This window comes from Herbihabitans rhizosphaerae, from assembly GCF_004216555.1.
Lineage (GTDB): Bacteria > Actinomycetota > Actinomycetes > Mycobacteriales > Pseudonocardiaceae > Herbihabitans > Herbihabitans rhizosphaerae.
Map to the genome: position 1 here is coordinate 56,641 of NZ_SGWQ01000009.1, position 55,715 is coordinate 112,355.

59 protein-coding genes and 1 riboswitch (2 of these 60 only partly in view) are annotated in these 55,715 nt (G+C 69.7%); of the genes, 26 read left to right on the forward strand and 33 right to left on the reverse strand.

Translation table 11 applies throughout. From position 1 onward, the window contains the following. The 4 genes from EV193_RS23770 to EV193_RS33495 form a co-directional block, all read left to right on the forward strand. Positions 1 to 27: the 3' end of a hypothetical protein gene (locus EV193_RS23770; RefSeq protein ID WP_130346595.1), read on the forward strand. 1,008 nt of this gene lie to the left of the window's left edge; only the last 27 of its 1,035 coding nucleotides appear in the window; its start codon lies beyond the left edge, outside the window; the stop codon is at positions 25 to 27. Between the two features lie 40 nt (positions 28 to 67). After that, positions 68 to 1,342 (forward strand): hypothetical protein, encoded by a 1,275-nt coding sequence (locus tag EV193_RS23775; RefSeq protein WP_130346597.1) that lies wholly within the window; start codon positions 68 to 70, stop codon positions 1,340 to 1,342. A gap of 48 nt (positions 1,343 to 1,390) precedes the next feature. Further along, positions 1,391 to 2,473, forward strand: coding sequence for a GNAT family N-acetyltransferase (locus EV193_RS23780; RefSeq protein ID WP_130346599.1), 1,083 nt, complete (start codon positions 1,391 to 1,393; stop codon positions 2,471 to 2,473). Positions 2,474 to 2,544: 71 nt separating this feature from the next. Continuing rightward, positions 2,545 to 2,682, forward strand: a complete 138-nt coding sequence (locus tag EV193_RS33495) for a hypothetical protein (protein WP_165401483.1) — start codon at positions 2,545 to 2,547, stop codon at positions 2,680 to 2,682. A 119-nt stretch (positions 2,683 to 2,801) separates the two neighbouring features. Here the strand turns inward: EV193_RS33495 and EV193_RS23785 are convergent, their stop codons facing one another. The 4 genes from EV193_RS23785 to EV193_RS23800 form a co-directional block, all read right to left on the reverse strand. Next, positions 2,802 to 5,810 (reverse strand): helix-turn-helix transcriptional regulator, encoded by a 3,009-nt coding sequence (locus EV193_RS23785; RefSeq protein ID WP_130346601.1) that lies wholly within the window; start codon positions 5,808 to 5,810, stop codon positions 2,802 to 2,804. Positions 5,811 to 5,842: 32 nt separating this feature from the next. Continuing rightward, positions 5,843 to 6,091, reverse strand: coding sequence for a hypothetical protein (locus tag EV193_RS23790; protein ID WP_130346603.1), 249 nt, complete (start codon positions 6,089 to 6,091; stop codon positions 5,843 to 5,845). Positions 6,092 to 6,255: 164 nt separating this feature from the next. Further along, positions 6,256 to 6,462, reverse strand: a complete 207-nt coding sequence (locus EV193_RS23795; RefSeq protein ID WP_130346605.1) for a DUF397 domain-containing protein — start codon at positions 6,460 to 6,462, stop codon at positions 6,256 to 6,258. A 35-nt stretch (positions 6,463 to 6,497) separates the two neighbouring features. Further along, positions 6,498 to 7,346 (reverse strand): helix-turn-helix domain-containing protein, encoded by an 849-nt coding sequence (locus EV193_RS23800; RefSeq protein WP_130346607.1) that lies wholly within the window; start codon positions 7,344 to 7,346, stop codon positions 6,498 to 6,500. 237 nt (positions 7,347 to 7,583) lie between these two features. On the opposite strand from EV193_RS23800, the gene EV193_RS23805 reads away from it, so the two are divergent. Next, the gene (locus EV193_RS23805; protein WP_130346609.1) at positions 7,584 to 7,889 is read left to right on the forward strand and encodes a hypothetical protein; all 306 of its coding nucleotides are present in this window, start codon (positions 7,584 to 7,586) and stop codon (positions 7,887 to 7,889) included. Positions 7,890 to 8,368: 479 nt separating this feature from the next. On the opposite strand, the gene tesB is transcribed toward EV193_RS23805, so the two are convergent. The 4 genes from tesB to EV193_RS23825 are packed head-to-tail and all read right to left on the reverse strand — an operon-like array spanning position 8,369 to position 12,506. Then, the gene (gene tesB, locus EV193_RS23810; protein ID WP_207222779.1) at positions 8,369 to 9,313 is read right to left on the reverse strand and encodes an acyl-CoA thioesterase II; all 945 of its coding nucleotides are present in this window, start codon (positions 9,311 to 9,313) and stop codon (positions 8,369 to 8,371) included. 15 nt (positions 9,314 to 9,328) lie between these two features. Continuing rightward, on the reverse strand, positions 9,329 to 10,753 hold the full coding sequence (gene pyk / locus EV193_RS23815) for a pyruvate kinase (RefSeq protein WP_130346611.1): 1,425 nt from the start codon (positions 10,751 to 10,753) through the stop codon (positions 9,329 to 9,331). A 52-nt stretch (positions 10,754 to 10,805) separates the two neighbouring features. Further along, positions 10,806 to 11,471: a DUF2461 domain-containing protein gene (locus EV193_RS23820; protein WP_130346613.1), complete on the reverse strand. Its 666-nt coding sequence runs from the start codon at positions 11,469 to 11,471 to the stop codon at positions 10,806 to 10,808. Between the two features lie 60 nt (positions 11,472 to 11,531). Beyond that, a complete protein-coding gene (locus EV193_RS23825) occupies positions 11,532 to 12,506 on the reverse strand; it encodes a trypsin-like serine peptidase (RefSeq protein WP_130346615.1) in 975 nt (324 codons plus the stop codon). A 184-nt stretch (positions 12,507 to 12,690) separates the two neighbouring features. On the opposite strand from EV193_RS23825, the gene EV193_RS23830 reads away from it, so the two are divergent. Then, positions 12,691 to 13,026: a DUF1801 domain-containing protein gene (locus EV193_RS23830; protein ID WP_207222780.1), complete on the forward strand. Its 336-nt coding sequence runs from the start codon at positions 12,691 to 12,693 to the stop codon at positions 13,024 to 13,026. Positions 13,027 to 13,361: 335 nt separating this feature from the next. Here the strand turns inward: EV193_RS23830 and EV193_RS23840 are convergent, their stop codons facing one another. The 3 genes from EV193_RS23840 to gltB form a co-directional block, all read right to left on the reverse strand. Then, the gene (locus EV193_RS23840; protein WP_130346619.1) at positions 13,362 to 13,565 is read right to left on the reverse strand and encodes a PspC domain-containing protein; all 204 of its coding nucleotides are present in this window, start codon (positions 13,563 to 13,565) and stop codon (positions 13,362 to 13,364) included. A gap of 149 nt (positions 13,566 to 13,714) precedes the next feature. Continuing rightward, positions 13,715 to 15,235, reverse strand: coding sequence for a glutamate synthase subunit beta (locus EV193_RS23845; protein ID WP_130346621.1), 1,521 nt, complete (start codon positions 15,233 to 15,235; stop codon positions 13,715 to 13,717). After that, the gene (gene gltB / locus EV193_RS23850; protein ID WP_130346623.1) at positions 15,228 to 19,790 is read right to left on the reverse strand and encodes a glutamate synthase large subunit; all 4,563 of its coding nucleotides are present in this window, start codon (positions 19,788 to 19,790) and stop codon (positions 15,228 to 15,230) included. The genes EV193_RS23845 and gltB overlap by 8 nt, the downstream gene beginning before the upstream one ends. A gap of 320 nt (positions 19,791 to 20,110) precedes the next feature. Continuing rightward, positions 20,111 to 20,254: riboswitch (adenosylcobalamin (AdoCbl) riboswitch) on the forward strand. A 60-nt stretch (positions 20,255 to 20,314) separates the two neighbouring features. Between gltB and EV193_RS23855 the strand changes: the two genes are divergently transcribed. From EV193_RS23855 to EV193_RS23870, 4 genes are all read left to right on the forward strand, one after another. After that, complete coding sequence (locus EV193_RS23855; protein WP_130346625.1) at positions 20,315 to 21,271, forward strand: ABC transporter substrate-binding protein; 957 nt, start codon at positions 20,315 to 20,317, stop codon at positions 21,269 to 21,271. Positions 21,272 to 21,318: 47 nt separating this feature from the next. Next, a complete protein-coding gene (locus EV193_RS23860; RefSeq protein ID WP_130346627.1) occupies positions 21,319 to 22,320 on the forward strand; it encodes a FecCD family ABC transporter permease in 1,002 nt (333 codons plus the stop codon). Further along, positions 22,317 to 23,102, forward strand: coding sequence for an ABC transporter ATP-binding protein (locus EV193_RS23865; RefSeq protein WP_130346629.1), 786 nt, complete (start codon positions 22,317 to 22,319; stop codon positions 23,100 to 23,102). The genes EV193_RS23860 and EV193_RS23865 overlap by 4 nt, the downstream gene beginning before the upstream one ends. 66 nt (positions 23,103 to 23,168) lie before the next feature. Beyond that, entirely contained in the window at positions 23,169 to 23,621 is a 453-nt protein-coding gene (locus EV193_RS23870) for a hypothetical protein (protein ID WP_130346631.1), read from the forward strand. A gap of 29 nt (positions 23,622 to 23,650) precedes the next feature. Here the strand turns inward: EV193_RS23870 and lgt are convergent, their stop codons facing one another. Continuing rightward, positions 23,651 to 24,667 carry a prolipoprotein diacylglyceryl transferase gene (gene lgt / locus EV193_RS23875; RefSeq protein WP_130346633.1) on the reverse strand — a complete coding sequence of 339 codons (1,017 nt, stop codon included), beginning with the start codon at positions 24,665 to 24,667 and terminating at the stop codon, positions 23,651 to 23,653. A 146-nt stretch (positions 24,668 to 24,813) separates the two neighbouring features. On the opposite strand from lgt, the gene EV193_RS33800 reads away from it, so the two are divergent. Genes EV193_RS33800 through EV193_RS23895 form a run of 4 tightly spaced genes read left to right on the forward strand, consistent with a single transcriptional unit; the run spans position 24,814 to position 28,509 of the window. Then, positions 24,814 to 25,362: an SAV_915 family protein gene (locus EV193_RS33800; protein ID WP_207222781.1), complete on the forward strand. Its 549-nt coding sequence runs from the start codon at positions 24,814 to 24,816 to the stop codon at positions 25,360 to 25,362. 3 nt (positions 25,363 to 25,365) lie between these two features. Then, positions 25,366 to 25,659 (forward strand): hypothetical protein, encoded by a 294-nt coding sequence (locus tag EV193_RS23885; protein WP_130346635.1) that lies wholly within the window; start codon positions 25,366 to 25,368, stop codon positions 25,657 to 25,659. Continuing rightward, positions 25,656 to 26,831, forward strand: a complete 1,176-nt coding sequence (locus EV193_RS23890; RefSeq protein WP_130346637.1) for a hypothetical protein — start codon at positions 25,656 to 25,658, stop codon at positions 26,829 to 26,831. The genes EV193_RS23885 and EV193_RS23890 overlap by 4 nt, the downstream gene beginning before the upstream one ends. 22 nt (positions 26,832 to 26,853) lie before the next feature. Further along, positions 26,854 to 28,509 carry a hypothetical protein gene (locus tag EV193_RS23895; protein ID WP_130346639.1) on the forward strand — a complete coding sequence of 552 codons (1,656 nt, stop codon included), beginning with the start codon at positions 26,854 to 26,856 and terminating at the stop codon, positions 28,507 to 28,509. Here the strand turns inward: EV193_RS23895 and EV193_RS23900 are convergent. The 8 genes from EV193_RS23900 to EV193_RS23935 form a co-directional block, all read right to left on the reverse strand. After that, complete coding sequence (locus EV193_RS23900) at positions 28,506 to 29,048, reverse strand: Uma2 family endonuclease (RefSeq protein ID WP_242613619.1); 543 nt, start codon at positions 29,046 to 29,048, stop codon at positions 28,506 to 28,508. The two genes, EV193_RS23895 and EV193_RS23900, sit on opposite strands and share 4 nt — an antisense overlap. Positions 29,049 to 29,257: 209 nt before the next feature. After that, positions 29,258 to 29,569 (reverse strand): hypothetical protein, encoded by a 312-nt coding sequence (locus EV193_RS23905; protein ID WP_130346643.1) that lies wholly within the window; start codon positions 29,567 to 29,569, stop codon positions 29,258 to 29,260. Between the two features lie 66 nt (positions 29,570 to 29,635). Continuing rightward, complete coding sequence (trpA, locus tag EV193_RS23910; RefSeq protein ID WP_130346645.1) at positions 29,636 to 30,427, reverse strand: tryptophan synthase subunit alpha; 792 nt, start codon at positions 30,425 to 30,427, stop codon at positions 29,636 to 29,638. Continuing rightward, positions 30,427 to 31,665 (reverse strand): tryptophan synthase subunit beta, encoded by a 1,239-nt coding sequence (gene trpB, locus EV193_RS23915; protein ID WP_130346647.1) that lies wholly within the window; start codon positions 31,663 to 31,665, stop codon positions 30,427 to 30,429. The genes trpA and trpB overlap by 1 nt, the downstream gene beginning before the upstream one ends. After that, positions 31,662 to 32,474: an indole-3-glycerol phosphate synthase TrpC gene (trpC, locus tag EV193_RS23920; protein WP_130346649.1), complete on the reverse strand. Its 813-nt coding sequence runs from the start codon at positions 32,472 to 32,474 to the stop codon at positions 31,662 to 31,664. Before trpC ends, trpB begins: the two co-directional genes overlap by 4 nt. A gap of 94 nt (positions 32,475 to 32,568) precedes the next feature. Continuing rightward, positions 32,569 to 33,015, reverse strand: coding sequence for a Trp biosynthesis-associated membrane protein (locus EV193_RS23925; RefSeq protein ID WP_130346651.1), 447 nt, complete (start codon positions 33,013 to 33,015; stop codon positions 32,569 to 32,571). Then, entirely contained in the window at positions 33,008 to 33,484 is a 477-nt protein-coding gene (locus EV193_RS23930) for a Trp biosynthesis-associated membrane protein (RefSeq protein ID WP_130346653.1), read from the reverse strand. Before EV193_RS23930 ends, EV193_RS23925 begins: the two co-directional genes overlap by 8 nt. Then, positions 33,477 to 35,045 (reverse strand): anthranilate synthase component I, encoded by a 1,569-nt coding sequence (locus EV193_RS23935; RefSeq protein WP_130346655.1) that lies wholly within the window; start codon positions 35,043 to 35,045, stop codon positions 33,477 to 33,479. Before EV193_RS23935 ends, EV193_RS23930 begins: the two co-directional genes overlap by 8 nt. A gap of 89 nt (positions 35,046 to 35,134) precedes the next feature. Here EV193_RS23935 and EV193_RS23940 point away from each other — a divergent pair, with 89 nt between their 5' ends. After that, complete coding sequence (locus EV193_RS23940; RefSeq protein ID WP_423202217.1) at positions 35,135 to 35,752, forward strand: TetR/AcrR family transcriptional regulator; 618 nt, start codon at positions 35,135 to 35,137, stop codon at positions 35,750 to 35,752. 172 nt (positions 35,753 to 35,924) lie between these two features. Here the strand turns inward: EV193_RS23940 and hisI are convergent, their stop codons facing one another. Together hisI and hisF are read right to left on the reverse strand one after the other, a co-directional pair. Further along, positions 35,925 to 36,254, reverse strand: a complete 330-nt coding sequence (gene hisI / locus EV193_RS23945) for a phosphoribosyl-AMP cyclohydrolase (protein ID WP_130346659.1) — start codon at positions 36,252 to 36,254, stop codon at positions 35,925 to 35,927. Further along, on the reverse strand, positions 36,251 to 37,024 hold the full coding sequence (gene hisF, locus EV193_RS23950) for an imidazole glycerol phosphate synthase subunit HisF (RefSeq protein WP_130346661.1): 774 nt from the start codon (positions 37,022 to 37,024) through the stop codon (positions 36,251 to 36,253). Before hisF ends, hisI begins: the two co-directional genes overlap by 4 nt. A 50-nt stretch (positions 37,025 to 37,074) precedes the next feature. Between hisF and EV193_RS23955 the strand changes: the two genes are divergently transcribed. The 3 genes from EV193_RS23955 to EV193_RS23965 are packed head-to-tail and all read left to right on the forward strand — an operon-like array spanning position 37,075 to position 39,163. Further along, positions 37,075 to 37,653, forward strand: a complete 579-nt coding sequence (locus tag EV193_RS23955) for a TetR/AcrR family transcriptional regulator (protein ID WP_130346663.1) — start codon at positions 37,075 to 37,077, stop codon at positions 37,651 to 37,653. Between the two features lie 32 nt (positions 37,654 to 37,685). After that, positions 37,686 to 38,420: an ABC transporter ATP-binding protein gene (locus EV193_RS23960; protein WP_130346665.1), complete on the forward strand. Its 735-nt coding sequence runs from the start codon at positions 37,686 to 37,688 to the stop codon at positions 38,418 to 38,420. Then, positions 38,417 to 39,163 carry an ABC transporter permease gene (locus EV193_RS23965; RefSeq protein WP_165401484.1) on the forward strand — a complete coding sequence of 249 codons (747 nt, stop codon included), beginning with the start codon at positions 38,417 to 38,419 and terminating at the stop codon, positions 39,161 to 39,163. The genes EV193_RS23960 and EV193_RS23965 overlap by 4 nt, the downstream gene beginning before the upstream one ends. Before the next feature lie 203 nt (positions 39,164 to 39,366). Here the strand turns inward: EV193_RS23965 and EV193_RS23970 are convergent, their stop codons facing one another. After that, positions 39,367 to 40,035: a hypothetical protein gene (locus EV193_RS23970; protein ID WP_130346667.1), complete on the reverse strand. Its 669-nt coding sequence runs from the start codon at positions 40,033 to 40,035 to the stop codon at positions 39,367 to 39,369. Between the two features lie 352 nt (positions 40,036 to 40,387). On the opposite strand from EV193_RS23970, the gene EV193_RS23975 reads away from it, so the two are divergent. Beyond that, positions 40,388 to 40,978 carry a class I SAM-dependent methyltransferase gene (locus EV193_RS23975; protein ID WP_130346669.1) on the forward strand — a complete coding sequence of 197 codons (591 nt, stop codon included), beginning with the start codon at positions 40,388 to 40,390 and terminating at the stop codon, positions 40,976 to 40,978. On the opposite strand, the gene EV193_RS23980 is transcribed toward EV193_RS23975, so the two are convergent. Beyond that, positions 40,975 to 41,211, reverse strand: a complete 237-nt coding sequence (locus EV193_RS23980; protein ID WP_423202218.1) for a DUF397 domain-containing protein — start codon at positions 41,209 to 41,211, stop codon at positions 40,975 to 40,977. The two genes, EV193_RS23975 and EV193_RS23980, sit on opposite strands and share 4 nt — an antisense overlap. Next, a complete protein-coding gene (locus tag EV193_RS23985; protein ID WP_130346671.1) occupies positions 41,195 to 42,070 on the reverse strand; it encodes a helix-turn-helix domain-containing protein in 876 nt (291 codons plus the stop codon). Before EV193_RS23985 ends, EV193_RS23980 begins: the two co-directional genes overlap by 17 nt. Positions 42,071 to 42,174: 104 nt before the next feature. Here EV193_RS23985 and EV193_RS23990 point away from each other — a divergent pair, with 104 nt between their 5' ends. The 4 genes from EV193_RS23990 (at position 42,175) to EV193_RS24005 (ending at position 46,382) form a co-directional block, all read left to right on the forward strand. Then, positions 42,175 to 42,498 (forward strand): hypothetical protein, encoded by a 324-nt coding sequence (locus tag EV193_RS23990; protein WP_130346673.1) that lies wholly within the window; start codon positions 42,175 to 42,177, stop codon positions 42,496 to 42,498. Then, a complete protein-coding gene (locus tag EV193_RS23995) occupies positions 42,495 to 43,079 on the forward strand; it encodes an alpha/beta hydrolase (protein ID WP_130346675.1) in 585 nt (194 codons plus the stop codon). The genes EV193_RS23990 and EV193_RS23995 overlap by 4 nt, the downstream gene beginning before the upstream one ends. A 59-nt stretch (positions 43,080 to 43,138) precedes the next feature. Further along, the gene (locus EV193_RS24000; RefSeq protein ID WP_130346677.1) at positions 43,139 to 44,077 is read left to right on the forward strand and encodes a cyclase family protein; all 939 of its coding nucleotides are present in this window, start codon (positions 43,139 to 43,141) and stop codon (positions 44,075 to 44,077) included. Between the two features lie 97 nt (positions 44,078 to 44,174). Further along, positions 44,175 to 46,382 (forward strand): glycoside hydrolase family 15 protein, encoded by a 2,208-nt coding sequence (locus tag EV193_RS24005; RefSeq protein ID WP_242613620.1) that lies wholly within the window; start codon positions 44,175 to 44,177, stop codon positions 46,380 to 46,382. Here the strand turns inward: EV193_RS24005 and EV193_RS24010 are convergent. From EV193_RS24010 to EV193_RS24025, 4 genes are all read right to left on the reverse strand, one after another. After that, positions 46,350 to 46,859, reverse strand: a complete 510-nt coding sequence (locus EV193_RS24010) for an LCP family glycopolymer transferase (protein ID WP_130346679.1) — start codon at positions 46,857 to 46,859, stop codon at positions 46,350 to 46,352. The two genes, EV193_RS24005 and EV193_RS24010, sit on opposite strands and share 33 nt — an antisense overlap. A 119-nt stretch (positions 46,860 to 46,978) precedes the next feature. Then, positions 46,979 to 47,683 (reverse strand): hypothetical protein, encoded by a 705-nt coding sequence (locus EV193_RS34225; protein ID WP_130346681.1) that lies wholly within the window; start codon positions 47,681 to 47,683, stop codon positions 46,979 to 46,981. An 82-nt stretch (positions 47,684 to 47,765) separates the two neighbouring features. Next, positions 47,766 to 49,094, reverse strand: coding sequence for a replication-associated recombination protein A (locus EV193_RS24020; protein ID WP_242613644.1), 1,329 nt, complete (start codon positions 49,092 to 49,094; stop codon positions 47,766 to 47,768). Positions 49,095 to 49,176: 82 nt separating this feature from the next. Next, positions 49,177 to 50,013, reverse strand: a complete 837-nt coding sequence (locus EV193_RS24025; RefSeq protein WP_130346683.1) for an MBL fold metallo-hydrolase — start codon at positions 50,011 to 50,013, stop codon at positions 49,177 to 49,179. 114 nt (positions 50,014 to 50,127) lie between these two features. Between EV193_RS24025 and EV193_RS24030 the strand changes: the two genes are divergently transcribed. The 3 genes from EV193_RS24030 to EV193_RS24040 are packed head-to-tail and all read left to right on the forward strand — an operon-like array spanning position 50,128 to position 53,702. Next, positions 50,128 to 50,916 carry a metallophosphoesterase family protein gene (locus tag EV193_RS24030; RefSeq protein ID WP_130346685.1) on the forward strand — a complete coding sequence of 263 codons (789 nt, stop codon included), beginning with the start codon at positions 50,128 to 50,130 and terminating at the stop codon, positions 50,914 to 50,916. A gap of 41 nt (positions 50,917 to 50,957) precedes the next feature. Further along, entirely contained in the window at positions 50,958 to 52,913 is a 1,956-nt protein-coding gene (locus EV193_RS24035; RefSeq protein WP_130346687.1) for an acyl-CoA dehydrogenase family protein, read from the forward strand. 9 nt (positions 52,914 to 52,922) lie between these two features. Continuing rightward, positions 52,923 to 53,702, forward strand: a complete 780-nt coding sequence (locus EV193_RS24040; protein ID WP_130346689.1) for a methyltransferase domain-containing protein — start codon at positions 52,923 to 52,925, stop codon at positions 53,700 to 53,702. On the opposite strand, the gene EV193_RS24045 is transcribed toward EV193_RS24040, so the two are convergent. The 4 genes from EV193_RS24045 to EV193_RS24060 form a co-directional block, all read right to left on the reverse strand. Next, entirely contained in the window at positions 53,703 to 54,248 is a 546-nt protein-coding gene (locus EV193_RS24045; RefSeq protein WP_130346691.1) for a GNAT family N-acetyltransferase, read from the reverse strand. Next, a complete protein-coding gene (locus EV193_RS24050; protein ID WP_207222782.1) occupies positions 54,245 to 55,342 on the reverse strand; it encodes a pyridoxal-phosphate-dependent aminotransferase family protein in 1,098 nt (365 codons plus the stop codon). The genes EV193_RS24045 and EV193_RS24050 overlap by 4 nt, the downstream gene beginning before the upstream one ends. A gap of 105 nt (positions 55,343 to 55,447) precedes the next feature. After that, positions 55,448 to 55,681 (reverse strand): hypothetical protein, encoded by a 234-nt coding sequence (locus tag EV193_RS24055; RefSeq protein ID WP_130346693.1) that lies wholly within the window; start codon positions 55,679 to 55,681, stop codon positions 55,448 to 55,450. Between the two features lie 11 nt (positions 55,682 to 55,692). Then, on the reverse strand, positions 55,693 to 55,715 hold the 3' end of the coding sequence (locus EV193_RS24060; protein ID WP_242613621.1) for an SGNH/GDSL hydrolase family protein. The gene runs 757 nt beyond the window's last position; only the last 23 of its 780 coding nucleotides appear in the window; its start codon lies off the right edge, out of view; the stop codon is at positions 55,693 to 55,695.

Genomic DNA, 55,715 nt, shown 5'->3' on the forward strand with positions numbered 1-55,715 from the left:
GTTGCACCACAGGAGAACACGCGGTGATTTCCTGGACGCCGCGCCCGGCCGCGACAAGGATTGCCCGATGATCGAATCGCCGGGACGGACCGGCTGGCGCAACGGGATCATCGCGGCGGGCCTGCTGGTGTTGGCCGCCGGCCTGGTGGTGTGGACGACATTCACCGACCTGGTCACCGTCGACACGCTCCGCACGAGCGGCGGCCGGGAGACCGGCACCAGCCGCACGCTGGGCATGTGGGGCACGGACACCGTCCGCATTCCCGAACGCCCGAACGGCACGACACACGACACCACGATGCTCGGCCTGGTCGCGCTGGCCGCCGCCGCGCTGCTCGTGATCTGCGCGGTGCTGCTGCTGATCGCGCGGACCGGCCGAGGCCCCGGCATCGCTCGGCTGCTCACCGGGATCGCCACCGGTGCGACCGTCGGCATGGCGCTGCTGGTCATGTTGCTGGTGACCTTCCAGCACAGCCAGACCAACGAGGCCATGGAGAGCGGGTCGAGCTCCAGTCAGCGGTACGAGGCCAGCACCGGGCTCGGGCTGTGGCTGCTGATCATCGCCGGCGTCGCGACACTCGCCGCGCTCGTGCTCGCGCTGACCGGCAGGACGGCGCCGGCCACCGAGACCAAACCCGGCTCGGTCGGCTCGTCGGTGCTGTCCGGACTGCTGCTGCTGGCCGCCGCCGGGCTCGTGATCGGCGGCAGCTTCGGCGCGCTGTTCAGCTTCTCCTCGGAGCGCCGCGGTTCGACCAGCGGGTTCTCCCGCAGCCTGTGGTCGGTGACCCAGACGAGTTCGCGCGGCGACCGCACCAACGAGATCGCCCAGTTCGGTGTCGCCGCGATCGTGGCCGCCGTGCTGCTCGTGGTGGCCGCCGCGCTCGCGGTGCTCTCGGCGTACGCGGTCAGCTCCCGGCAGCCGGCGCGCAGCGGACGGCTGATCGGCACGGTCGGCTTCGGCATTCTGGTGGCGACCGTGCTGACGGTGACCGTCGCCTCGATCGAGGCGCTGGTCGACATCGCCGCCGAGGACGTGTCGCCGGGCGAGACGGTGAACGCGTCGCTCGGGCTCGGCAGCTACCTGCTGTTCGGCGCGCTGGTGGTGGCGGTCGTCGGCATCGTGTTCGGGCCGAGGGCGCTGCCGGTCGGCGGTCCACAGTGGACACAGATGCCCGACACGCCGACGCCGCCCATGGGTGTGCCGATCACGCAATCCGATCCCACACAGCCAGTTGTCGCGCAACCTGTTGTCGCGCAAGAGGATCCGCCCACGGAGCCGAAACCGGAGCCAGCGCCGGCACCGGAACAGCAGGAACCCGACGCGACACCGCCACGAGACTGAAACACGTGGTTCGCGGTTCGGCAACAGTGCGCGGGCACGGTGGACGGCATGGATAGAGCCATGCCGTCCCCGCGCATCTGGCGTATGCGCATCGAGCTGGACGACCGCCCCGGTGCGTTGGCCCGAGTCGCCACCCGGCTCGCCGCCCGTGACTGCAACGTGCTCGGGCTGTCCGTACTGCCCGTGCCCGGCGGGGTGGTGGACGAGATCGTGGTGCACCTCGCGCCCGAGGTCACGCCGGCCGATCTGGTGTCGGAGGTGCGCGCCGAGGGTGGCCGCTGTGTCGGGATCACCGCGGCCGACGTGCACAAGCTGGTCGACCGGACGACGTCCGCGCTGCGGGCCGGCGCCGACGCGCTGCGCGACGGCGGCACGGTGGCGCGGTCGGTGCGCACGCTGCTCGGCGCCGACTCGGTCACCGTCGGCCCCCCGGCATCGGGCGACCCGACGCACCTGGCCTCGCTGACCGTCGGCGAGGTGACACTCACCGCCCGGCGCGGCTGGGCGCCGTTCACCGAGGTGGAGCGGGCCAGGCTGGCCGCGTTCGGCGAGCTGCTGGTGGCGAACGCGGTCGCCGCGGACGCGCCGCACCCCGTGATCACCTCCGACGGCGCCGGCCTGGTGCTGCGGCCCGGCACGCCGGCCGACGCGGACGCGGTCGCCGATCTGCACGCCCGATGCTCGGCCAGCACGTTGTTCAGCCGGTACCACGGTGGCCTGCGCACGATGCCGAGGCGGTGGCTGTACCGGCTGCTCAGCCCGCCGCGCGGGCGCACCCTGCTCGCGCTGTGCGGCACCGACGTGGTGGGGATGGCGCAGCTGATCCGCACCGGCACCCCGTCCCGCGCCGAGGTGTCCGCGCTGGTCGAGGACGGCTGGCAGCGGCGCGGGCTCGGCACGGCGATGCTGCGACGGCTGGCCGTGGTGGCGGCGGCCGGCGGGTACACCGAGATGATCGCCTGGTGCCTGCCGTCCGAGGACGCCTTCGCCAGCGCGGTCGCCGCGACCGGACTGGCCCACTCGGAGCGCCGCGAAGACGGCATGCGCCGCATCGCGCTGCACATCGATCCCCCGTCACCCTCGACAGAAACCCTTGCGGCACAAGGGATACAGCAGCGACCGCGCGCATAGGCGAAGGGGTCCCGAGCAGACGCTCCTCGACTCCCGGGGTGGCGGCCCCGACATCGACGTCCCCATCGTCGATGTCCACCGCGCCGACGGCCACGACGGTGACGCTCCACGACACGCGATCAGGCAGCGGCATGGGCGAAGGCCGCTGGGTACTGGCTTTCCCGCACATCGGCGACGGCACCGCGATCATGCAGGTCGACGTGCACTGACCGCTAGTACTACAGGGCCTTTCCGGCGTGTCGTGAGCCCCGCTACGGGTCGAGCCCGCTGAACCTTTTAGCCGCGCTAACGGGTTCAGCGGGCTCGACCCGGTTGTAGCCCTGTAGTACTAGTCGAGCAGGCCCCTGTCGGCGGCGATCGCGGCGGCCTCGGCGCGTCGGGTGGCGCCCAGCTTGGCCATGATCCGCGACAGGTGCACGCTCACCGTCTTCTCGCTGATGTACAGCTCCTCGCCGACCTGGCGGTTGGTGCGGCCGGTGGCGACGAGCTTGAGTACCGAGTGCTCCCTCGGCGTGAGCAGGTCCACCGTGTCCCGCCGGGTCGCGCCGTCGGACAGGCTGATCCGCGCGCGGCGGGCCACTCGCCGCACGGCGTCCTGCAGCGGTCGCGCGCCCAGCCGGTCGGCCACCTCGCACACGGCACGCAGCTCGTCCACCGCCTCGGCACGCCGGTCGTGCGAGAGCAACGCCTCGGCCAGCCGCCAGCGGCACAGCGCCTGCTCGTACACCGCGCCGTAGTCGAACCCGTCCACGGCGGCACGCCACGCCTCCGGGTCACTGTCACCCGACAGCCTCGTCCACTCCGCCTCGGCCCTGGCCAGCCACGCGCGCCCCTCCGGGCCGAGCGTGCCCGTCCTCGGCTGCACGCCGGCGGCCACCTTCCTGGCGTCCTCGATCAGCGCGAGGCTCTGCGACCGGGCCACGTCCACGGCCGTGTCGTCGCGCCGGGTGCGCGCCCGCTGGGCCACCTCGGCGTGCGCGGCGATGCCCAGCGCGGCCACCCGCAGGCCGGCCAGCAGCCACTGCCCGCCACCGCGGCGCACCCAGTCCATCGCCTCGCCGACCTGCTCGACGGCCCGCTCCGGCTTGCCCTTCCAGCACGCCAGCTCCGCCCCCACCACGCAGGTGACCAGCGCGATCTGCAGATCGCGGTGCCAGTGCTCGCGCAGATCGGTGACCAGCCGCTCCGCCTCGGCGAACCGGCCCCGCCCGACCGTCACGTGCCCGGCGACCGCGGCCAGCCTGGCCGACACCGTGTTGGACACCCGGCGTGCCGGCGGCTCCGCGGCCGCCTCCGCGCCGTCCCACTCGCCGACGACGTAACGCAGCACCACCCGCATCACGCGCAGCTCGAGCCCGTAGTCGCTCCACGTGATGCCGGTTTCCTTGGTGCGCGCGGCCCCCTTGTCGATCTCCTCGACCGCCTCGCCGACCCGCCCGTTCTCGTACAGCGACACCCCGAGATAGAACCGGGCACGTGCCTCCACGTTCAACGCCTGCACCTCGGCGGCACGCTTGATCGACGCGCGCAGCAGATCGCGCGACTCGTCGAGCCGGCCGGCCGTCTCGGCCAGCAACGCGAGCGTGCTCAACGCGTCGGCCTCCGCACCGCCGGCGCTGACCTCCCGCGCGTCGGCGATGGCCAGCTCCGCGCTGTGCCGCGCCTCCTCGACGCGATCCTGCGAGCGCAGCACTCTCGCCTGGACGCCGAGCACCCACGCCCGCACCGGGCTGGCCGCGCGATCGGCCAGCAGCCACCACGCCTCGTCGATCACCTCGGCGGCCTCGCTGACGTTGCCGTCCACGGAGAACTGCGCCTGCACAAGGCGGCGCCGCACGTCGGCCCGCAGCTCCGGATCCTCGCGCTCGTCGACCAGCCGCACGGCGGACCGGGCGAACGCCAGCGCGCGCTCGGGCTCCCCCGACGTGCCGGCGAACCAGGACGCCTTGCGGACCAGGTGCAGCTCGTCGACGCCGTCCGGCCGGTCGGACTCCGGCACGGCGTCCCACAGTTTCAGCGCCAGCTCGACGTGCCGCAGCGCCTCGGCGGGCGCGCCCAGCTTCTTGGCTTCCTCGGCCGCCCGCACCGACGCGTCGAGCGCCTGCGGCAGCGCGTGACTCTCCATGCTGTGGTACGCCAGCGCGGCGGCGGTCCCGCGGACGGCGGCGCACTCCGGGTCGGCGAGACACGCCGCGTAGGACGCGTGCAGCCGCACCCGCTCACCGGGCAGCAGATCGCCGTACACCGCTTCGCGGAGCAGCGCGTGCCGGAAGGAGTAGACGTCCTCGGTGTCGGAGCCGGCCACGAGTACGTGGTGCTGGACCGCCTCGCGCAGCGCCTCCTCCAGCTCCTGCTCGGCGAGCCCGGCCGCGTCGCGCAGCCTGCGGTGCACCACCGTGCGGCCGGCGACCGCGGCGGCGCGCACCACCCGCTGCGCCGCGTCGCCGAGCTGTTCCACCCGGGACAGCAGCACGTCGACCAGCGTGGTCGGCAGGCCGCAGGCGTCGTCGCTGTACGCGGCGAGCAGCTCCTCGGCGAAGAACGCGTTGCCGTCCGAGCGGCGGGCGATGTCGCGCACGGCCTCGTCGTCCAGCCTGCCCTCGGCGAGGGCGGCGACGAACGAGCGCGCGTCGGTGGCGCGGAACGGCGACAGCTCCAGCCGCTCCACGGCGGGTACCCGCACCAGCTCGGCGAGCAGCGGCCGCAGCGGGTGGCGGCGGTGCAGGTCGTCGGTGCGGTAGGTGGCGGCGAGCAGCAGGCGCTGGTCGCGCATCCGGGCGATCAGGAAGGACAGCAGCCGGCGCGTCGACTCGTCGGCCCAGTGCAGGTCCTCGACGACCAGCACGACCGGGGTGCGCTCGGACAGCTCGGTGAGCACGGCGTGCACCGCGTCGAACAGCTGCAGCTGCCCGACGTCCTGTTCGGGGCGGTGGCCGCCGACCGCGGTGGGCAGGCCGGGCGCCAGCCGCCCCTGGTCCGGCACGACCGGCAGCGTCCGTCCGGGCAGCAGCATGGCCAGCGCCGGTGTGGCCAGCGATGCCGGCACGTCGTCGCCGAGCGCGCGCACCTTGGTGAACACCTCGGCGAAGGCGAGGTAGGGCAACCCGGTCTCGCCGACGTCGACGCAGCGCCCGGTCAGCACCAGCGCCTGCTGGCCGCCGGCGTGCGCGGACAGCTCGTCGACCAGGCGGGTCTTGCCGACCCCGGCGTCCCCGGCGAGCAGCATCACGCCGAAGGAGCCCGCGGCCGCCTTGTCGTAGGCGGCTCGCAGGCCACGCATCTCCTTCGCGCGGGCGACGAGCGGGATTCCGGAGCCGAGACGGGGCACGTCCAGCATGCTGTCACACCTCACCGACAGCTTCCGCCTGCTCAGGCCGCGCGCGGGTGACCGCGGTCGCCCGCGACCACATCCGCGCCCGGCCAGAGCTCAGAACCCTCCTCGCCCTCACCTCCGTTGTCCGACTCGTCGCCGGAGCCGTCGTCGCCGTGCCGGTGCAGGCGCCGCCACCACGACGACCGCCCGCGCCGGTACTCGTTGCGCCACCGGGCGCCGTCCTTGTGCAGGCCCTCGTGCCGGTAGTCGACCTCGGCGCGTACCGCTTCGATGGTCCAATCCATCTCGATCACTCCTTCTCATCGGTGTGACCGAGATTCGTACTGAGGCGCGGCATCCGGCATCGGACGATCACGCAGCTTCGCGTGCGGGAACACCCCTTACTGGGTGCCTCCACAGGTGCGTGGAGGGCGAGTAAGGGGTGTTCCGGTCGTACTGGGTTACCTGGTCAGTGCGCTCGAAGCCGGTCGCCGACCACGGCGCCGAGGAACTCGTGCCACCCGGCGTTCTCGAACGCCAGCTGACCTGTCGCGGGGCTCTTCGAGTCGCGCAGGGCGGTACTACCGGTGCTCACGGCGAGCTCGACGCAGTCGTTGCCGGCACCGCTGAAACCGCTCTTACGCCACTTCGCGCCTGTCAGATCGGAAACGGTCACTCTCACTCCCCTCGTGGAGGCCTAACAATGGGCTACTAGCTCAGCCTCTTGGCTACCTGCTCGACCAGCGCGACCGTGTCGTCGGGTTTCAAAGCCGCGGCACGCAAATGGTCGAACATCAACGTATACCTTTTGATTTCAGCCGGCTGCTCGAGGTAGACGCCGGTGGTGGTCGTGTCCACATAGACGACGTCCGGGTCGGCCTGTTCGGGGAATCCCAGAATCAGGAATGGCCCTTCCATCCCCGAGTGCGCACCCGCACTGAAAGGGACAACTTGCAAAGTGACATTTGGCATCGCGGCCACCTCGCGCAACCGCTCCATCTGGGTGCGCATGACGCTGGGACCACCGACGACGCGGTGCAGCACCGCCTCGTCGATCACGGCCCAGTATTCCGGCGGCGACTCGTCGGTCAGCAGCTGCTGTCGGGTGAGCCGCGCTTTGACGCGCCGTTCCACCTCGGCGTCGGCGACATCCGGACGAATCGCCCGAATAACGGAGCGCATGTAATCCTCGGTCTGCAACAAACCCGGCACGAGCAGCGCTTGGTGTGTGTGCAAGGAAGAGGCTTCCGACTCCAAACCGACAAAAGTGCCGGTGAAGATCTCGTTGTAGGAGTGCCACCAGCCTTTCTTGCGAGCCTCCCTGGCGAGTTGGACCAGCGCCTCTTTCTGGTCGTCGGGCACTCCGTACAGGTCGAGCATGTCCCGAACGTCCCGAGTGGTCACGCCGACCTGGGCCGTCTCGATCCGGCTGATCTTCGAAGCGGAGCACTCCAGGCGCTCGCCGACCTCGTCGATCGTGAGCCCAGCGGCTTCCCTCAGTCGACGCAACTCGCTGGCGAGCCTGCGCCTCCGCACGGTCGGACTGTGGTCCCGTGCCATAGCGTTCACCTCCGTCGTCAACGTCCCGCACAGTCTGTAAGCCCTTCACGACGCGAGGAAGCCGGGTCACCCAAACGGGTTGTGCAACTTGCAAAAGGGATGTGGCTCGTCGCACGCTGCTAGAAGGCATACGAGTCGCGGCGGACGGCGGCGTCCATCGCGACCGTGTCGGAGCACTGTAGTGCGCGTCAGGGCTTTCGGCCTGGCGAGCGCATCGACTGAGGGCAGGGATTCACGGTGACGCACTCGTTGTTCGGCCAACTGGAGGGCTCCTTACGGGAGTACCTCGATGACATCGAGGATCTCGCGGGAGATCCCGACGACGAACGGGCGGCGGAGGTCGCCCGTACCGAGCTGCCTCGGGTGATCGCCGCGCTCCGGTCCCTGCTGGAGGAGCACCGCCCCGGGCCGGACGGCCGCTGTCGGGCGTGCCGCCCACGGCTGATCTCGCGTCCGCCGTCGCCCTGCCGCGCGTACCTGACCGCGCACCTGTGCCTGAGGCTGACCAAGGAGGAGGCCGCCCAGAAGCTTCGCGCGGGCTGACGCCCGCCGCCCCAGACGCGCGCGGGTTCCCCTCCTGCCGCGCTCGTGTCGGGTAGACGCCAACCTCCCCCGGTCCCCCTCGGCGTCATCCGGCACACCATCCGGTGAGACCGGGGCTGTCCCCCGACTAGCTCCGGTCTCACTGGCTTTTCTATCGAGGGCAAGGTCGCTCTGTCGTCTATCGAGGGCAGGGTCGCCTGGTTCGGCTTCGCCGAACGGGGTTGTGGTCTTTTTGCTTGGGTGGCTGGGTGCCGAGTGTGGGTGGCTGGGTTTCGTGGGTGGTTCAGTCACGCCACCTCCACGACAGCGGGCTCGTTCCTCGCCCGCTGTCCCTCCGGCGTCGTAAGGGCGACCGCCCTCGACAAAGAATCGCGACCTCAGCGGGCTTTCGATCGGTGCGGTCAACACACCCGGCTGCGTGAAGTCGGTAGGTGGGGTAGGTGGGCCGAGGGTAGGTGGGCCGGCGTTGTTGGGGGTGGCTAGCCGATTCGGAGGAGGCCTTCTTGGACGACGGTGGCGATGAGGGTGCCGTCCTGGGCGAAGAACCGGCCGGTGGCGAGGCCTCGGCCGCCGGAGGCGCTGGGCGAGACGCAGTCGTAGAGGAACCACTCGTCGGCGCGGAACGGGCGGTGGAACCACATCGCGTGGTCCAGGCTGGCGCCGAGCACGTTGTCGGTGCCCCAGTAGACGCCGTGGCGGGCCAGGACCGAGTCGAGGAGCGTCATGTCGGAGGCGTAGGCGAGGACGCAGACGTGCAGGAGTTGATCATCGGGCAGCTTTCCGTCGGCGCGCATCCAGACCTGGTTGCGGGCTTCGCCCGGCCCCTGTCCCCTGGTCAACCAGGGTGGTTCGGTCACGTACCGGACGTCGATGGGGCGCGGGCGGTCGACGACCACGCCGAACTTCTCGCGCAGTTCCGGCGTGATCCGCTCGCCCTGGGTGGGCAGCGTCTCGGGGGCCGGCACGTCGGGCATCTCGTCGGCGTGGTCGGCGCCCGGCTCGTCGAGTTGGAACGACGCGGACAGCGAGAAGATCGCCCTGCCGCGCTGCACGGCCACCACGCGCCGGGTGGTGAAGGACCGGCCGTCGCGGATCCGGTCCACCTCGTAGACGATCGGCACGCTCGGGTCGCCGCCGCGGATGAAGTACGCGTGCAGCGAGTGCACCCGACGCTCGGCCGGCACCGTGCGCCCGGCGGCCACCAGCGCCTGGCCGGCCACCTGCCCGCCGAACACCCGGATCGGCGAGTGCTTCGGGCTCACCCCGCGGAAGATGTTCTCCTCGATGCGCTCCAGGTCCAGCAGCGCGACGAGCCGGTCGAGCACCGGCTGGCCGTGCGGCACCCCGTGCGCGTCGCGTGGCACGCGGTCTGCGGAGAGCACGGCGTCGGGGTCCTCGGCCGCGGCACGGGCCACTTCGGTCACGGGGTCACTCCAGGGTCAGGCGTGGTCTTCCTCGCCGAGACGGTGAACCCTGATGAGGTTAGTCGAGCCGATCGTGCCTGGTGGGGAGCCTGCGACGATGACGACAAGGTCGCCGGGCTGGTACCGCCCGATGGACAGCATCGAGATGTCGACCTGGCGCACCATCTGGTCGGTGGAGTCCACGCTGGGCACCAGGAACGTCTCCGTGCCCCAGGTCAGCGCGAGCTGACTGAGCACGTGCTGCTCGGGGGTGAACGCGAGCAGCGGCAGCGTGGTGTGCAGCCGGGCGAGCCGCCGCACGGTGTCTCCGGACTGGGTGAACGCGACCAGCGCCTTGGCGTTCAGCCGCTCGCCGATGTCCTTCGCGGCGTAGGACAGGACGCCCCGCTTGGTGCGTGGCACGTGGGTCAGCGGCGGCACGGCGGTGGACTCGTTCTCCACCGCCTGGATGATCGAGCCCATGGTGCGCACGGTGCCCGCCGGATAGCGGCCGACGCTGGTCTCGCCGGACAGCATCAACGCGTCGGCGCCGTCCAGCACCGCGTTGGCCACGTCGGACGCCTCTGCGCGGGTCGGCCGGGAGTTGTTGATCATCGAGTCGAGCATCTGGGTGGCCACGATGACCGGCTTGGCGTTCTCCCGCGCGATCTGGATGGCGCGCTTCTGCACCAGTGGCACCTGCTCCAGCGGCAGCTCGACACCGAGATCGCCGCGCGCCACCATCACGCCGTCGAAGGCGAGCACGATCGCCTCGAGGTTGTCCACCGCCTCCGGCTTCTCCAGCTTGGCGATCACCGGCAGCCTGCCGCGCCCGACCCGGTCCATCACCTGGTGCACGAGGTCGATGTCGGCCGGCGAGCGGACGAAGGACAGTGCGATGAAGTCCACGCCGAGGTTCATCGCGAACTCGAGATCCTCGATGTCCTTCTCGGACATCGCGGGGACGGAAACGTCCATCCCTGGCAGCGAAAGCCCCTTGTTGTTGCTGACCTCGCCGCCCTCGGTCACCTCGCACACGACGTCCTGACCGTCCACTTCGGACACGATCAGGCCGACCTTGCCGTCGTCCACGAGCAGCCGGTCGCCGGCCTTCGCGTCGTCGGCGAGGCCCTTGTAGGTGGTGGACACCCGGTCGTGCGTGCCGGCGACGTCCTCGACGGTGATCCGCACGGTGTCGCCGGTGTTCCACTGCACCGGCCCACCGGCGAACGTGCCGAGCCTGATCTTGGGACCCTGCAGGTCGGCCAGGATGCCGACGGAGCGTTGCGTCTCGTCGGCGGTGGCGCGGACCAGGTCGTAGACCTGCTTGTGGTCGCTGTGGCTGCCGTGGCTGAAATTCATCCTGGCGACGTCCATACCGGCATCCACGAGCTCGCGGACCTTCTCCGCGGTGGCCGTCGCGGGGCCGAGGGTACAAACGATCTTCGCGCGTCGAGTCACACGATCAGCGTAGCCCGATCGGCTGGAACGATGAAGAAGGATCGCCGAACGTTCAATTGGACGGCTTCTCGCTGACGCCGACGTGGTCGCGCGCCCACTCGTTGAACGGCCGCAGGTCGCGCCACGCCTTGCGCACCCGGTCCAGGCAGGTCCGCTCGTGCAGCACGTCGTCCGGCTCCCACACCTGGACCGCGTACACGCTGCGATGACGCAGCAGCTCGATCCGGGGATGGTCGGCCGGGAAGCCGCGCGGGCGGCTCTTCAACACGTCTCCCCTGATCTCCCAGCCCTTGCGGCGCAGCGTCTTGAGGATCTTGGCCAGCGCCTCGCCGTGGATCTCCTCGGCCGCCGCCGTGCGGTAGCGGGCGATCTGGTCGGACGCGAGGTGGAAGCACCCGCCGCCGGTACGCAGGCCGACCGGGCTGACCTCGACGTAGTACGCGCCGCCGCCGCGACCGGGCTCGATCACGCCGCCGCAGTTGGTCTTGTACGGCGTCTTGTCGTGGGAGAACCGCACGTCCCGGTAGGGGCGGAACACCTTGGCGCGCCCGAAGTCGGTGGCGAACTCCGCCTCCAGCTCGGCGAGCAGCGCCTCCATCGGCGCGCGCACGTCGTCTTGGTAGACCGACTTGTTGTCCTCCCAGTACGGCTTGGAGTTGTCCGCCTCCAGGCCGTCGAAGAAGTCGATCGCGTGCTCGCCGAAGCCCTCAAAAGACATGCGGGACAACATAACGGGCGCCCGGGACAGTTCCCGGACGCCCGTTACGTAACGCGTGACTCAGGTGCCCTGCGCCGTGTTGTACACGCCCTGCGCGTCCGCGCCGAAGTACGGCCCGAACATCCAGAACGGAATGATGTTGATCTTGTAGCTGTTCACCGACTGCTGCACGCCGGCCCCGGTGCTCTCGTTGAACTGGGCGAACCACGGGCCACCGCTGGAGCCACCGGTCATGTTGCAGTTCATGCCGATACCGTCGCTGAGCAGCGCGTTGAACGTGCGACCGCTGCAGTAGATCATCTTGGAGCCGTCGTACGGCGCCGCCGCCGGCCAGCCGAACGCGTACATGTTCTGCGTCTTGGCCTGGTTGAACGCGACACCCTGGCCGCCGACCACGTCGGTGAGGTTCTTGCCGTCGAGCTGGTTCACCACGGCCGCGCCGACGTCGTAGTTGATGTCCTCGCTTGCCGCCCACTGCGGGGTGGCCAGCGTCTTGCGCGCGGTCCAGGTGCCGTACGGGGCGTTGCCGTCACGGTAGGCCGGCACGAACACCCAGTCGGCGTGCCAGTTGCCCTCCAGCTTCACGCAGTGGCCCGCGGTGAGCACCGTGCTCTTGTTGCCGCTGGTGACCGCGTCGCCGCTGCAGGAGGCCTTGCGCCCCTGGTAGCTGAAGAACACGCGGCCGGCGGTCTTCTGCACCGCACCTCCCCGGGTCCACTCGGCGCCTCCGCTCGGGAAGGCCAACGGGCCGAGGATGCCGCCGAGCACGGTCGGCCGGACCACCTGGGACGCACCCTTGGCGACCTTGTGCGTCAGGCGCTTGGCGTCCGCCGCGGGGAGCAGCGTGTCGAGCGGGACGGCCGACCGCATCGCGTCCGCCGTCCACGTGGTCGCGACACTCGCCGTGGCGGCGATGTCGTTGACCGCGGGGCCGCGCGGAGCGGCCGACTCGGCGGACGAGGGGACGGACAGCCCGGCGAGCGCGATGGTGCTCGCCGCCAGCACGACGGCGGACTGCCAGATTCGTCGATTCATCTGTACACCTACCTTCCGGTCACCCGATCAGGGTCGACCGCGCAGGGGATAGGTTCCTGTCATCCCCGTAACGGGGTAACGAGCCGGAAGGTACTCCTCGGTAACACCGCCGGAAAGACACTCACCGGGTGGTGCTCGCGAAAAGAAACGTCACTGTCTGTGTTCTTCGTTCGAGCCGCCGGCGGTGCGACGATTACTGCTGGGCGAGGAGGCGGACCATGTTCGGACAGAGCAGTGCGCGCACCCACGAGGAGTACATCGACGCGTTGGAGGAGCCCCGGCGCAGGGCGACTGGGCGCTGGTCTCGCTGGCGAGCAACAAGCGCTACATATCGTTGTACGTGTGCTCGGTGACGCCGGACGGCAGGTACCTGCCGGAGTCCTACGAGCAGACGCTGGGCAAGGTGTCGGTCGGCCGCAGCTGCATCCGGTTCAGCCGGTTGTCCGATGTGGACACTCGAGTGCTGGCCACACTGCTGCGTGAGGCCGCCACGCTGCCCCCGGCCGACCTACGGGACTAGGCCGCGGCGAAGTAGTGGCCGCCGTCGAGGTCCGCGAGGAGACCGGGGTGGCCCGGCCGCCAGCTCAGGAGCCGTTGGGTGCGCGAACTGGACGCGGGAACATCGAGCGGCACGAGGGGACGCGAGAAAGCCGAAGTGGGCCTGCGCCTGATCGGGCGACACCGCGGCCGTAGGCACACCCAGGTGACGGCCGATGGTCTCGGCGATCAGGCTGCGTTGGGTCGAGGGAGCCGATCAGGAGAAGTTCTCGGACATCGCCCGTGCGGAGTTGGACGGGCTGAGGGCTGCTGTCACGACGCTGGCGTGATCACGGCGGGTGATCACGCCAGCGTGGCTCAGACGTTCACGGTGCGGCGGCTGGGAATGGCGAACCACAGCACGAGGTAGGCGATGAACTGCGGGCCGGGAAGCAGGCAGGACAGCAGGAACGCCAGCCGGACCTTCCTGGGCTCCCAGTTGTAGCGCTCGGCGATTCCGCCGCAGACACCACCGATCACGCGGTTGTTTTCGGACCTGGTCAACTTCTTCGTCGTCGTCATGACTCAATGGTGTCGCCGCCCAGGCTCGAAAGCCTCAGTGGAAACTCCCGAATGACCCTCGACTTTTCCTGAGGCCGACAGGTAGGGGTTCCTCCACCCCCAGGTGGACCATCGCTACGCCGCAGGGCGTACCCGGCCCACGAAAGACCTCACACGACGGAGAGCGGCAGCGCCGTCGGGTGCACGGGCGCCGGCAACTCCGAAGCGCCAGTCAGAAAGGCGTCCACCGCGTTGGCGACCGAGCGCCCCTCCGCGATGGCCCACACGACGAGCGACGCCCCGCGATGCGCGTCACCGCACACGAACACACCGGGAGCGGAGGTCTGCCAGTCCGCCCCACAGGACAGATTCCCCTTGGGAGACAACGAAATCCCGAGCCCGTCGAGCAGCGGCATGTGCTCGACGCCCTCGAACCCGATCGCCAGCAGCACCAGATCCGCCGGCAACTCCTCGACCTGAGAGTTCACCGGGACGACCTCACGACGGCCCGTCGACGGGTCCCGAGACACCCGCACCTCGCGCAGCCGCACGGCCCGCACGTTCCCGGCGCCGTCGTCCACGAACCCCTCCACGGCGACCGCGAACTTCCGCTCCCCCGCCTCCTCGTGCGCCGGATAGGTACGCAGGATCCACGGCCACACCGGCCACGGCGAACGCTCGTCGTCGCGCTGCCTCGGCGGCCGCGGGTACTGGTCGAGCTGCGTCACCGAGAGCGCGCCCTGCCGAGTCGCCGTCCCGTAGCAGTCCGCCCCGGTGTCACCCCCACCGATGATGATCACGTGCTTACCCGCAGCCGAGATCGGCGTCGGCCCGTCGCCCTCGCATTCCCTGTTCGACGGCACCAGGTGGTCCATCGCCAGGTGCACGCCAGACAACGCGCGTCCCGGAACATCCGTTGCGTCCCGCCCGCGCAACGCGCCGACGGCCAGCACCACCGCCTCGTAGCCGGCGCGCAGGTCCTCCACGGACAGGTCGCCGCGACCGGAACCGCCCACCTCGCAGCCGGTCACGAACTTCGTGCCCTCTGCGCGCAACTGGACGAGCCGCCGGTCGAGGACCTTCTTCTCCATCTTGAACTCGGGGATGCCGTAGCGCAGCAGCCCGCCAAGCCGGTCGTCCCGCTCGAACACGGTCACCTCGTGGCCGGCGCGGGTGAGCTGCTGAGCCGCGGCGAGCCCGGCGGGACCGGAGCCGACCACGGCCACCTTCTGGCCCGACGACACCGTCGAGACGCGCGGCTGGACCAGATCGCGCTCCCAGGACACGGCGGCGATCGCCTCCTCGACGCGCTTGATCGCCACCGCTCCCCCGGACTCCGGCGAGATCGCCAGCACGCACGCCGACTCGCACGGCGCCGGGCACAGCTTGCCGGTGAACTCCGGGAAGTTGTTGGTCGCGTGCAGCCGGTCGCTGGCCAGGCCCCAGTCGCCGCGGCGCACCAGGTCGTTCCACTCCGGGATCAGGTTGCCCAGCGGGCAACCGGCGGATCCGCTGTGGCAGAAGGGAACTCCGCAGTCCATGCAGCGAGTCGCCTGCTCGCGGACCTGACCGTCCCGAGTGGATGGTTCGAGGCCGGCGTACACCTCGCGCCAGTCGGCCAGCCGGTCCTCGGTCGGACGCTTCCGCGCGTCGGCGCGCTGGTGCTTCATGAAGCCGGTCGGGTCAGCCACGGGACGCCTCCATCACGGCCTCGTCGACGTCGCGGCCCTCGGCGCGCGCGAGCCTGATCGCCTCCAGCACGCGCTGGTAGTCGCGCGGCATCACCTTGGTGAACGAGGCGGCGCGCCGGGTCCAGTCGCCGAGCAGCGACGCGGCCACCGCCGATCCGGTGAACCGGTGGTGCCGCTCCACCGCGCCGCGCAGCCAGCGCAGGTCCGCGCCGTCCGGCCGCTGCAACTCGACCATCGCCGTGTTGACCAGCCGCGCGTCCAGGTCCAGCACGTAGCCGACGCCGCCGGACATGCCGGCCGCGAGATTGCGGCCGGTCGGCCCGAGCACCACCGCGTGCCCGCCGGTCATGTACTCGAAGGCGTGATCGCCGACGCCCTCCACCACCGCGGTCGCGCCGGAGTTGCGCACGCAGAACCGCTCGCCGACGCGGCCGCGCACGAACAGCTCGCCACCGGTCGCGCCGTAGCCGATCACGTTGCCGGCGATCACCTGCTGCTCGGCGGCGAACGGCGCGTCCTGGTGCGGCCGGACGACGACGCGCCCGCCGGACAGCCCCTTGCCGACGTAGTCGTTGGCGTCGCCGACCAGGTCGATGGTGATCCCCGGCGGCAGGAACGCGCCGAGCGACTGGCCGGCGGACCCGGTCAGCGTCACGGTGATCGTGCCGTCCGGCAGGCCCGCGCTGCCGTAACGCCGGGTCACCTCGGAGCCGAGCAGCGTGCCGACCGTCCGGTTCACATTGCGCACCGGCAGCTCCAGGTGCACCTCGTGCGCGTCCTCCAGGGCGGCCTCGGCGAGCTGGATCAGCGTGCGGTCCAACGCGAGATCGAGCCCGTGGTCCTGGGCGCGGATCCGCCGCCGAGCCGGGCCGTACGGCGACTCCGGCACCGCGAACACCGGCGACAGGTCCAACCCGCCGGCCTTCCAGTGCGACACGGCGTCGTCGGTGTCCAGCAGGTCGGCGCGCCCGATCGCCTCGTCCAGGGTGTGGAAGCCCAGCTCCGCCAGGTGCTCGCGCACCTCCTGCGCGACGAACTCGAAGAACGCCACCACGTGCTCCGCTTGCCCGGTGTATCGCTTGCGCAGCAACGGGTTCTGCGTCGCCACGCCGACCGGGCAGGTGTCCAGGTGGCAGACACGCATCATCACGCAGCCGGCCACGATCAGCGGCGCGGTGGCGAATCCGTACTCCTCCGCGCCGAGCAGGGCCGCGACGATCACGTCCCGCCCGGTCTTCATCGCGCCGTCCACCTGCACGGTGATCCGGTCCCGCAAACCGTTGAGCACCAACGTCTGCTGGGTCTCGGCGAGCCCGATCTCCCACGGCGTGCCGGCGTGCTTGAGCGAGTTCATCGGCGACGCGCCGGTACCGCCGTCGTGGCCCGAGATCAGCACCACGTCCGCGTGCGCCTTGGACACCCCGGCGGCGACCGTGCCGACTCCCAGTTCGGACACCAGCTTCACGTGCACCCGCGCGTGCTCGTTGGCGTTCTTCAGATCGTGGATGAGCTGCGCGAGGTCCTCGATCGAGTAGATGTCGTGGTGTGGGGGTGGCGAAATCAACCCCACACCGGCGGTCGAGTGCCTCGTTCGGGCGATCCACGGGTACACCTTGTTCGGCGGGAGCTGGCCGCCCTCACCGGGCTTGGCGCCCTGCGCCATCTTGATCTGGAGGTCGGTCGCGTTCACCAGGTACTCGCTGGTCACGCCGAACCGCCCGCTGGCCACCTGCTTGATCGCCGACCGCCGCTCCGGGTCGTAGAGCCGATCAGGGTCCTCGCCGCCCTCACCGGTGTTGGACCGCCCGCCGATCCGGTTCATGGCGATCGCCAGCGTCTCGTGCGCCTCGGCGGAGATCGACCCGTAGGACATCGCGCCCGTGTTGAACCGCTTCATGATCGACTCGACGGACTCCACGTCCTCGATCGGAATCGGCCCGCTTTCGTTGCCGCGCAAGGAGAACAGCCCACGCAGCGCGCCGCCCTCACGGTTCAGGCGCTCCACCTCGGCCACGTACTCGCGGTACACCTCCACCCGGCGCGTCGTGGTCGCGTGCTGCAGCAGGAACACCGTCTCCGGGGTGAACAGGTGCAGCTCGCCCTCGCGGCGATAGGCGTACTCGCCGCCGACGTCGAGCCGCCGGTGCACCCGGTCGGTCGGGTTCTCCGGGTGGGCACGCCGGTGCCGCGCGGCCGCCTCCTCGGCGAGCACGTCCAGCGCCACACCGCCCAGCTTGGACGTCGTGCCGGTGAAGTACTCGTCCAGCACGTCCATCGACAGCCCGAGCGACTCGAACACCTGCGCCGCCGTGTACGCGCCCACGGTGGAGATGCCCATCTTGGACATGATCTTGAGCACGCCCTTGACCAGCGCCTGCACGTAGTTGCGGATCGCGGTGCGCGTCTCGATGCCGGTGATCGCACCCTGGCTGATCAGGTCCTCGATCGTCTCGAACGCCAGGTACGGGTTGACCGCGGCGGCGCCGTAGCCGAGCAGCAGCGCGATGTGGTGCACCTCGCGCGCGTCACCCGATTCGACGACGAGCGCGACCTGAAGGCGCTCCTTCGTGCGCACCAGATGGTGGTGCACCGAAGACACGAGCAGCAGCGACGGGATCGGCGCCAGCCGGTGATCGGAGTCGCGGTCGGACAGCACGAGCGTGCGCGCGCCGTTCTCGATCGCCTCGGACGCCTCGCGCCGCACCCGCTCGATCGCCGCGGCCAGCGCCTCGCCCCCACCGTCCACTTCGTACAGTCCACTGAGGACAGTGCAGGCGTAGCCGGGCAGATCGCCGTCGTCGTTGACGTGGATCAGCTTGGCCAGCTCGTCGTTGTCGATCACCGGGTACGGCAGCCGGATGTGCCGGCAGGACGCGGGCGAGGGCTCCAGCAGGTTCTGCTCCGGCCCCATGATGCGCGCCACCGACGTGACGATCTCCTCGCGGATCGCGTCCAGCGGCGGGTTGGTCACCTGCGCGAAGTTCTGCTTGAAGTAGTCGTAGAGCAGGCGCGGCCGCTTGGAGAGCGCCGCGGGCGGCGTGTCCGTGCCCATCGACCCGATCGGCTCCGCACCCGCGGTGGCCATCGGAGTGAGCAGGATCTTGACCTCTTCCTCGGTGTACCCGAACGTGATCTGCCTGCGCAGCACCGATTCGTGGCTCTGCACGACGTGCTCGCGGTCGGGCAGGTCCGCGATCTCCAGCAGCCCGGCGTGCACCCACTCGTCGTAGGGCAGCAGCGCGGCCAGCTCGGACTTGACCTCGTCGTCGTCCACGATCCGCCCGCGCACGGTGTCCACCAGGAACATCCGGCCCGGCTGCAACCGTCCTTTTTGGACGACCTGGTCCGGCGGGATGTCCAGCACGCCGGCCTCGCTGGCCAGCACGACCTTGTCATCCGCGGTGCGCCACCAGCGCGCCGGCCGCAGACCGTTGCGGTCGAGCACCGCGCCGACCACCGTGCCGTCGGTGAACGTGACACACGCCGGCCCGTCCCACGGCTCCATCAGGCTCGCGTGGAACTGGTAGAACGACCGCCGGCCCGGGTCCATCGTGGAGTGGTTCTCCCACGCCTCCGGGATCATCATCAGCACCGCGTGCGGCAGGCTCCGGCCGCCGAGATGCAGCAGCTCCAGCACCTCGTCGAAGGACGCGGAGTCCGAGCCGTCCGGGTCCACGATCGGATACAGCCTGGTCAGATCGCCGGCGATGAGGTCGGAGGCGAGCAGCGCCTCGCGGGCGCGCATGCGGTTCCGGTTGCCGCGGATCGTGTTGATCTCGCCGTTGTGCGCCACGTACCGGAACGGGTGCGCCAGCGGCCAGGACGGGAACGTGTTCGTGGAGAACCGGCTGTGTACCAATGCGATCGCACTGACAAGCCGCTCGTCGGACAGGTCGCGGAAGAACACCGGAAGCTGCTCGGTGGTGAGCATTCCCTTGTACACCAACGTCCGCGACGACAGCGACGGGAAGTACACGCCGGCGCCGCCCGCGTTGCTCTCGTGCTCGACCCGCTTGCGCACGGCGAAGGCCAACCGGTCCAGCTCGACGCCGCTCACCTCTGGGCCGGCGTCTGGGCCGGCCAGGAACACCATCGCGAAGTGCGGCATGACCCCGCGCGCGGTCGGCCCGACCTCGGCGGCGTCCGGGTCGACCGGCACGTCCCGCCAGCCGAGTACGTCCAGCCCCTCCTCGCCGGCGATCCGCTGCACCGTCTCGACTGCCTTGGCACGGGCCTCCGGCTCACTCGGCAGGAAGGCGATGCCCGCGGCGTACCGGTTCAGACCGTCCGCGGTGGACTCGGGCAGCTCGAAGTCCACAGTGGACCGGAGCAGCGCGTCGGGAAGCTGGACGAGGATGCCGGCGCCGTCGCCACTCGTCGGCTCCGCACCCGCGGCCCCGCGGTGTTCGAGGTTGGCGAGCGCGGTCAGCCCGTCCGCGACGATCTCGTGACTGCGACGACCTCGGACGTCTGCCACCATCGCCACGCCGCAGGAGTCGCGCTCCTCGGTCGGGTCGTACAGCCCTTGCGGGCCGGGGATGGCGGAGAAGATCACTGCGCAGACCTCCCTCGTCGTCCTCGCGCTCAGTGGCGAACGGTGCCGGTTCTGGGCGCGGGACGACAATGGCCCGCGTTGTTGACGCGACTTTACAGTCCCGAAACGAGCAAGGCACCGTTCGTTGGGGTGGTTCCTCCGTCGCGGCGTAACGATTCGGTCGGCGCTGACGATCGCGCTCATCCGCAACGATCGATCAGCTGGTCCACCCTCTCCACGAGGGCTTTCGAGCTGCCCCGAGGAGGCCGTGAACCACCTCTGACCTCCGACGTTTCCACCTGATAGTTTACCGGCGCCGGTCGGCCCGTGCTGGCGCGCGCAGTCGGCCGGCGACGTGATGGTGGTAGCGAAGTCCGGTGCGAATCCGGCGCTGTCCCGCAACTGTGATGGCTACTCGAAGCCGAGTCAGGTCGCCTCCGCCCCACGTCGACGCCATTCGCCTCCGGTGCAGGGGTGCGGCGTCGGTCGCCCGTCGGGCACGGCCGGCACGCCCTCCGTAGCCGGCCGAAGACACGAGGTCGCCGATGTCCCGTGCACGACACCCGTTGACTCGCCTGCTTGTCGCGCTGCTCGCGCTGGTCGCGCTCGCCGGATGCGCGGCACGTGAGCAGGCGGCGGCACCCGGCGCCGGTCAGAACGCCGGGACGCCCGAGGCCGCGTTCCCGGTGCAGCTCACGGTGCCCGGCGGCAAGCCGGTGGTACTGGACCACAAGCCCAAGCGGATCGTGTCGCTCAACCCGGCGGCCACCGAGGTGCTGTTCACCATGGGCGCCGGCGAGCAGGTCGTCGCCGTGGACAGCCAGTCCAACTTCCCGCAGCGCGCACCCCGCACCGCGCTGTCCGCCCTCACCCCGAACGTCGAGGCGATCGCCAACTACAAGCCCGACCTGGTGATCCTGTTCAGCGACCCGGGCGGTCTGGCCGACAGCCTGGAGAAGCTGCACATCCCGACCATTCGGCTGGCGTCGCCGAAGACGACCAACGAGGCGTACGCGTACATGCGGCTGCTCGGCCAGGCGACCGGTCACGCCAAGGAGGGCTCCGACCTCGCCGACCGCACCAAGGCGGACATCGAGAAGCTCGTCGCCGAGACACCCAAGCCGGCGCGCCCGCTGAGCTACTACTTCGAGATCGGGCCGGACCTGTACTCGCTGACCTCCAAGACCATGATCGGCCAGCTGGTGAGCCAGTTCGGGCTGGCCAACGTGGCCGACCCGGCCGGCGCCGTCGGCGAATACCCGCAGCTCAGCCCGGCCGACCTGGTTCGCGCCAATCCCGACCTGATCTTCCTCGCGGACACCGTGTGCTGCCAGCAGAACGCGCAGACGATCGCGGCGCGACCGGGGTGGAACAGGCTCAAGGCGGTCACCGGCGGCAACGTCGTCGAGCTGAACGACGACCTGGCCACCCGCTGGGGCCCGCGCGTCGTGGAGGCGCTCAAGGCCGTGTCCGCCGCCGTCACCAAGGCCGGCAAAGCATAGGTACCCGGGAGACCACTGAAGCAGTCCCCACGCGCCTGCGCGGGTGGATGCTCGCGGTCACGATCGCGGCGCTCGTCGCGGTGGTGGTCGGGTCGACCCTGCTCGGTGCCGCCGACCTCGGCGTCGGCCGCATCATCGCCGAGGTCTGGGCGCAGGTCACCGGCGGCGTGTCCCCGCTGTCGGAGACCGAGGCGGCGATCCTGTGGCAGATCCGGCTGCCTCGCGTGCTGCTCGCCGGTCTGGTGGGCGCGGCGCTGGCCGGATCGGGTGCCGCGTTCCAGGGCGTGTTCCGCAACCCGCTGGCCGATCCGTACCTGCTCGGCGCCGCGGCGGGCGCCGGCCTCGGCGCGACCATCGTGGTCGTGGCGTTCCCGGACGCCGGCGCCTGGGCGGTCAACCCGATTCCGATCGCCGCGTTCCTCGGCGCGCTCGGCGGGGTCGCGCTGACCTGGGCGCTCGGCAGCTCGGCCGGCGGTGGCGGCACCGCGATCCTGCTGCTGGCCGGCGTCGCCGTCGCGTCGTTCCTCGCCGCCATTCAGGCGTTCGTGCAGCAGTTGAACACCGACACGATCAAGCAGGTGTACACCTGGATGCTCGGTGGGCTGAGCACGTCCGGGTGGCGCGAGGTGCTGCTGACGCTCCCCTACATCGCGCTGGCCGTCGTCGTGCTGTGCCTGGCCGCGCGCCTGCTGGACGTGCTGTCGGTGGGCGACGAGGAGGCCTCCTCGCTCGGGCTGCGACCGGCCCGCGTGCGCATGATCGTGCTGCTGGCCGCGTCGCTGGCCACCGCGGCCGCCGTGTCGGTGAGCGGGCTGATCGGGTTCGTCGGGATCGTGGTGCCGCACGTGGTGCGCATGCTGGCCGGCGTCAGCTACCGGATCGTGCTGCCGCTGTCGCTGCTCGGCGGGGCGACGTTCCTGGTGATCGCGGACTATGTGGCACGCACCGCGTTCGCGCCGGCCGAGGTGCCGCTCGGCGTGATCACCGCGTTCACCGGCGCGCCGTTCTTCGTGCTGGTGCTGCGCCGGTCGCGGGAGAAGCTGCGATGACCGCCGTGCACCTTTCCGAGGTGAGCGCCGGATACCGGGGCCGGACGGTGGTCTCCGGCGTGACGCTGGACGTGCCGACCGGCGCGTGGCTGGCGATCATCGGGCCGAACGGCGCCGGCAAGTCCACGCTGTTGAAGGCGATCGCCGGGCTCGTGCCGCAGGCCACCGACGTGCGGGTGGACGACCGTCCCACCCGGACACTCGACCCACGAGAACGGGCCCGGCTGATCGGCTACGCGCCGCAGAACCCGGTGATGCCGGACGGGCTGTCGGTCACCGACTACGTGCTGCTGGGACGCACGCCGCACCTCGGCCTGCTCGCCAGGGAGGGTCCGCGCGACCTGGCCATCGTGCACTCGGTGCTGGACCGGCTGGACCTCGCCGAGCTGGCCGACCGTCCACTTCGGACACTGTCCGGCGGCGAGCGCCAGCGCACGGTGCTGGCGCGGGTGCTCGCCCAGCAGGCCGGCGTGCTGCTGCTGGACGAGCCGACCACGGGCCTGGACATCGGGCACGCGCAGTCGCTGCTCGAACTGGTGGACCGGCTGCGCGCCGAGGACGGCACGACCGTGATCAGCACCCTGCACGACCTGACGTTCGCCGCGCAGTACTGCGACCGGCTCGTGCTGCTGAACGCGGGAACCGTTGTGGCGTCGGGGAAACCGGCCGAGGTGCTCACGCCGGAACTGCTGACCGAGCACTACGGCGCCACGGTCGAGGTGCTGCCGACGCGCGAGGGCAATCTCGTCGTCGCGCCGACACGGGCCCGACCGGAGCACTAGGGTGAGCCATCCGTTCGCCGCCTCAGGAGCACGTCGATGACGCACAACCCGCACGGTAACCCTTGGATGGGCGCACCACAGCACGGTGGTCCGCCGCCGGCGCCGCCGGTGAGCAGCCGCGACATCGCCCGGGTCGCGAGCCTGTTGGCTCTGGTGGTCGGGCTCATCGCGATCGGGTACTTCGGCTACCTCGCGGTCGATGATCTCGCCGGGAAGAACTACGGCGACGGCGCCGCCGCGGCGGTCACCGTCTTCGGCGGACTCCTGTCAGTGTCCGGGGCGTTGCTGCTGTTTCGGCGTTCGCGAGCGGGCCGGGTGCTGATCATCCTGGGCAGCGCGTTCGAACTGGCGGTGCTGGAGCTCGGCGACATCGAGGCGTTCGGGCTCGCCGCGGCGGCGGTGGTCGCGGCGGTGCTGGCGTTCCTGTCCCGCGCCTGGTGCCATCCGAAGCGCGTCGCCCAGCCGTACGGCTACCCACCCGCCCAGGGGCACGGTCCGCCGCCACAACAACGTTGGTAGCGAACCACTGATCAGTCCACTGTGGACGGTCAGTCGTCGTCGCGCTTGCCCGCGCCGTCCAGTTCCTTGTCGGTCGTGGACTCGCCCTCGCCGCCGTCGTCCTCGCCGTCGTCGTCCTCGCTGTCATCCGGGCTGTCGTCCGGCTCAGCCTGGTCCACCGGCGTGAGGGTGACCTGGTCGGCCCGCAGCGCGGCGAGATCCTCGCGCTCACCACGGTTGCGCGCGATCACGAAGTAGGCGATGGCGCCGACGAACAGCAGCGCCGAGGTGAACACGTTGACCCGCACGCCGAGGATCGTGTTCGCGAAGTCGGTGCGCATCAGCTCGATCCAGAAGCGCCCGGCCGTGTAGCCGGCGACGTAGAGCGCGAACGCCCGGCCGTGGCCGAGGCGGAACCGGCGGTCGGCCCACACGACGAGCGCGGCGACGCCGAGGTTCCACAGCAGCTCGTACAGGAACGTCGGGTGCACGACCTCGATCGGCGAGCCGATGGCGACACCGTTGAGCGGATCCACGCCGCCGGACTCGTTGACCCGCCGGTAGATCTCCAGGCCCCACGGCAGGTCGGTCGGGCCGCCGTACAGCTCCTGGTTGAAGTAGTTGCCGAGGCGCCCGATCGCTTGCGCGACAACGATTCCCGGCGCGACCGCGTCGGCGAACGCGGGCAGTGGGACGCCGGCACGGCGGCAGCCGATCAAGGCGCCCACCGCACCGAAGGCGATCGCGCCCCAGATGCCGAGGCCGCCCTCCCAGATCTTGAGCGCGTCGATCGGTGTCTTCGGGCCGTCGCCGAAGTACGTCGGAAAGTCGGTGATCAGGTGGTAGATCCGGCCACCGATCAGTCCGAACGGGACGGCCCACACGGCGACGTCGATCACCGTGCCCGGCGCGCCTCCCCTGGCCCGCAAACGCTTCTCGCCCCACCAGATCGCCACGATGATCCCGGCGATGATGCACAACGCGTACGCGCGGATCGGGATCGGGCCGATCTCCCACACGCCCCGGTCCGGACTGGGGAAGCTGGCGAGGATCTCTGGCGCTGTCACGCCGCACACCGTAGCCCGCTCGTGGCCGTCGCCGTCGCGGACCCTGAAATGTGACCCAAGCCACCAGAACCAAACGGATTCCCCTACCGTCCGAGCAACCGTAAGCTTTCCAATAGCAATGAACCTGTTGGCGAGAAGGGTTGCTCATGGACACCGAGTTTCCACCTCCTCCTGTCGTCTACGTCGCCTGTCACGAGACGGGTGTGGAGAAGTTCAGCCCGGTGCTGATCGATCTCGACGACGGCCGGGTCGCTCTGTGCGTCTACACGGCTTTGGATCGGCTGCACGCGCTGTGCGGCCGAGAGCAGCCGTGGACGGCGCTGGCCACGGCCCGGCTCGACGACCTGCACGAGCTGATGCCGTTCGACGTCGTCATGCCGGACGCCGACCTCCTCACCGGGAACACGCAGTTGCCAGATGGGAACGAGCAGCGAGTGGTCCCGCCGGTGGTCTACCTGGCCTGCGCCGACACATCCGACGACCAGTTCGTACCCGACCTGCACTGGGGCGCGGACGGCACGCGGATGCTGCTCGTCTACTCCGCGCTGGACCGGTTGATCGATCTCTGTGGGCCGCATCAGCGCTGGGCCGTCGTGCCGGTCGAACGACTCGACGAGATCCGCGAGCAGGCCCCGTTCGATCGCGTCGAGATCGATGCCGAGATCCCCGAGCAGCACCGCAGGAAGGCGGCCTGACCCATGCCAGACGGAGACAAACTCCACGTCGATCCCAACACGCTCAAGAGCGTCGGGGACGCGCTGTGGAAGGCCGGCACCACGCTCGGCGAGACCACCGCGCCACCGGCGGCCGACGCCGGCGCGGAGACCGGACACTTCAAGGCGCTCGCCGATCGGATGCACAAGGAGGCCGGCACGATGGCGATCGGCCTGGTCGCCGCCGCCAACGAGGTGGCCAAGACGCGCCAGGACGCGCTGACCCGAGACAAGAACGCCGGCCGGGCGTTCCAGGGCAAGAACGGCGGGCGGCCATGACGATCAACACCGAGATCAAGGGTGACCCGGCCAGCGTCCGGGCGCTCGGCAAGTGGTTCGAGACCTCGATCGCCAAGGGCATGCAGACCGCGATCACGAGCGCCTACAAGGCCAGGACCGACACCGAGGCCGACTGGGGCGGCACGTCCGGCCCCGCGTTCCGCCAGCGGATGACCACGGGCACCCGGAAAGCGGCGATCGCGGTGTCGGCGGCCAAGCGCGCGGCCGAAGCGTGCGAGGACTGGGCCGAGAAGACCGAGAAGATGAAGAAGGACATGGAGAAGGTCCGCAAGGAGGCCCAGTCCGCCGGTCTCACGGTCACCGCGACCACGATCAGCCCACCTGGCAAGGCACCGCAGGCACCGCCCGCCGGCACCACCGGCACCCAGATGACCACCTACAACCAACACGCGGCGGCGTACAAGAAGGCGGTCGAGGCGTACAAGAAGGCCGGCGACGACGTCAAGGAGATCCGCGCCGACCAGAGCTTCCTGGCCAAGACCATGCGCAACGTGCAGAACGACATCACCGGCAAGCCGCCGTTCCTGGTCGCCACGTCGTTCGCCAACGACGGGTACGTCGGCCCGGCCTCGAAGTGGTACGCGACGCGCGGCCCGGAGAAGGCGGCCGCGATCCGTGCCGCCATCCAGGAGAAGGCGCGCGGCTTCCACCAGGCCGGCCAGATGACTCGCGTCCGGCAGATCGCCCTGCGCGAAGAGGCCCGGAACGCCAGGGGCTGGGAGAAGTTCGGCAAGTGGTCGGCCAAGTGGGGCAAGTTCACCGGCCCCGGCTCGTGGATTCTCGGGGCGGCCGGTACGGCCTACGACATCAAGTACAACGACAAGTCGCCGAGCAACGCGATCGCCAGTTATTTCGGCGGCAACCTCATCGGCATGGCGGCGGGCCCGGCCGTCGGCGCCGGCCTCGGCGCGCTCGGCGCCAACCCGGTGACCATCGCGGTCGGCGGTGCCGCCGGCAGTCTCGCGGGCAGCGCGATCGGCAGCGCGATCATCGACACCGCGTGGGACAAGACGCTGAAGGACTCCGGCGCGGAGAAGTGGATGGACAAGAAACTGGAGCAGGGCTGGGACGGGGCGACGAAGTACGTATGGGAGAAGCCGAAGGAGAAGTTCACCAACGGCTTGAAGAGCCTGGCACATCCCCGGTTCTGAGCAGCCGTGACATGATCGCGGGGTGGTGACACACGAGCGGCTGGTCGAGTGGTTGCGCACCGAGTACGGCTGGCGGCACCTGGACAAGCGGGTGCACGACCTCGGGTACGCGTACTCGGTGGACACCCAGCCGGACGCGTACCACGACGGCGACGAGAACGCGATGACCTGGGGCAACGGGCCGCTGCTGGTGATCAAGAGCAGCGGCAAGGTGTACGAGTTCGGCTCGAACCCGATGTTCCAGCCGATCTGGACCGCGAGCACCGAGCAGGAGTTCGACGCCGCGGTGAAGGCGACCCGCGTCCGGGTGCGGCCGACCAAGCGGATCAAGGGCCGCGGGCGCGCCACCGCTCCCCCGCCGGCGCCGGATCCCTTTGCGCTGCAACGGGATTCACTGATCGGCTGGCTGCGCACCACCCGCGGCTGGCGGCACCTGGACGACCGGATCAGAGACATCGGGTACGCCTACTGGGTGGACACGCAGCCCGACGAGTACCTCGACGGGCGGCTCGGCCCGCAGTGGGCCGGCGGCGCGCTGCTGGTGCTCAAGCGCACCGGCGAGGTCTATGACTTCGGCGCGAACTCGCTGTTCGGGGCGGTGTACCAGGCGCGCTCCGAGCAGGAGTTCCAGGCGGCACTGGCCGCGACCGGCGCCCGCCGAACACCGCACGAGCAGGTGCCGCCGGATCACCCGCCGCCCGAGGTGACCCGCGAGTTGCTGACGGACTGGATGACGCGCCGGCACGGCTGGCGGCACCTGGACTCGCGGATCACCGACGCCGGGTACGCGTTCGTCGTCGGCACCCAACCGGACGCGTACCACGACGGCGACGCGAGCGCGATGACCGTCGGCAGCGGGCCGTTCTCCGTGCTCAAGCGCACCGGCGAGGTGTTCGGCTTCGGGTCGAACCCGATCTTCCAGCCGGTGTGGTCGGCGCGAAGCGAGGACGAGTTCCGCGCCGCACTGGCCGGCATCGGCGTGTCTGCCGAGCCCGTCGAGCGCCTGCCGGTCGGCGCACCCGAGGTGGGCCACGCCCAGGGGCTCACCCGCGAGAAGCTGATCGACTGGATGTGGCGGCGGCGCGGATGGCTGCACGTGGACCGGATCACCGACCTCGGGTACGCGTTCGCCGTCGAGCAGCAGCCGGACGCGTACTACGCCGGTGATCGCTCCGCGTACGACCACTCGAGCAGCCCGCTGATCGTGGTCAAGGGCACCGGCGCGGTGTGGGGCACGGTGAACCACCCCGCGTACCAGGACGTGTGGGCGGCACGGTCGGACGACGAGCTGCGGGCGGCTCTGGCGCGGCTGGACGTGCACCACCCCGAGGACGAGGTGCCGTCCGGTCCGCCGGGCGTCCCGATGGTCACCCGCGACCAGGTCAACGAGTTCGCGCGGCTGTACGGGTGGGAACAGCTCGATCGGCGGATCGGCGATCTCGGGTACGCGTTCTCGATCGACACCCAGTCGGACGGGTACTACCTCGGCACCGAGTCGATGACCTACGGCAACGGCCCGCTGATCGTGCTCAAGCGAACCGGGAACGTCTACCGGTTCAGTTCGAACCCGGTCGACCTGGAGGTGTACACCGCGCCGACCGAGAAGGAGTTCCTCGCCGGGCTGCGGCGAACCCGGCGGGACACTGAGCCGGAGACGGTGATCCCACCAACCGGCTAACCGAGATCGATCTCCACGGGGAACGGCAGCTCGATCCGCAGCAACCCGTCCTCGCTGTGCGCGATCTCGGTGTATTCCTCGCCGTCCAGTTCGAACAGCGTGGCGGTCGGAGGCTCTGGTACCGGGTCGATGAGCAGGAAGTACCCGATCGCGGCCTCGGCGTACAACTGCCGCTTGAGTGCCTTGTCGTACGCGCCCGTCAACGGTGACAGCACCTCGACCGCCAGCAACACATTGTCACTCGTGCCGTAAAGAAAGTTGCCCTGCTCCGCAGTCACCGTCAGATCGGGAATCAGCAGCCTTCTCGGCGCGAGGAGAATGTTGATTCCGGGAAGTGACCGGTGCCCGGGCGGTATGACGTCCCGAAGGCTGAACTGGACGTTCTGAAGTACTTCCTGATGACGGGACGTCGGCGCCGGGCTCACGACGAGTGCTCCGTCGATGAGTTCGATTCTCTGGCCGTTGTCCTCGGGCAGAGCCAGCACCTCTTCGAGGGTCCACTCCCGCGGATGGTGCGGGAACGCGGGTGCTTCTGGCATGGCCATGTCCTTGGTCCTCCGGAAGTAGCCGAGTCACAGTGTGACACGGGACGGTGTGGACGAGCGCGTTCATGCGTCCAGCTTCGGCGAACGGCAGGCCTGCTCGACGGGCGGCGAACGAATCTGTGGACAACTCGGAGGTTGTGGATAGATGCCGGTGAAGGCGCGACAGCTGCCGGATGCCGCCGCCGCGCCGTGGAACCGCTCGCTCAGCAGTGCGGCAGGTCGTCGCTCCCCGGAATCAGCAGATTGTCACTCGGCACGAACCCCCACCGAGAACTGTCGCTCTTGATCTTGGTCCACCACAGTCCGTCGCCGTAGTCGACGCAGCTGATGTAGTACCCGTGGTCCTGCTTGACGCCGCCGACCCGCGCGCCGTTCCAGTGCGGCGTGGCGCGCACGCCCATGTCCCGGTCCGGGTACCCGACCTTGTAAGCCGCTTGTGCCGCAACGGGTTCCGGTGTCGCGGCGGACGCGACCGGCACCGCGACGATCGACGCGAGCGCACCGATTGCCGCCACGACGGCCATACGAATCGTCGATCCCCTTCGCGGCGGAATCGTGACCGCGTAAGCAGTCGGTAAGACTCAGGCGGAGCGGACGGCGCCGCGCACGCCGGCGGCCAGCTCCTCAGCCAGCTCGCGAACCGGCTGGATCCCTTGTGCCGCACGGGAAACGAACGCCGAGCCGACGATCACCGCGTCGGCGAACGACGCCACCTCGGCCGCCTGCTCGCCGGACCGCACGCCCAGCCCGACGCCGATCGGCAGCGTCGTGTGCTCACGCGTACGAGCCACCAGCCCGGCCGCGGCGCTGCCCACCTGATCGCGCGCGCCGGTCACGCCCATCACGGCGGTGGCGTACACGAACCCGGAGCTTGCCTTGACCGTGCGGTCGATGCGCTCGGCCGACGACGACGGCGCGACCAGGAAGATCCGGTCCAGCTTGTGCTCCTCGGACGCGGCGAGCCAGTCACCGGCCTCGTCCGGGATCAGGTCCGGCGTGATCATGCCGAGCCCGCCGGCCGCGGCGAGATCGCGCGCGAACGCGTCGACGCCGTAGCGGTGCACCGGGTTCCAGTACGTCATGACCACCGCGCGCCCGCCGGCCGACGCCACCGACTCGACCACGGTGAACAGGTCGCGCAGCCGGAAACCGTTGCGCAGCGCGGAATCCGCGGCCGCCTGGATCGTCGGGCCGTCCATCACCGGATCGGAGTACGGCACGCCGATCTCGACCAGATCGCACCCGGAGTCGATCATCGCGGCGAGCAGCTCGCCGGAGCCGTCGACCGTCGGATAGCCGGCCGGAAGATAGCCGGCCAGCGCGGCACGGCCCTCCGCACGAGTCTGCTCGAACAGCGGATCCAGGCGCCCCATCACGAATCTCCAGTAAACCCGAAGTACTTCGCCGCGGTGTCCATGTCCTTGTCACCGCGACCGGACAGGTTCACCAGGATCAGCCCGTCCGGGCCGAGCTCCTCGCCGAGCTTGCGCGCGCCGGCCAGCGCGTGCGCCGACTCGATCGCGGGGATGATCCCCTCGGTGCGGGCCAGGAGCTGGAACGACTCCATCGCCTCGGCGTCGGTGACCGAGCGGTACTCGGCGCGGCCGGTGTCCTTGAGCCACGAGTGCTCCGGCCCGACGCCCGGGTAGTCCAGCCCCGCTGAGATCGAGTACGCCTCGATCGTCTGGCCGTCCTCGTCCTGCAGCAGGTAGGAGAACGCGCCGTGCAGCATGCCGGGCAGGCCCTCGGACAGCGTCGCGCCGTGCTCGCCGGAGTCGATGCCGTGCCCACCGGGCTCCAGGCCGACCAGCCGCACGTCGGGGTCGTCGATGAACCCGTGGAAGATGCCGATCGCGTTGGATCCGCCGCCCACGCACGCCGCCACCACGTCCGGCAGCCGTCCGGCGAGGTCCAGGATCTGCGCGCGCGCCTCGGCGCCGATGATCTTGTGGAAGTTGCGCACCATCGTGGGGAACGGGTGCCCGCCGGCCGCCGTGCCGAGCAGGTAGTGCGTCGTGTCCACATTGGACACCCAGTCGCGGAGCGCTTCGTTGATCGCGTCCTTGAGCGTGCGCGAGCCGGTCTTGACCGGGATGACCTCGGCGCCGAGCAGCTTCATCCGCGCCACGTTGAGCGCCTGCCGCTCGGTGTCCACCTCGCCCATGTAGACCACGCAGTCCAGGTCGAGCAGCGCGCACGCGGTCGCCGTGGCCACGCCGTGCTGACCGGCGCCGGTCTCCGCGATCACCCGCTTCTTGCCCATGCGCTTGGTCAGCAGCGCCTGCCCGAGAACATTGTTGATCTTGTGCGAACCGGTGTGGTTGAGGTCCTCGCGCTTGAGGAAAACCGTTGCGCCACCACAGTGTTCGGCGAACCGGGGCGCCTCGGTCAGCAGCGACGGACGGCCGGCGTAGTCCCGCAGCAGGCGCTTGAACTCACCGGTGAACTCCGGGTCCGTCCGCGCCTTGTCGTAGGCGGCGGACAGCTCGTCCAGCGCGCCGATCAGCGCCTCCGGCATGAACCGCCCGCCGTACGGGCCGAAGTGACCGTGCTCGTCCGGGTCGTGCTCGCCGGGAGCGTGGTGGTCCTGCTGGTCCGGCGCCGAAGTCACCGGGCCGGCCTCGGACAAGCCGGGTGCGAGCCCGCGGTCACCAACTGGATCAGCGCCTTCTTCGGGTCCTCCGCCGCGACGAGCCCCTCGCCGACCAGCACCGCGTCCGCGCCGACTCCGGCGTAGGCCATCAGGTCACTCGGCCCGCGCACTCCGGACTCGGCGATCTTGATGACGTCCATCGGCAGGCCCGGCGCGATCCGCCCGAACACGTCCCGGTCGACATCCAACGTGTGCAGATTCCGCGCGTTCACGCCGATCACCGACGCGCCGGCCTCCAGCGCGCGGTCCGCCTCCTCGGCGGTGTGCACCTCGACCAGCGCGGTCATACCGAGCGACTCGACTCGGTCCAACAATGAGACCAACGCGTTCTGCTCGAGCGCCGCCACGATCAGCAGCACCAGGTCCGCGCCGTGCAGCCGCGCCTCGTGCACCTGGTACGGGCTGACGATGAAGTCCTTGCGCAGGATGGGAATGTTGACCGCGGCGCGCACCGCGTCGAGGTCCTCCAGCGAGCCGCCGAAGCGCCGCTGCTCGGTCAGCACGCTGATGACCCGCGCGCCGGCCTCCTCGTAGTCCTTGGCGAGCGCCGCTGGATCCGCGATCTGCGCCAGGTCGCCCTTGGAGGGGCTGCGCCGCTTCACCTCCGCGATGACGCCGATGCCCGACTCGCGCAGGGCGGCCGGCACATCCTTGGCCGGCGTGACCTTCGCGGCCCGCTCTTTCAGCTCATCGAACGGCAGCTGGGCCTCTCGTGCGGCCAAGTCCTCGCGCACGCCTTCGATGATCGACTCCAGGACGCTAGTCACAGCGCACCTGTTCTCGCCTCAGCCACGACCTTTCCCCTTCCCGCCGCAAGGATGCTAACCCCGAGGGCTTCACACCGAGGGCACCGGGTCCGCATCACGACCGCCCCTCCGTCGGGTCTCGTCCTTCACTGAGCGCGCGCCAGAGATCGGCATCGGGATCACCGTCCGTGGACGGCTTCGCGTTACTCGCCTGGTAGCGCGCACCGAGTCGGGGCAGGTCGGCGGCGTGCCGGACGACGAGTACGCCACCCGTGACGATCAACAGTCCACCGGCTACCGCGAGCCCGCGCGGCGCGAAACCACCGTCCGCCGCCACCGCGAGCCAGGCGGCGGCCAGACCGGCCAGCGCGAGCACGGCACCGAGTACCCGGCGCGCCAGGCCGGCCGTCGCGATCAGTCCGGCGATCCCGGCCAGCGCGAGCAACGCCAACGGAACGAGTGCGCCCGGCCGCTCCCAGTCCAGCCGCGAGGAGCCCCACAGTGCCACCGAGCCGAGCAGCAGTCCGCCCACGACTGTCCACAGTGGACGACGATCAGGCATCGCGCGGACCCGTGCGCCACCGCACGATGGCCGGCATGTGGCGCCCCCAGCCGACCAGCACTCCGCCGGCCAGCAACAGCGCCACCGCGCCGGCGGCCATCGCGGCGGGGCCGCGCTCGGTGTGCCACGGCTGCCCCGAGTAGGGCGGGAGGTAGGCGGCGCCCTGATGCGCGAGGCGAAGCGTCCACACCGCGACGCCGACCAGCAGCACACCGACGACGGTGCGGGCTGTGCCGAACGCCGCGAGCACGACGACCGTCGCCGCGAGCACGAGCACCGCGAGCGACTTGGGCCACGCGGTGATGTTGAAGCCGGCGAGGTCGATCTTCAACCCCGGCGGCATCTTCACCCAGGTCAGCTTCCACGCGGCGAGCAGGCAGAAGACCGCGACCACCATGGCGGCCACGACCGTCCACAGCAGTCGTCGCGACAACCTGGTCGACCAGACACGCCCAGTGGACTCAGACATCGGTGCCGCCCTTCTCTGTTACCGCCGGTGTCATGGTTCCCGCGGTGGCGATCGCGGACAGCACCGCGCTCGCCTTGTTGACGCACTCGGCGTCCTCGTTCGCCGCGACCGAGTCGGCCACGATCCCGGCTCCCGCCTGAACATAGGCGACGCCGTCGCGGATCAGTGCGGTGCGGATCGCGATCGCGGTGTCCGCGTCGCCGGCGAAGTCGAGGTATCCGACCACACCGGCGTACAGGCCGCGCCGGGTCGGCTCCAACTCCTCGATCAGCTCCATGGCCCTCGGCTTCGGCGCACCGGACAGCGTCCCGGCCGGGAAACAGGCGGTCACCGCGTCGAACGCGGTGCGCCCCTCGGCCAGGTCGCCGGTCACCGTGGACACGATGTGCATCACGTGGCTGTAGCGCTCCACCCGGAAGAAGTCGACCACGTGCACCGAGCCGGGCCGGCACACCCGCCCGAGGTCGTTGCGGCCGAGATCGACGAGCATCACGTGCTCGGCGCGCTCCTTCTCGTCGGCGAGCAGGTCCTTCTCCAGCAGCGCGTCCTCGTCCTCGTCGGCGCCGCGCCACCGGGTGCCGGCGATCGGGTGCGAGGTCGCCTTGCCGTCCCGCACGGTCACCAGCGCCTCGGGCGACGAGCCGACGATGGAGAACCCGTCCAGCCGCAGCAGGTACATGTACGGGCTCGGGTTGGTGGCCCGCAGCACGCGGTACACGTCCAGCGGATCGGCCTCGGAACGCATCTCGAACCGCTGGGACACGACGATCTGGAACGCCTCGCCGGCCCGGATCGCCTCCTTGGCGGTCTCCACGGCGGCGGTGTAGTCGTCCTGCGTGCGCCGGCGCGTGTACTCGGGACGCGGACGGGTGTACACACTCGTGGTGGGCGGCGCGACGGTGTGCAGCTTGGCCACCATCTCGTCGAGCCGGCGCACCGCGTCGTCGTAGGCGGCGTCCACCCGTTCGGGGCTGTCGTCCCAGTTCACCGCGTTGGCGATGAGCGTGATCGCACCCTCGTGGTGGTCCAGCGCGGCCAGATCGGTGGCCAGCAGCATGACCATCTCGGGCAGCTGGAGGTCGTCCTCGGCGAGCGTGGGCAGCCGTTCGAGGCGGCGCACGGCGTCGTAGCCGATGTAGCCGACCATTCCGCCGGTGAGCGGCGGCATGCCGGGCAGCGGCTCGGTGTGCAGCGCGTTGACCGTCTCGCGCAGGGCCACCAGCGGGTCGCCACCGTCCGGGAGACCGACCGGCGGGGTGCCGATCCACCGCGCCTCGCCTCCGCTGGCGGTGAGCACGGCAGGGCTGCGCACGCCCACGAACGACCAGCGCGACCAGGAGCGGCCGTTCTCCGCGGACTCGAACAGGAAGGTGCCGGGCGCGTCACCGGCGAGCTTGCGGTACACCCCGACGGGCGTCTCTGCGTCGGCGAGCAGCCGCCGGGTCACCGGAATCACTCTCCGGTCGGCCGCGAGAGCGTGGAACTCCTCGCGAGTCGGGCTGACGGTGCCGAGGTCGGTTCGTTGCCCAGCGGGCGAGGTTGCCCGGATCGCGCTGACCATGCGAACCATTGTGGACGCACCGCCCGTCGCGATCGTCAGAGGGGTGAAATTCAGCGAATGTTGAAAAAACCTCGTGTGTAGCGCATGATGTGCAGGTGACCAACAGTGCCAGCCCGTCGACGCGACGTCGAGGGCGTCGCCCCGCCGGAGCGGACACCAAGGCCGCGCTGATCGAGGCCGCGACCGCCGTTTTCGCCGAGCAGGGCTACGACAACGCGACCGTCCGGGCGATCGCCGCCCGCGCCGGCGTGGACGCCGCGATGGTCAACCACTGGTTCGGCGGCAAGGAAGGACTGTTCGGCGAGGCGATCCTCAAACTGCCGTTCAACCCGAGGGAACTGGTGCCGGTACTGCTCGACGGGCCGCGCGACCAGCTCGGCGAACGAATCGCGCGCACCTTCCTGACCGTGTGGGACGAACGCGGCGGCGGGGTCTTCGCCGCCCTGGTCCGCAGCGTCGCCGCGCACGAGCAGGCCCAGCACGCCCTGCGCGACCTGTTCATCAAGCACGTGATGACCCCGCTGGTGAGCGAGGTCAGCCCGGACGGCGATCACCTGCGCGCGACGCTCGTCGCCTCACAGCTCATCGGTATGGGCATGATCCGCTACGTCTCCCAGTTCGAGCCGCTCGCCTCCACGGACATCGAAACGGTGGTCACCGCCGTGGGACCGACCATCCAGCGCTACCTCACCGGAGACATCCGCTAACCGGCTCACCCCAGAACGCGAGCGGGATTCAGCGGGCTCAATCCCGGCGAAGGTGACATGTGCCCACCCGAAATCGCCCAGAGCGTGCCCGATTGACCGATTTTGACGTCTCAACATGAAGATGATTCAGCGGGCTCGATCCCGCCCGCGCACCCCGGCGGCGGCTACCTGATCAGTCGTCGGCCAAGAGCACCCGGGAGTCGAAGCAGGTGTGATCGCCGGTGTGACAGGCGGCGCCGGTCTGGTCGACCACGAGCAGCACGGTGTCGCCGTCGCAGTCCAGCCGCACCTCGCGCACCCGCTGCGTGTGGCCGGACGTCTCTCCCTTGCGCCACAACGACTTCCGGCTGCGTGACCAGTACGTGGCCTGGCGCGTCTCCAGGGTCAGCCGCAGCGCCTCGGCGTCCATCCAGGCGACCATGAGCACCTCGCCGGAGCCGTGCTGCTGCGCCACCGCGCACACCAAGCCGTCGTCGTTGAACCGCACGTCGTCCAGGTTCACCGCACCTCCACCCCCGCGGCGCGCATGGCGTCCTTGACCTCGCCGATGCGCAACTGTCCGAAGTGGAACACGCTGGCGGCGAGCACGGCGTCAGCCCCCGCGTCGACCGCCGGCGCGAAGTGCGACACGTCGCCCGCTCCCCCGCTGGCGATCAGCGGGATGCTGATTTCCTTGCGTACCAAGGAGATCAGCTCCAGGTCGAAGCCGGCCTTGGTGCCGTCCGCGTCCATCGAGTTGAGCAGGATCTCGCCGACGCCGAGCTGCTGACCGCGCGCGGCCCAGGCCACCGCGTCGATCCCGGTACCGCGACGCCCGCCGTGGGTGGTCACCTCGAACCCGGACGGCGTGGGCTCACTGCCGGCGGGAACGCGCCGCGCGTCCACCGACAGCACCACACATTGCGCGCCGAACCGTTGCGAGCACTCGGAAAGCAGCTCGGGACGGGCCACCGCGGCGGTATTGAGACTGACCTTGTCCGCGCCCGCGCGCAGCAGAGTGTCCACATCGGACACTTCGCGCACGCCGCCGCCGACGGTGAGCGGGATGAACACCTGCTCGGCGGTGCGCCGCACCACGTCGTAGGTGGTCTCCCGGTTGGACGAGGAGGCCGTGACGTCCAGGAAGGTCAGCTCGTCGGCGCCCTCCGCGTCGTACGCGGCGGCCAGCTCCACCGGGTCGCCCGCGTCCCGCAGGTCGGTGAAGTTGACGCCCTTCACCACCCGCCCCGCGTCGACGTCCAGACAGGGGATCACCCGCACCGCTACAGCCATGGTCACGAGCCTACGTGGGCGATACTGGCCGCAGCAGCGAAGGGAGAGCCATGGCACGGCCGGGCCGCAGACCTGGGCAAACGGAGACGCGGGAGCGCATCCTCGCGGCGGCGCGCAAGCAGTTCGGCGAGCGCGGGTACACCGGCGCGACGATCCGCTCGATCGCCGCCGAGGCCGAGGTGAATCCCGCGCTGCTGCACCACTTCTTCGGCTCCAAGGACCAGGTCTTCGTCGAGGCGCTGCAACTTCCGATCAACCCGGACATCGTGGTCGGCGTGCTCACCGGCGGGCCGCGCGAGCAGGCCGGCGAGCGGATGGTGCGGCTGTTCCTGAGCCTGTTCGCCTCGGAGCAGGCGCGCCAGCCGGTGCTCGCGATTCTCCGCTCGGCCACCCAGAACGAGCAGGCGGCCCGGATGATGCGCGGCTTCCTCGAACGGGTGATGTTGGCCCGCGTCTCCGAGGCGCTCGGCATCTCCACGCTGCGGGTGTCCGGCATGGCCGGGCAGATCATGGGCCTGATGCTGCTGCGCTACGTGGTCTGCGCGGAACCGATCGCCTCGGCGAGCGAGGACGAGATCGTCGCCATGGTGGCGCCCGTGCTCCAGCAGTACATCGACGCTCCCGCTTGACGCGTCCGTTCAACGGGCGCAGAATTAAACGCATGACTAATTCTGCCGTCGCCGTCGCCGTCGACGGCCTCCGCGTCATCCGTGGTGGACGCGAGGTCCTTCGATCGGTCAGCTTCGACGTCCCCCGCGGCTCGGTGACCGGCTTGCTCGGCCCGAGCGGATGCGGCAAGACCACCTTGATGCGCGCCATCGTCGGCGTGCAGATCGTCGCCGGCGGCACGGTCACCGTGCTGGGCCAACCGGCCGGAGATCCCCTGCTCCGCGACAAGATCGGCTACGCGACGCAGAACGCGGCCGTGTACGCCGACCTCACCGTCACCGAGTGCCTGACCTACTTCGCCTCGGTGCTCAGGGTCGACGATCCGGCCGCCGACGCGCGCCGGGTGATCGCCGACGTGGATCTCACCGACCACGCCGGCAAGCTCGTCGGCAACCTCTCCGGCGGCCAGCGCGGCCGGGCCAGCCTCGCCGTCGCGCTGCTCGGCACGCCGGAGCTGCTCGTGCTGGACGAGCCGACCGTCGGGCTGGACCCCGTGCTGCGCGACGACCTGTGGACCCTGTTCCACCGCATCGCCGAACGCGGCACCACGCTGCTGGTGTCCAGCCACGTGATGGACGAGGCGGCGCGCTGCGACCGGCTGCTGCTCATGCGCGAGGGCGTGCTGCTGGCCGACGACACGCCCGAGGGGCTTCGCGCGCACACCGAACAGTCCGATCTCGAACAGGCATTCCTGCGCCTGGTCAGGGAAAGCGAGGCAGCGGCATGAGCACCGTGATCAATCCCGGCATCACGCTGGCCACCGCGAAGCGCATCCTCAACCAGCTCCGGCACGACCCGCGCACGATCGCGATGCTGCTGCTGGTCCCGACCGTGCTGATGGTGTTGCTGCGGTTCGTGTTCAACAACGAGATGGCGTTCAGCCGCACCGCGCCGGCACTGCTCGGCGTGTTCCCGTTCGTGATCATGTTCCTGATCGCGTCGATCACCACGTTGCGCGAGCGCACCACCGGCACGCTCGAACGCCTGATGACCTTGCCGATGGGACGGCTGGACCTGCTGTTCGGCTACGCCATCGCGTTCGGCGTGCTGGCCACTCTGCAGGTGACCATCGCGACCACGGTTTCCTTGCTGTGGCTGGGTTTGGACATCGCCGGCTCGGTGTGGACGCTGCTGTTGATCACGATTCTGGACGCGCTGCTCGGCATGGCGCTGGGCCTGTTCGTGAGCGCGTTCGCGACCTCGGAGTTCCAGGCGATCCAGTTCATGCCGGTGTTCGCGCTGCCGCAGATCTTGTTGTGCGGGCTGTTCGTGCCGCGCGACGCGATGGCCAACGTGCTGAACTGGCTGTCCGACGTGATGCCGCTGTCCTACGCGGTCGACGCGCTCACGGCGGTCACCGTCACGGAGAACTGGGACGGCACGCTGGTGCGCAACCTGATCGTCGTCGCCGCGTGCGCGATCCTGGCGCTGATGCTCGGCGCGGCCACCCTGCGCAGGCGCACCCCCTGATCGCGAGTCCCGCGCCCTGCACCCGCGAGTCCCGCGCCTCGCACGCTGACCTGCGCTGGGCGACCTCACGGACCCCATGCCAGTGCGTGACCAACCAGATGAAGCAACGGGATCCGGCCCGGCCGCGGCCCCGCGAACTCCTCGGGGGCCGTGGCCGGGCGTCACCCGTCACCGGCTGCGCGCGCTCCTCGCGGAGGTCGCTGCTACCACAAGGAGTTCCACCAGTTCGCGATCGTATTCGCCGCCGCCTTGAACCAGTTCTTGACCTCGTTCCAAAGTTCTTGGATCTTGTTGACCAAATCGACAAAGAACTTCTTGATCGTGGCCCACAGTTTCGTAAAGAAATTGCTGACCGCCTTGTAGGCAATGACGATCGCGTTCTGCACCTCCGGACTCTTGCCCTTGCCGATCTGCTTCAGCTTCGCAGCCGTCGCCCGCTCTTGTTCGGTGTACGCCTTGATGTTCTGCTCGGCCTGCCGGTCAATCAATGCTTCGAACTCGTTCTTCGGGATCTTCCCATCCTTGTATTTCTCCGCCAGGTCGGCAACCTTGTCCTTGTTGCTGTCAACGATCTCCGTACCGACGTCCTTCTGGGTTTCGAGAGCCTGCTTGGCATCCGCAGGGACGTTAGCTGCGCCGGAATAGCTCGAGACGCTCGGAAGCCGGGGCAGTCCAGCCGCTGCTCCAGTCTGCTCGAAATAATGGAGATCCGCCGGCATGTCGAGGGCGTCCGACATTTCCTGAGGATCCTTCGTGATCAAGTTGACATTGTTGATCAGCGCGCTTCGCCTGCAGATGAGATCGATCTGCTCGGTGAAGACCTCGTCGATTCTCTCCTGCTCTACAGTGCCAGCCTCTTGAGTGACGGTCATGTGAACTCCACTTCATTTTCGTTAAATTGGGTGCTCATTCACAGGTGTAGTCCCGCCAACCGGCGACGTCAACCCGGTCAGGCCGTTACGTTCAGCCGCCTCGGGTTAGCTCGCTGCAATCTGACTGGCGCATCTCTACCGAAAACGGTTAGAGGCCACACCTGTTTCAGTGCCAAGTGGCCACAGGATTCCATTCCAAAAAGGGACTGTGCGTTGTCGAATCGCACGGATGGAGTAGCCGCTGCACCGACGGGTGGTTCATGCGCCAAGACCGGTGATCATCGCCGGGTACGCGATACTGGCATGATGCCTCGGAGAACGACGCCGTTCAGACGACCCTTACGGAGGTGCCATGCGCTCGGTCCCGTCCGACGTGCCTGATCATCGGCTCGCGGAACTGGTCGAGGGCTCGACGGCCACCGAAGCGCTGACGCCGGCCCGCGCGCTTGAGCTGGGTTCCGGCCACGGACGCAACGCGGTGTACCTGGCGGCACACGGCTGGGCGGTCACCGGCGTGGAGCTGGACGAGACCTCGGTGCGCATCTCCCGGTTCAAGGCCGAGGACGAGGCGGTACCCGTGCGATTCGTGCACGGCGACGTCACCAAGCTGTCCACGCTGGACGTCGGCGACGGGTACACCCTGCTGATGGATCACGGCTGTTTCCACGCGCTGACCGCCCCCGCGCGCGACGACTACGTGCGCGAGGTGTCCGCCGTGGCCGCGCCGGGCGCACTGCTGGTCCTGGTGGCGTTCTCCAAGTTCAAGAGCGCGCCGGTGACCGAGGAGGAGGTCAGGCAGCGGTTCACCGGGTGGGAGCTGCTGGCCGTCGACCCGGTGCCGGGCAAACAGCTCGCCGAGTACGTGCTCCGGCCGCTGATCGCCCGGTTCCTGGTGTCCACCAACATGTTCCAGGCGTACCGGTACCAGTTAGTCCGGCTCTAGCGAGCCAACCGCAGGAACGCACGCCACTCCGGGCCGCTGAACACGATCGTCGGCCCACTGTCGTTCTTCGAGTCGCGCAAGGCGATGCCGTCGACCCACGCCACCTCGACGCAGTTGCCGTTCGTCCCGCTGTAGCTGCTCTTCCGCCACGCCACCTCGACGCAGTCACCATTGCTCGCGCTGTAGCTGCTCTTGCGCCAGACCAAGCCGTCCGGCTCAGGCAGAGTCATCATGATCCTCTCGATCCGCATAGAGCTCCGTTGCCAGGGTGGCAATCACCTCCCTCGATTCTCTCTCACTCAGCGCGGTTTCATCCAACGCGGCGAGGATTTCCTGGTACGCGGCCGCCTCCTGGGGCTCCTCGAGGAACAGGCACGACGTCTCACTTTCCAGATAGACCACCGGCCGGAAGTCCGCGAACTCCATGAGCTTGAACGAGCCGCCAGTACCCGCGTGAGCACCGACAGCGGCCGGAACCACCCGCAGCGACACGTTTCGGCGGACCGAAGCGCGCAGGAGGTGATGGAGCTGATCCGACATGATCACCTGTCCGCCGACCGGCAGCCGCAGCACGAACTCGTGCACGAAGAATTGAAACTCAGGCGCGTCGCGGCCACCGAGCCGGCTCTGCCGAGCCAGCCGTGCGGCGACCCGATCGCCAATCTCCTCTTCCGGCACACGTCCGGCCTCTTCCAGGAGTGCCCGCGCGTACTCCTGTGTCTGTAGGAGTCCAGGGATCACGAGTCCTTGGAAGTCGCCGACCTTGACAGCCTTGTCCTCGTGGTCGATCAAGGTCCGCAACTGCCTGGGCAGCCGATTTCCGAACTGCTGCAACAAGCCTGGCTTGTCCTGCTCCTTGCACAGCGACATCAGCCGCCGGCGTTCCTTTCCTGTCACCAGAAGGATCGCGAGCAGCGCGGACACGTCCTCCCCGGACGCGCCCCGGCTTCCGTTGATCATCCTGGACAGCTTGCTGTCCGACCAACCGAGTACATTCGCGGTCTGCTTGGCGGTCATGTTGGCTTTGCGCATCGCCGCTCGGATGCCCTCGCCGAGTTCGCGGCTGCGGATTGTGGGTTCTGGCTGACGCATGACTGCAAATTACGGTGCCGGCGGCCACCCTGTCCCGCCCAAGTCAAGTTGCCACCCGATCAGACGACTTGGCTGACAGTACGTCAATGGGTTCTCCTAATTTCATGCCGACGATCAGCGAAGACGCCCGACAACTCCTCCGCTACAACCTCTACGAACACCTCGACGAGGCCGAGTTCCTCGCCACGAAGACAGCCGACTGGACCGACGACGACGCCGACACGGCCCGCGACCTGATCCCCGATCTGATAAACGTGATCAGAGGCGTGCTCGTGGAGCACAGCACGCCGGCGGCATCGACGTGTCCCGCTTGCCGGGTCCCCTGGCCGTGCCCCACCCTCAGCACCGTGCACCGGCTGATCAAGGACCCGGACAACAAGCTGGTCACCATCCGCGCCCGTGCGGTGGAACAGAGGTTGTCGGCATGACCGAGCTGATCCGGCACGACGCCGATCCGGACAAGGTCGCGCTGATCCTGCCCGGCGGCGGCTACACGCCCGCGCGCCCGCTGCTGCACTTCGCCCGCGCCGTCCTACTCCGTCGCGAGTGGACGGTCGTGGAACTGTGGTGGGACCCGCCTGCCGGTGTCCGTCCTTCGGCGATGCCGCCGTGGCCGGACGCCGCCGAGAAGATCGGCTGGGTGGCCGGCGAGGCCGAGGCCGCCCTTGCCACCGTGGACGCCGAGCGGGTGCTGCTGGTCGGCAAGTCGCTGGGAACGCTCGCCGCCGGAGTCGCCGCCGAACGCGGGCTGCCCGCGTTCTGGCTGACCCCGATCCTCGGTGAGCCGCTGATCGCCGAGGCACTCGGAAACGCAAGCGCGCCAACACATCTGGTCGGCGGGACGGGCGACGCGGCGTGGTTGCCCGAGATCGCGCACCGGCACCCCTACACCGAGATCGCCGACGCCGACCACGGCTTGGAGACCGACGGCGACCCGGTCAACTCCGCGGCCATCCTCGGGCAGGTGACCGCCACACTGGACCGTTTCGTCGCCACGCTGCCCCGCTGATCTAGTGTCATGCCAGTTCAGCGGGAGGAGTCGATGCTGCAATGACGGCAGAGCGACCGATGCCAACACAGGACGACGTGCTCGGGTACTTCGACACGCTGTCGAACTGGGGACGGTGGGGCGACGACGACGAGCTCGGCACGCTGAACCACATCACCGACGACGTCCGGCTGGCGGCGGCGCGGGCCGTGCGCCACGGCAGGAGCGTGTCGTGCGGGTGGGAGGTCGCCGTACCGGAGGAAATGGAGCGGTCGACGACGACGTGCCCGTGCGCCGCCGACATGCCGGGCGCCGAGAACATGCCGGTGCCCGGATTCCGCAACGACCGGCGCTGGGGCTTTTCCAACGAGCGGCTCGGCATCATGTTCCACGGCAACACGATCACCCATCTCGACTCGCCGTGTCACCTCTACTGGGACGGCAAAATGTACAACGGGCGGTCGCACTCGTTGGTCGACGCCGCAACGGGATCGGCGTGGGCGGCCGTCACGGCGGCGGCGAACGGGATCATGACGCGTGGTGTCCTGCTGGACATCGCGGCGGTCCGCGGCGTGCCGTGGCTGGAACCGGGGCAGGGTGTGTTTCCCGACGATCTCGAGGAGGCCGAGCGTCGCCAGGGTGTGCGGGTGCGATCCGGCGATGCGGTACTCCTGCGGACCGGCTATGGCCGCGCCCGGCACGAGGCCGGTGCGACGCCGAGTATCACGCAGGCCGGCTGGCACGCGTCCTGCCTGCCGTGGCTGCGTGAACGGGGAGTCGCGCTGATCGGCGCCGACACCCCGCAGGACGTTCAGCCGTCGGGGTACGACGACGTGTTGATGCCGGTGCACGCCGTGAGCCTCGTCGCGATGGGCCTGTGGATGCTCGACAACTGCGACCTGGAGGTGTGCGCGACGACGGCGGCCGAGCTCGGCCAGTGGGACTTCCACCTCGCGGTCGCGCCGGTCCGGTTCGCCGGTACGTCCGGCAGCCCGGTCAACCCGATCGCCACATTCTGAGTTCTGCGGCCGGCGCGGTACGAGATTCACCCACGAGCACCTGTTGCTCGTCGAGGTTCGCCTATTAAGTTGTGCGCACCAACAAAGGAGGTGGCTCGTGCGCCGGACCGCGATCCTGTCCGTGATTCTGCTCAGCGCCGCGACGCTCGCGATCGGCTTCTCCCCCGCGTCCGCGCAGCCGAGACCCGGCCTCGCGCAGGACTGCTGCGGCACCCCGGCCGCCTGGACCACCGGCAACAAGGACGCGCTCGGCACGTCGACCACGCCGGGCAGCAAGGTCTGGTACACGGTCGCCAACGGCGTGCTCTCCGAGGTGTTCTACCCGCGCGCGGACGTGCCGAACACGCAGGACACGCAGTACGTCGTGACCGACGGCTCGACGTTCGTGGACCTGGAGCGGGACGCCACCGAGCATGCGGTGACCATGCCGGACGAGCGCTCGCTGGAGTACACGGTCACCAACACCGCGAAGAGCGGCAAGTATCGGATCACCAGTAGCTATGTCACCGACCCGGACCGCGATTCGCTGATGGTGCGCACCCGGTTCCAGTCGCTGGACGGCGGCACGTACAAGCTGTTCCTGCACGCGAACCCGTCGATGGCCGGCGGCGGCGCCAACGACGACCTGTGGTGGGACGCCGGGTCGGGCGCGCTGATGGCCAGCGGCACCGAGAACCTCTTCGGCCAGACCACCACGATCACCTCCGCGATGCGCGTGTCGAGCGGATTCTCCGCGCACAGCAACGGATACGCGGGTGCGGGCAGCGACTGTCTGGTCGACATCCGGGCGGACCGGCAACTGTCCAACTCCTTCGACGGGCTCGCCCGACCGGGCAACGGAGTCCACTGTGGACAGATCGACGTGGGCGCGGATACCGAGTTCACCGTCGCGCTCGGCTACGGCGACTCGGCCGGTACCGCGCAGGCCGCCGCGGGCGGCTCGCTGGACGCCGGATTCGGCGCGGTACAAGGAAAGTACCGCGCTGGATGGAACGCGCACGTCGGCTCGCTGAAACCGGCGCCGGCCAGCGTCTCGGGTGACGCGGAGCTGCGCAAGGCGTACCACGTCGCGGCGATGGCGCTGCGTGCCGCCGAGGACAAGACCCACCCCGGCGCGAGCGTGGCGAGCCTGTCCACGCCGTGGGGCGAGGTGGTCAACGGCGACACGCTGAACGACGGATACCACCGCGTCTGGGGCCGCGATCTCTACCACCAGGCGACCGGGCTGATCGCCGCCGGTGACACCGCGCAGGCCCGGCGGATGGCGGAGTTCATGTGGCGCCGGCAGTGGATCGGCACGCCCACGCCGGGCGACGGCACCACCTACCCGGCCGGCTCGTTTCCGCGCTACAGCCCGGTTTCCGGCATCGAGGGCGCCACGCCGCACCAGCTCGGCTGCTGCGAACAACTCGATCAGAACGCGTTCGCGATCGTGCTGGCGTCGCTGACCGGCCTCACCGATTCGGGGACCTACGACAAGATCAAGGTGACCGCCGAGCACATTCGCACCACCGGCCCGGCCACGACCGAGCGATGGGAAGAACAGCACGGGCTCTCGCCGTCCTCGGTCGCCGCGCAGATCGCCGGGTTGCGCGCCGCCGCCGACATCGCCCGCCGCAACGGCGACGACGCCAGCGCGTCGACCTGGGAGTCCACCGCGAACGCGTGGCGCGGCAACCTCGAACCGCAGACCGTCACGACCTCCGGTCATTGGCCAGGCGGCCGCTACTACGAGCGGCTGGACCGGAGCGGGAACCCGAACGACGACGACCAGATCTGCTTTCAGGAAGGGTGCTTCTTCGAGCGGGACGTGGTCGACTTCGGGTTCCTGGAACTGGTGCGGCTCGGCGTGCTGCCGGCCGACGACCCGACCGTCGCCGCGTCGGTGCGGCCCACCGCCGCCGCGCACGACGGCAACGCTCCGCTGCAGGTCACGCTGCCCACCGGCGAGGTCTACTTCCACCGCTACATCCACGACAACTACGGCGAGTCCACTGTGGACTGTCAGGGCTGGCCGGCGAACGGGCAGCAGCGGTTCGGGCGGCTGTGGCCGGTGCTGTCCGGTGAGCGCGGTGAGTACGAGTTGGCCAACGGCCGGCCGGCGGAGGTGTACCTGCGGTCGATGGCACGCTCGGCGAACGCCGGCGGATTCGTGCCCGAGCAGGTGTGGGACCGTGCCGACGTGTCGTGCTTCGGCCTCGGGCGGCCGACCAACAGCGCGTCTCCGCTCATGTGGGCGGAGGGCCAGTACCTGCGGCTGGCCCAGGCGATGTCAGGCGACGCACCCCGGGTCGGCGGGCGCTGACCCGGACGGCGCGTCGAGCACCTCACGCAGGAAGTCCCGCGTCTGGCCGGCGTCCACCATGAGCGCGGCGCCGGCCGGGCCGTTGGTGTAGCCGCGCACCGGGAGCACTCGCCCGTCCACGACAGTGCGGGCGTCGACGGCGGCCGCACGTGCGCTGAGGTCCAACCCGGGAGTGGCCCGCACGTACGCGGATGTCTTGTCCACCAACGACTTCGCGGTCTCGGCGGGCGACATGTCGATCTCCAGGCGGTGCTCGATCTCGACTCCGGTCAGCTTGGTGACCGTCTCGGCCAGCGACTGCCCGCCGCCGTACACCCACGCGGCGGAGATCTTGTTCCGACCGTTGCCCGAGATCTCGGCGTACACATCGCGCGGGATCTCGATCATCGAGACCCGCGAGCCGGTCATCCGCACGATGGCCAGCGAATCGACCCTCGACGGGCGACCGCGAGCACACTGATCACGGCGATCAGCCACGGTTTTCGCACGTCCGCACGCTATCGCGGGCGCCGCGGGACCCGTTCCAGAGGACAGCCCGCGTCACCGAACGATCCGGGCTCGTCGCGGTCACCGGGATCGCGACGAGCCCGGCCTGATCACCGCAGCCGGTAGGCGCGGATGATGGTTTGTTCGACGGTGTTGCCGTTGGTGTCGGTTGCCTTGGCGCGCAAGGAAACGTGGCCGCTGGCCGGGTGGTACAGATGGACCTTGCCGCCGGCCACCAGCGCCTTGTGCCAGTGTGCGCCATCGTCGTAGGAGGCCTCGACGGTCAGCGACGCGACGCCGGCCGGCTTGGCGCCGGGATTCCGCTGCACGCTGACCGGCACCGCGAACCCCCTGCGTCCCGGCGCGGAGTTGGCCGAGTCGAGGTTCGGGTCGAAACGGACTACCTGTACCGGCAGGATCGGAGTGCCGTCGTGGTTGAGCTCCCACACCGCGCTGACCTTGGTCGAGGTGTCGGCCACGCCTCGCGTCGCCTCCGTCTGCACGCGGTAGCGACCCTGTGGTCCGACGCCGCGGATGTCGCAGATGACGTCGTTACTCGAGCAGACCTTGGCGCCGTCACGGAACCCTACGGTGCTGGCACTGTCCACTTTGGACCTGCCGGCCGTTTCCGCGTCCGAGCCGAACAGCGGTACCCGGAAGGTCATCAGCCGTTCGTCGAGCTGGAGGGCCACGTTGAACCCAGTCGCCTCGGCCAGCGCCTCGACCAGCACCGGCTTGCCGGATCCGTTGTCCTCCAACAGAAACGCGATACCGGGTGCCAGGTCGAGCCGCTCCCGACGGATCAGCTCGGCCACCACCGGCACGTGAGCGGGCGCCGCCCGTGTTCGCGTCCGCGTCGAGCCGGATCGACCCGCCAGTCCTCTGTAGACGGTGCGATCACTCGCCGCGGATCGCCCTGCGCAGCTTGCCGAGCCGCTCCGACACCGCGCGCTCGTTACCCCGCGAGGTGGGGCTGTAGTAGTCGCGACCGACCAGCTCGTCGGGCGGATACTGCTGCGCCACGACACCTTCCGGGACGTTGTGCGGGTACTTGTAGCCCTGCGCGTTGCCCAGCTTCTTCGCGCCGGCGTAGTGCCCGTCGCGCAGATGCGTCGGAACCGTGCCGGCGTGGCCCTGGCGCACGTCGGTCATCGCGGTACTGATCGCCGTGGTCACCGCGTTCGACTTCGGCGCGGTGGCCAGGTGCACGGTCGCCTGCGCCAGGTTCAGCGCGCACTCCGGCAGCCCGATGAGCTGTACCGCCTGCGCCGCCGCGACGGCCACCTGCAGCGCGGTCGGGTCCGCCATGCCGACGTCCTCGCTGGCGTGGATCACCAGCCGGCGCGCGATGAACCGCGGGTCCTCCCCCGCCTCGATCATGCGCGCCAGGTAGTGCAGCGCCGCGTCCACGTCCGACCCGCGGATCGACTTGATGAACGCGCTGGTCACGTCGTAGTGCTGGTCGCCGTCCCGGTCGTAGCGCACGGCCGCCTTGTCCACTGTGGACTCGACGGTGGCCAGGTCGATCTCCTCGGCACCCGCCGAGCCGGCCGAGTCGGCGGCCGCCTCCAGCGCGGTCAACGCGCGGCGGGCGTCACCGCCGGCCAGCCGCACGACGTGGTCCTCTGCCTCGTCGGCGATCCCGAGCCGCCCGCCGAGCCCGCGCTCGTCGGTCAGCGCGCGCCGCACCAGCGTGCGCACGTCGTCGTCGGACAGCGGTTTCAGTTGCAGCACAAGGGATCGCGACAGCAGTGGGGACACCACGGAGAAGAACGGGTTCTCCGTGGTCGCCGCGACCAGCAGCACGATCCGGTCCTCGACCGCGCCGAGCAGCGCGTCCTGCTGCGTCTTGGAGAAGCGGTGCACCTCGTCGATGAACAGCACGGTGCTCTGCCGCGAGTGCGCGAGCCGCTTACGCGCCTCGTCGATCACCGCGCGCACTTCCTTCACGCCGGCCGACAGCGCCGACAGCGCGACGAACCGCCGGCCGATCGCCGAGGACACCAGCGTGGCGAGCGTGGTCTTTCCGGTGCCGGGCGGGCCGTACAGGATGATCGACGCGGGCGCCGCGCCCTCCACGAGCCGCCGCAAAGGAGCACCCGGCCCGAGCAGGTGGTCCTGCCCGAGCACCTCGTCCAGCGTCGCCGGCCGCATGCGCACGGCGAGCGGCGCGTTCGGCGGCGCGGCGGCGGGCGAGGCACGCTCGTCCGCCGGCGCGTCGAACAGCTCGAGCGCGTCGGAATCCACGCCCCGACGCTACCGCCCACCACCGACAAGCTCCTGGACAGGTTGTGGCGGAAGCGGCTCTCTAGCCGGACGTCCCGTCGCGCACCTCTCTGTGGGCGACGCTCCGGGCTTGCCCTTCGTGTATGTCGCTCACCCACTCCCAGCCGGGCTTGGCCAAGGGGCCGATCCGCGGGTCATCGGGAGCATGGCCGTCCCGCAAGGCATGCACGTACGCCCGATCCAGGTCGATCCGTGCGCGTACCTGATCAGCTCGGCCGACCGACCCGTGACCCGGGATGACGACATCGACGTCGTCCGCCACGTCCTCGAGCAGTCGCAGCCCGACGAGGTACTCCTCAATCGGATCATTGGTGTTGGTGAAATCGTCGAGCATCGGAATGAAGACATCAGAGAGCATGTCGCCGGCGACGAGAACGCCGCGTTCTTCGATCAACAACGCGGCATGGCCCGGGGAATGCGCCGGATGCTCGATAATCCGAACCTCAGGACCGTCCCAAGGAATCCGTGCGGTTTCGGCGGGCAGACCGGTAATGAGGCCGTACAGGTCCAGCGGGGTTTCCTCGGCGATTTCCGGCGGTAACCCCTCGGCGGCGCGGGCCTTCCAGTCCGCGTTCGACCGCACGTCCTGCATCAAAGCCGCGCAGCGGGCCGTACCGTAACGAGGCGCTTCGCCAAGTTCGGCATGCCAGAGCACGTGATCCCAATCAGGATGCGTCGAGAAGCCTGCGGTCACGGGCTGACCCAATTGACGAAGGTCGTTCGCCAGGCAGACCATTTCATCGCCTGTGATCCCGGCGTCGATGAGTAACACGCCGCCCCTGCCCTGCACGACAGCGGTGTTGTTCTGGAGTAACTCGCTCTGGTGGATCAGCACACCCTCCGCGACCTGGTTCAGCATGGGGCTCCTTCCGCTCGTGGCCTGCGACCGCTTGTCGAGACGGTAGCCCCGCCCACGGTTCGCCGTGGGTGAACGCGGTGGCGAACCCGGCCGAACACGGGCACTATAGAACACATGTTCGAATCTGTCGCCGTCCTGTCCGACATCCACGGGGTGCTCCCCGCGCTGGACGCCGTGCTCGCCGAGCCCGACGTCGCGGCGGCCGATGTCGTGGTCTTACCCGGCGACATCGCGCTCGGCCCACAGCCGGCCCAGGTCGTCGATCGCCTGCTCGAACTCGGCGACCGGGCCCGTTGGGTGCACGGCAACTGCGAGCGAGAGCTGCTCGCATTGGCCCACGGCGAGGCAATCGAGGAGGAGCCGTCCCCGCTCGCGCGATGGGCGGCCGCACAGCTGCGCCCGCACCACATCGAGGCGCTGGATTCCTTACCCCACAACGAGATTCTCGACGTTCACGGCCTCGGCGACGTGCTGTTCTGTCACGCCACACCGCGCGACGACGAGGAGTTCGCGCTCGTCGACTCGAGCTACGAGCGATGGTCCGCCGTGCTGGCCGGGGTACCGAAGTATGTGCGCACGATCGTCTGCGGGCACACGCACATGCCGTACTTACGCCTCGTGGACCGTCGGACCGTGGTCAACCCGGGCAGCGTAGGCATGCCGTACGGCAACACCGGCGCGCACTGGGCGCTGCTCGGCGGCGCCACCGGCGCGGCGATCCAACTCCGCCGCACCGACTACGACATCGAGACCGCGTGCGCGGAAATCGTTGCCACCAGCGGTTTTCCGGGCGTCGATTCGTGGGTGGACGAGTTCGTCCGCACCAGCTATTCCGACGTGGAGGCGCACGGAGTCTTCGCGCCCAAGGACGGTCGAGGGCTGTCGAATGTTACCGACGGGTAGTACCGTGAGTGTGATCTGGCGCACACCACCGAGGAGCAGGCATGACCGCAGTGGACCCCGCCCGCACCGACAACCGAGCCACCGTTGACGCCGATCAGGCTCGCCAGGTCGCCGAGGAGGCACGCGAGGTCAAGTGGGACCGACCGAGCTTCGGCAAGGAGCTGTTCCTCGGCAGGTTCCGCCTCGACCTGATCCATCCGCACCCACGCGGCGCGGACGAGGACGACCGGCGCGGCGAGGAGTTCCTCGCCACGTTGCGCGAGTTCGTCGAGTCCACAGTGGACGGTTACCAGATCGAGCGGGACTCGAAGATCCCGGACGAGGTGGTGAACGGCCTCAAGAAGATCGGCGCGTTCGGCATGAAGATCCCGCGCGAGTACGACGGGCTCGGCCTGTCCAACGTGTACTACGACCGCGCGCTGATGCTCGTCGGCTCGGTCAACGGAGCGCTCGGCGCGCTGCTGTCCGCGCACCAGTCGATCGGCGTGCCGCAGCCGGTCAAGCTGTTCGGCACCGAGGAGCAGAAGAAGGAATTCTTACCCAAATGCGCGCGCACGCACATCAGCGCGTTCCTCCTGACCGAGCCGGATGTGGGCAGTGACCCGGCCCGGCTGAGCACCTCGGCGGTGCCCAGTGAGGACGGCCAGAGCTACGTGCTCAACGGCGTGAAGCTGTGGACGACCAACGGCGTGTTCGGCGATCTGCTCGTGGTCATGGCGAAGGTGCCGAAAGCAGAGGGCCGGCGCGGCGGGATCACCGCGTTCGTGGTCGACGGCGATACCAAAGGCATCACCGTCGAGCGGCGCAACGCCTTCCTCGGCCTGCGCGGCATCGAGAACGGCGTGACCCGATTCCACAACGTGGTGGTGCCCGCGAAGAACCGGATCGGCAAGGAGGGGCAAGGCCTCAAGATCGCCCTCACCACGCTGAACACCGGGCGGCTGTCGCTGCCGGCGATCTGCGCGGGCACGGCCAAGTGGGCGACCAAGATCGCCCGCGAGTGGGCAACCGAGCGCGTGCAGTGGGGCCACCCGGTCGGCAAGCACGAGGCGGTCGCCACGAAGATCGGCTTTATCACGGCGAGCGCGTTCGCACTGGAGTCCGTGGTCGAGCTGTCCGCCGGGCTGGCCGACGCCGACCGGCACGACATCCGCATCGAGGCGGCGCTGGCCAAGCTGTACGGCTCCGAGATCGCCTGGAAGGTCGCCGACGAGCTGGTGCAGATCCGCGGCGGCCGCGGCTACGAGACGGCCGAGTCCCTCGCCGCGCGCGGTGAACGCGGTGTGCCGGCCGAGCAGGTGCTGCGCGACCTGCGGATCAACCGGATCTTCGAGGGCTCGACCGAGATCATGCACCTGCTGATCGCCCGCGAGGCGGTCGACGCCCACCTGTCGGTGGCCGGCGACATCATCGACCCGAAGGCCGACGCGAAGGCCAAGGCCAAGGCGTTCGCCAAGGCCGGCGGCTTCTACTCGAAGTGGCTGCCAACGCTGGCCGTCGGCAAGGGCCAGCTTCCCAACTCCTTCAACGAGTTCGGCCGGCTCGCCGAGCACCTGCGGTTCATCGAGCGGGCCAGCCGCAAGCTCGCGCGGCAGACGTTCTATGCGATGTCCCGCTGGCAGGGGAAGATGGAATACCGGCAGGCGTTCCTCGGCCGGATCGTGGACATCGGCGCCGAGCTGTACGCGATGAGCGCGTCGTGCGTGCGCGCCCGCATGATCGCCAGTGAGCACGCCGACCGGTCGGACACCGCCACCGAGTTGGCCGACGCGTTCTGCCAGCAGGCGCGCGTGCGGGTGGACGAGCTGTTCTCCAGCCTGTGGCACAACAGCGACGCGTCCGACCGCACGCTGGCCGAGCGGGTGATGGCCGACCGGTACACCTGGCTGGAGGACGGCATCCTGGACATCTCGATCGACGGCCCCTGGATCGCCGAGCACACCGACGGCCCGTCCAAGAGCAAGAACGTCCGCAGAAAGGTGCCCAACACTGGCTAGATTCACATCATGACCACACTCGAGTTCGACGGGGAGGCCGCACGCCGGCTCGACGCCGCGTACCAGACGCCGGACCTGATCGCCCAGCGCGCCGCGGTGCTCGACGCGCTGGCACTGCGGCCCGGCGAGCGGGTACTCGACATCGGCACCGGCACCGGGCTGCTCGCCGTCCAGATGGCCGATCAGGTCGGGCCTGACGGCGCGGTGTGCGGGATCGACCTCAGCGAGAGCGTGCTGGCGATCGCCCGATCACGGATCGATACCGCCGCCGCGCCGATCGAGCTGCGCACCGCCGGTGCCGAGGAGATCCCGTACCCGGACGGCGCGTTCGACGTGGCGGTGACAACCCAGGTACTCGAATACGTGTCCGACGTGGACGCGGCACTGGCCGAGGCGCACCGCGTACTCAAGCCCGGCGGGCGCCTGCTCGTGCTCGACACCGACTGGGACGCGATCGTCTGGCACTCCAGTGATCGCGAGCGGATGAACCGCGTGCTGGCCGCCTACGAGCCGCACTGCGTCCACCCGCTGCTCCCCCGCGTGCTCCCGATGTCCTTGTCCCGCAACGGTTTCCACGCCGATCAGCCGCGCGTGATACCGCTGCTGAACGTCGGCTGGGACGAGCGGCATTTCAGTGCCGGCCTGCTCGGCACGATCGCCGCGTACGTGGCGGGCCGCGACGACGTCACCGAACTCGAGGTACTCGACTGGGCCGATGACCTGCGCGGGCTCGGCGACGCGTACTTCTTCAGCCTCAACCGCTACGTGTTCACCGCGACCAGAACCTGATCACCCGGACGGTGGGATCGCCTTGCCCATCCGCACCAGCGGGACCTCGACCCCGCCGACGACGTCCACGAATTCCTCGACCGGCTCGAAACCGGCCGCCTGGTAGAGCGGCCGGCCGGCCTTCGTGGCGACCAACTCCAGGCGCGAGAACCCCTCGGCGGCCGCGGCCGTCGCCGCGAGCGACAGCACGAGACGCCCGATGCCTCGGCGGGTGAACCCCGGCCTGGTGTACATGGCACGCACCCGAGCCGGATCGGTCGCCGGATCGAGCAGGGAGTCGTCGCGGCCCGCCGAGTGGTCGCCGCCGTAGAGCGTCGACCGTCTGCTCCAGCCGCCGCAGCCGACCACGGTGTCACCGAGTTCGATGATGAAGTAGGTCCCGTCGTCGATCAGCCGCGTGTCCAGACCCATGCCCGCACGGCTCGCCGCGATCTGCTCCGGGGTCAGAAACCCTTGCAGCAGCGTGGAAATCGCCGACTCGATCAGCGGCTCCAGCACCGGCAGATCAGCACGCGCGGCCAGCCGGTGGGTCAGTTCACCGATCATCGGTAGACGACCTGGCGCAGTGCGGCCAGGATCAGCTCGGCCCGCTCAAGCCGCGCGTTGTGACCCATCAGCCCGATCCGCCACACGGTGCTCGCGTACTGCCCCACACCGCCGCCGATCTCGATGTTGTACCGCTCCAGCAGCGTGCGCCGCACGGTCGCCGAGTCGACATCCGGCACGTTCACCGTGGTCAGCTCCGGCAGCCGGTTTCCCTTGCGGGCGAACAACTCCAGGCCCATCGCCTCGAGCCCGTCCTGCACCCGCCGGCCGGCCAGCTCGTGCCGGGCGAAGACCGCGTCCAGCCCCTCGTCCAGAATCCGGCCGAGTGCGGCGTGCAGTGAGGCGATCATGGCCACCGGCGCGGTGTGGTGATACGTGCGCCCGCCGCCCGCGCCGCCCGACACGTAGTCGCCGATCATGCCGAGGTCGAGGTACCACGTCGGCGGCTTCGGCACCCGCGCCGCCCACGCCCGCTCCGACACGGTGAACGGCGCCAGACCCGGCGCCACGCCGAGGCACTTCTGCGTACCCGAGTAGGCGATGTCCACGCCCCACTCGTCGATCTTCACCTCGATGCCGCCGAGCGAGGTGACACAGTCCGCGAGCACCAGTGCGCGGTCGTCCCGCTCGTGCACCGCCGCGGCCAGCTCGCCGATGTCGCTGCGCGACCCGGTGGAGGTCTCCGCGTGCACCGCGGCGACGATCGCCGGCGAGCCATGTGCGTCCAGAACCCGTTGCGTGTCAACGGGTTCGCCCCATTCGTGGTCCACCCGCACGACGGTCGCGCCGTACCGCGACGCCACGTCCACCATCCGCTCGCCGAACAACCCGTTCACCGCGACGACCACCACGTCGCCCGGGTGCACGAAGTTCGCGAACGCCGCCTCCATGCCGATCGAGCCGGTGCCGGACAGCGGCAGCGTGCGCGCGTTGGCCGTGCCCCACACCGTGCGCAACCGATCGCACGTCTCGTCGAGCACCCGCAGGAACTCCGGGTCGAGGTGCCCGAGCAGCGGCGCGCCGAGCGCGGCGGTCGCCTCCGGGTACGGGTTGGACGGGCCGGGGCCGAGCAGTACGCGATCAACCAGAGTCACGCCGGCCAGCCTAGGTGTACTGCCCTGTGAGGTTGGGAACGCGGCTGGCGGGTGGGTGGCCGCCGAGTGCGGTGTGGCCGCGACCATGGATCCGTCAGACGCGGCCTACGCCGCGCCCACCGGACCGGCGGGCAGCACGTCCGCGAGGTAGCCGTCCACGTCCGCCGAGTCCCGCTCCAACACGTGCCGCACCCACGCCGACCGCTCGTGTGCCAGCGCCGGCAACTCCCACACGCAGCCGATCAGCCGCTCGTCCAGCGGGGTGAACTTGGTCGGATCGTCGAGGGTCGCGTACGCCAGCCGGCAGTGCAGCACCATCTGGTAGCACCAGGTGTACACGTTCAGCCAGGCTAGCCGGCAGCCCTGATCCGCT

Bases quoted from the DNA above. Each gene is read 5' to 3' on its own strand.
- EV193_RS23775 (WP_130346597.1), top strand. From the start codon at position 68: ATGATCGAATCGCCGGGACGGACCGGCTGGCGCAACGGGATCATCGCG.
- EV193_RS23780 (WP_130346599.1), top strand. From the start codon at position 1,391: ATGGATAGAGCCATGCCGTCCCCGCGCATCTGGCGTATGCGCATCGAG.
- EV193_RS33495 (WP_165401483.1), top strand. From the start codon at position 2,545: ATGTCCACCGCGCCGACGGCCACGACGGTGACGCTCCACGACACGCGA.
- EV193_RS23785 (WP_130346601.1), bottom strand. From the start codon at position 5,810: ATGCTGGACGTGCCCCGTCTCGGCTCCGGAATCCCGCTCGTCGCCCGC.
- EV193_RS23790 (WP_130346603.1), bottom strand. From the start codon at position 6,091: ATGGATTGGACCATCGAAGCGGTACGCGCCGAGGTCGACTACCGGCAC.
- EV193_RS23800 (WP_130346607.1), bottom strand. From the start codon at position 7,346: ATGGCACGGGACCACAGTCCGACCGTGCGGAGGCGCAGGCTCGCCAGC.
- EV193_RS23820 (WP_130346613.1), bottom strand. From the start codon at position 11,471: ATGTCTTTTGAGGGCTTCGGCGAGCACGCGATCGACTTCTTCGACGGC.
- EV193_RS23825 (WP_130346615.1), bottom strand. From the start codon at position 12,506: ATGAATCGACGAATCTGGCAGTCCGCCGTCGTGCTGGCGGCGAGCACC.
- EV193_RS23840 (WP_130346619.1), bottom strand. From the start codon at position 13,565: ATGACGACGACGAAGAAGTTGACCAGGTCCGAAAACAACCGCGTGATC.
- EV193_RS23855 (WP_130346625.1), top strand. From the start codon at position 20,315: ATGTCCCGTGCACGACACCCGTTGACTCGCCTGCTTGTCGCGCTGCTC.
- EV193_RS23860 (WP_130346627.1), top strand. From the start codon at position 21,319: ATGCTCGCGGTCACGATCGCGGCGCTCGTCGCGGTGGTGGTCGGGTCG.
- EV193_RS23865 (WP_130346629.1), top strand. From the start codon at position 22,317: ATGACCGCCGTGCACCTTTCCGAGGTGAGCGCCGGATACCGGGGCCGG.
- EV193_RS23870 (WP_130346631.1), top strand. From the start codon at position 23,169: ATGGGCGCACCACAGCACGGTGGTCCGCCGCCGGCGCCGCCGGTGAGC.
- EV193_RS33800 (WP_207222781.1), top strand. From the start codon at position 24,814: ATGGACACCGAGTTTCCACCTCCTCCTGTCGTCTACGTCGCCTGTCAC.
- EV193_RS23885 (WP_130346635.1), top strand. From the start codon at position 25,366: ATGCCAGACGGAGACAAACTCCACGTCGATCCCAACACGCTCAAGAGC.
- EV193_RS23890 (WP_130346637.1), top strand. From the start codon at position 25,656: ATGACGATCAACACCGAGATCAAGGGTGACCCGGCCAGCGTCCGGGCG.
- EV193_RS23900 (WP_242613619.1), bottom strand. From the start codon at position 29,048: ATGCCAGAAGCACCCGCGTTCCCGCACCATCCGCGGGAGTGGACCCTC.
- trpA (WP_130346645.1), bottom strand. From the start codon at position 30,427: ATGGGGCGCCTGGATCCGCTGTTCGAGCAGACTCGTGCGGAGGGCCGT.
- EV193_RS23925 (WP_130346651.1), bottom strand. From the start codon at position 33,015: ATGCCTGATCGTCGTCCACTGTGGACAGTCGTGGGCGGACTGCTGCTC.
- EV193_RS23930 (WP_130346653.1), bottom strand. From the start codon at position 33,484: ATGTCTGAGTCCACTGGGCGTGTCTGGTCGACCAGGTTGTCGCGACGA.
- EV193_RS23935 (WP_130346655.1), bottom strand. From the start codon at position 35,045: ATGGTCAGCGCGATCCGGGCAACCTCGCCCGCTGGGCAACGAACCGAC.
- hisF (WP_130346661.1), bottom strand. From the start codon at position 37,024: ATGGCTGTAGCGGTGCGGGTGATCCCCTGTCTGGACGTCGACGCGGGG.
- EV193_RS23955 (WP_130346663.1), top strand. From the start codon at position 37,075: ATGGCACGGCCGGGCCGCAGACCTGGGCAAACGGAGACGCGGGAGCGC.
- EV193_RS23960 (WP_130346665.1), top strand. From the start codon at position 37,686: ATGACTAATTCTGCCGTCGCCGTCGCCGTCGACGGCCTCCGCGTCATC.
- EV193_RS23965 (WP_165401484.1), top strand. From the start codon at position 38,417: ATGAGCACCGTGATCAATCCCGGCATCACGCTGGCCACCGCGAAGCGC.
- EV193_RS23970 (WP_130346667.1), bottom strand. From the start codon at position 40,035: ATGACCGTCACTCAAGAGGCTGGCACTGTAGAGCAGGAGAGAATCGAC.
- EV193_RS23975 (WP_130346669.1), top strand. From the start codon at position 40,388: ATGCGCTCGGTCCCGTCCGACGTGCCTGATCATCGGCTCGCGGAACTG.
- EV193_RS23980 (WP_423202218.1), bottom strand. From the start codon at position 41,211: ATGATGACTCTGCCTGAGCCGGACGGCTTGGTCTGGCGCAAGAGCAGC.
- EV193_RS23985 (WP_130346671.1), bottom strand. From the start codon at position 42,070: ATGCGTCAGCCAGAACCCACAATCCGCAGCCGCGAACTCGGCGAGGGC.
- EV193_RS23990 (WP_130346673.1), top strand. From the start codon at position 42,175: ATGCCGACGATCAGCGAAGACGCCCGACAACTCCTCCGCTACAACCTC.
- EV193_RS23995 (WP_130346675.1), top strand. From the start codon at position 42,495: ATGACCGAGCTGATCCGGCACGACGCCGATCCGGACAAGGTCGCGCTG.
- EV193_RS24000 (WP_130346677.1), top strand. From the start codon at position 43,139: ATGCCAACACAGGACGACGTGCTCGGGTACTTCGACACGCTGTCGAAC.
- EV193_RS24025 (WP_130346683.1), bottom strand. From the start codon at position 50,013: ATGCTGAACCAGGTCGCGGAGGGTGTGCTGATCCACCAGAGCGAGTTA.
- EV193_RS24030 (WP_130346685.1), top strand. From the start codon at position 50,128: ATGTTCGAATCTGTCGCCGTCCTGTCCGACATCCACGGGGTGCTCCCC.
- EV193_RS24035 (WP_130346687.1), top strand. From the start codon at position 50,958: ATGACCGCAGTGGACCCCGCCCGCACCGACAACCGAGCCACCGTTGAC.
- EV193_RS24040 (WP_130346689.1), top strand. From the start codon at position 52,923: ATGACCACACTCGAGTTCGACGGGGAGGCCGCACGCCGGCTCGACGCC.
- EV193_RS24045 (WP_130346691.1), bottom strand. From the start codon at position 54,248: ATGATCGGTGAACTGACCCACCGGCTGGCCGCGCGTGCTGATCTGCCG.